The organism is Photobacterium kasasachensis, assembly GCF_050336885.1.
GTDB classification, from domain to species: domain Bacteria; phylum Pseudomonadota; class Gammaproteobacteria; order Enterobacterales; family Vibrionaceae; genus Photobacterium; species Photobacterium kasasachensis.
Window position 1 is genome coordinate 114,935 of the sequence record NZ_JAKJSH010000013.1, and the last position, 57,255, is coordinate 172,189.

General features: G+C 45.6%; 59 protein-coding genes and 1 riboswitch (2 of these 60 only partly in view). Of the genes, 31 read left to right on the plus strand and 28 right to left on the minus strand.

Going from position 1 to position 57,255, the window contains the following annotated elements; all coding sequences use genetic code 11:
- The 3 genes from L4D19_RS18565 to L4D19_RS18575 all read left to right on the plus strand — a co-directional run.
- A protein-coding gene (locus tag L4D19_RS18565) for an MATE family efflux transporter (RefSeq protein WP_428453705.1) crosses the window boundary here: on the plus strand, positions 1-253 show its final stretch. The gene continues 1,121 nt to the left of window position 1, outside the view; the window shows 253 of its 1,374 coding nt (coding positions 1,122-1,374); the start codon falls outside the window, past its left edge; its stop codon occupies positions 251-253.
- A 153-nt stretch (positions 254-406) separates the two neighbouring features.
- The gene (locus L4D19_RS18570; RefSeq protein ID WP_428453706.1) at positions 407-574 is read left to right on the plus strand and encodes a DUF1737 domain-containing protein; all 168 of its coding nucleotides are present in this window, start codon (positions 407-409) and stop codon (positions 572-574) included.
- 64 nt (positions 575-638) lie between these two features.
- Complete coding sequence (locus L4D19_RS18575) at positions 639-923, plus strand: hypothetical protein (RefSeq protein WP_428453707.1); 285 nt, start codon at positions 639-641, stop codon at positions 921-923.
- On the opposite strand, the gene L4D19_RS18580 is transcribed toward L4D19_RS18575, so the two are convergent.
- Complete coding sequence (locus L4D19_RS18580) at positions 895-1,599, minus strand: DNA-methyltransferase (protein WP_428453708.1); 705 nt, start codon at positions 1,597-1,599, stop codon at positions 895-897. The genes L4D19_RS18575 and L4D19_RS18580 overlap by 29 nt on opposite strands.
- A gap of 170 nt (positions 1,600-1,769) precedes the next feature.
- Positions 1,770-2,534, minus strand: a complete 765-nt coding sequence (locus L4D19_RS18585; RefSeq protein WP_428453709.1) for a VIT1/CCC1 transporter family protein — start codon at positions 2,532-2,534, stop codon at positions 1,770-1,772.
- Between the two features lie 285 nt (positions 2,535-2,819).
- On the opposite strand from L4D19_RS18585, the gene L4D19_RS18590 reads away from it, so the two are divergent.
- Positions 2,820-3,926 (plus strand): M20/M25/M40 family metallo-hydrolase, encoded by a 1,107-nt coding sequence (locus tag L4D19_RS18590; RefSeq protein WP_428453710.1) that lies wholly within the window; start codon positions 2,820-2,822, stop codon positions 3,924-3,926.
- Between the two features lie 102 nt (positions 3,927-4,028).
- Here L4D19_RS18590 and L4D19_RS18595 read toward each other — a convergent pair whose 3' ends face one another.
- Positions 4,029-4,919, minus strand: a complete 891-nt coding sequence (locus L4D19_RS18595) for a LysR family transcriptional regulator (protein ID WP_428453711.1) — start codon at positions 4,917-4,919, stop codon at positions 4,029-4,031.
- Positions 4,920-5,192: 273 nt separating this feature from the next.
- Here L4D19_RS18595 and L4D19_RS18600 point away from each other — a divergent pair, with 273 nt between their 5' ends.
- Together L4D19_RS18600 and L4D19_RS18605 are read left to right on the plus strand one after the other, a co-directional pair.
- Positions 5,193-6,425, plus strand: a complete 1,233-nt coding sequence (locus L4D19_RS18600; RefSeq protein ID WP_428453712.1) for an adenosylhomocysteinase — start codon at positions 5,193-5,195, stop codon at positions 6,423-6,425.
- A gap of 62 nt (positions 6,426-6,487) precedes the next feature.
- Positions 6,488-7,750 carry a NupC/NupG family nucleoside CNT transporter gene (locus L4D19_RS18605; RefSeq protein WP_428453713.1) on the plus strand — a complete coding sequence of 421 codons (1,263 nt, stop codon included), beginning with the start codon at positions 6,488-6,490 and terminating at the stop codon, positions 7,748-7,750.
- A gap of 126 nt (positions 7,751-7,876) precedes the next feature.
- Here the strand turns inward: L4D19_RS18605 and hxpB are convergent, their stop codons facing one another.
- From hxpB to L4D19_RS18625, 4 genes are all read right to left on the minus strand, one after another.
- On the minus strand, positions 7,877-8,536 hold the full coding sequence (gene hxpB, locus L4D19_RS18610; protein ID WP_428453714.1) for a hexitol phosphatase HxpB: 660 nt from the start codon (positions 8,534-8,536) through the stop codon (positions 7,877-7,879).
- A gap of 12 nt (positions 8,537-8,548) precedes the next feature.
- Positions 8,549-9,367 carry a hydroxyethylthiazole kinase gene (thiM, locus tag L4D19_RS18615; RefSeq protein WP_428453715.1) on the minus strand — a complete coding sequence of 273 codons (819 nt, stop codon included), beginning with the start codon at positions 9,365-9,367 and terminating at the stop codon, positions 8,549-8,551.
- Between the two features lie 73 nt (positions 9,368-9,440).
- A riboswitch (TPP riboswitch) is annotated at positions 9,441-9,540 on the minus strand.
- Positions 9,541-9,560: 20 nt separating this feature from the next.
- Positions 9,561-10,361 (minus strand): Mut7-C RNAse domain-containing protein, encoded by an 801-nt coding sequence (locus tag L4D19_RS18620; protein ID WP_428453716.1) that lies wholly within the window; start codon positions 10,359-10,361, stop codon positions 9,561-9,563.
- A gap of 64 nt (positions 10,362-10,425) precedes the next feature.
- Complete coding sequence (locus L4D19_RS18625; RefSeq protein ID WP_428453717.1) at positions 10,426-10,773, minus strand: hypothetical protein; 348 nt, start codon at positions 10,771-10,773, stop codon at positions 10,426-10,428.
- A gap of 203 nt (positions 10,774-10,976) precedes the next feature.
- Here L4D19_RS18625 and L4D19_RS18630 point away from each other — a divergent pair, with 203 nt between their 5' ends.
- Together L4D19_RS18630 and yidZ are read left to right on the plus strand one after the other, a co-directional pair.
- Positions 10,977-12,161: an MFS transporter gene (locus L4D19_RS18630; RefSeq protein ID WP_428453718.1), complete on the plus strand. Its 1,185-nt coding sequence runs from the start codon at positions 10,977-10,979 to the stop codon at positions 12,159-12,161.
- Between the two features lie 17 nt (positions 12,162-12,178).
- A complete protein-coding gene (gene yidZ, locus L4D19_RS18635; protein WP_428453719.1) occupies positions 12,179-13,138 on the plus strand; it encodes an HTH-type transcriptional regulator YidZ in 960 nt (319 codons plus the stop codon).
- Between the two features lie 46 nt (positions 13,139-13,184).
- On the opposite strand, the gene L4D19_RS18640 is transcribed toward yidZ, so the two are convergent.
- Entirely contained in the window at positions 13,185-13,970 is a 786-nt protein-coding gene (locus L4D19_RS18640; RefSeq protein ID WP_428453720.1) for an ABC transporter substrate-binding protein, read from the minus strand.
- Positions 13,971-13,983: 13 nt separating this feature from the next.
- On the minus strand, positions 13,984-15,060 hold the full coding sequence (gene hisC, locus L4D19_RS18645; protein WP_428453721.1) for a histidinol-phosphate transaminase: 1,077 nt from the start codon (positions 15,058-15,060) through the stop codon (positions 13,984-13,986).
- Positions 15,061-15,238: 178 nt separating this feature from the next.
- Between hisC and L4D19_RS18650 the strand changes: the two genes are divergently transcribed.
- A complete protein-coding gene (locus L4D19_RS18650; RefSeq protein WP_428453722.1) occupies positions 15,239-16,108 on the plus strand; it encodes a LysR substrate-binding domain-containing protein in 870 nt (289 codons plus the stop codon).
- Between the two features lie 78 nt (positions 16,109-16,186).
- Here the strand turns inward: L4D19_RS18650 and L4D19_RS18655 are convergent, their stop codons facing one another.
- Complete coding sequence (locus tag L4D19_RS18655; RefSeq protein ID WP_428453723.1) at positions 16,187-17,083, minus strand: AraC family transcriptional regulator; 897 nt, start codon at positions 17,081-17,083, stop codon at positions 16,187-16,189.
- 176 nt (positions 17,084-17,259) lie between these two features.
- Between L4D19_RS18655 and L4D19_RS18660 the strand changes: the two genes are divergently transcribed.
- Positions 17,260-17,415: a hypothetical protein gene (locus L4D19_RS18660; protein ID WP_175577600.1), complete on the plus strand. Its 156-nt coding sequence runs from the start codon at positions 17,260-17,262 to the stop codon at positions 17,413-17,415.
- A 146-nt stretch (positions 17,416-17,561) separates the two neighbouring features.
- Here the strand turns inward: L4D19_RS18660 and L4D19_RS18665 are convergent, their stop codons facing one another.
- Positions 17,562-18,398: an AraC family transcriptional regulator gene (locus L4D19_RS18665; RefSeq protein ID WP_428453724.1), complete on the minus strand. Its 837-nt coding sequence runs from the start codon at positions 18,396-18,398 to the stop codon at positions 17,562-17,564.
- 176 nt (positions 18,399-18,574) lie between these two features.
- Between L4D19_RS18665 and L4D19_RS18670 the strand changes: the two genes are divergently transcribed.
- On the plus strand, positions 18,575-18,985 hold the full coding sequence (locus tag L4D19_RS18670; RefSeq protein WP_428453804.1) for a YHS domain-containing (seleno)protein: 411 nt from the start codon (positions 18,575-18,577) through the stop codon (positions 18,983-18,985).
- Positions 18,986-19,170: 185 nt separating this feature from the next.
- On the opposite strand, the gene L4D19_RS18675 is transcribed toward L4D19_RS18670, so the two are convergent.
- Entirely contained in the window at positions 19,171-19,665 is a 495-nt protein-coding gene (locus L4D19_RS18675; RefSeq protein WP_428453725.1) for a DUF3592 domain-containing protein, read from the minus strand.
- 174 nt (positions 19,666-19,839) lie between these two features.
- Complete coding sequence (locus L4D19_RS18680; RefSeq protein ID WP_428453726.1) at positions 19,840-20,790, minus strand: LysR family transcriptional regulator; 951 nt, start codon at positions 20,788-20,790, stop codon at positions 19,840-19,842.
- A 179-nt stretch (positions 20,791-20,969) separates the two neighbouring features.
- On the opposite strand from L4D19_RS18680, the gene L4D19_RS18685 reads away from it, so the two are divergent.
- The gene (locus L4D19_RS18685; protein WP_428453727.1) at positions 20,970-21,884 is read left to right on the plus strand and encodes an alpha/beta hydrolase; all 915 of its coding nucleotides are present in this window, start codon (positions 20,970-20,972) and stop codon (positions 21,882-21,884) included.
- Between the two features lie 115 nt (positions 21,885-21,999).
- Here L4D19_RS18685 and L4D19_RS18690 read toward each other — a convergent pair whose 3' ends face one another.
- Positions 22,000-23,064 (minus strand): ethylbenzene dehydrogenase-related protein, encoded by a 1,065-nt coding sequence (locus tag L4D19_RS18690; protein WP_428453728.1) that lies wholly within the window; start codon positions 23,062-23,064, stop codon positions 22,000-22,002.
- 210 nt (positions 23,065-23,274) lie between these two features.
- Between L4D19_RS18690 and L4D19_RS18695 the strand changes: the two genes are divergently transcribed.
- From L4D19_RS18695 to L4D19_RS18705, 3 genes are all read left to right on the plus strand, one after another.
- Positions 23,275-23,697, plus strand: coding sequence for an Hsp20/alpha crystallin family protein (locus L4D19_RS18695; protein WP_428453729.1), 423 nt, complete (start codon positions 23,275-23,277; stop codon positions 23,695-23,697).
- Positions 23,698-23,843: 146 nt separating this feature from the next.
- On the plus strand, positions 23,844-24,266 hold the full coding sequence (locus L4D19_RS18700; RefSeq protein WP_428453730.1) for a DUF3859 domain-containing protein: 423 nt from the start codon (positions 23,844-23,846) through the stop codon (positions 24,264-24,266).
- Between the two features lie 185 nt (positions 24,267-24,451).
- The gene (locus tag L4D19_RS18705; protein ID WP_428453731.1) at positions 24,452-25,993 is read left to right on the plus strand and encodes a PTS transporter subunit EIIC; all 1,542 of its coding nucleotides are present in this window, start codon (positions 24,452-24,454) and stop codon (positions 25,991-25,993) included.
- Positions 25,994-26,086: 93 nt separating this feature from the next.
- Here L4D19_RS18705 and L4D19_RS18710 read toward each other — a convergent pair whose 3' ends face one another.
- Positions 26,087-26,992, minus strand: coding sequence for a LysR family transcriptional regulator (locus L4D19_RS18710; protein ID WP_428453732.1), 906 nt, complete (start codon positions 26,990-26,992; stop codon positions 26,087-26,089).
- A 134-nt stretch (positions 26,993-27,126) separates the two neighbouring features.
- Here L4D19_RS18710 and L4D19_RS18715 point away from each other — a divergent pair, with 134 nt between their 5' ends.
- From L4D19_RS18715 to L4D19_RS18725, 3 genes are all read left to right on the plus strand, one after another.
- Positions 27,127-28,221: an alcohol dehydrogenase family protein gene (locus L4D19_RS18715; RefSeq protein ID WP_428453733.1), complete on the plus strand. Its 1,095-nt coding sequence runs from the start codon at positions 27,127-27,129 to the stop codon at positions 28,219-28,221.
- 133 nt (positions 28,222-28,354) lie between these two features.
- Positions 28,355-29,137, plus strand: a complete 783-nt coding sequence (locus tag L4D19_RS18720) for an SDR family NAD(P)-dependent oxidoreductase (protein ID WP_428453734.1) — start codon at positions 28,355-28,357, stop codon at positions 29,135-29,137.
- Between the two features lie 26 nt (positions 29,138-29,163).
- On the plus strand, positions 29,164-30,159 hold the full coding sequence (locus tag L4D19_RS18725) for an AraC family transcriptional regulator (protein ID WP_428453735.1): 996 nt from the start codon (positions 29,164-29,166) through the stop codon (positions 30,157-30,159).
- Positions 30,160-30,258: 99 nt separating this feature from the next.
- Here the strand turns inward: L4D19_RS18725 and L4D19_RS18730 are convergent, their stop codons facing one another.
- Complete coding sequence (locus L4D19_RS18730) at positions 30,259-33,045, minus strand: M16 family metallopeptidase (RefSeq protein ID WP_428453736.1); 2,787 nt, start codon at positions 33,043-33,045, stop codon at positions 30,259-30,261.
- A 378-nt stretch (positions 33,046-33,423) separates the two neighbouring features.
- Between L4D19_RS18730 and L4D19_RS18735 the strand changes: the two genes are divergently transcribed.
- A complete protein-coding gene (locus L4D19_RS18735) occupies positions 33,424-34,050 on the plus strand; it encodes a 3'-5' exonuclease (protein ID WP_428453737.1) in 627 nt (208 codons plus the stop codon).
- Positions 34,051-34,090: 40 nt separating this feature from the next.
- Positions 34,091-34,474: a PH domain-containing protein gene (locus L4D19_RS18740; protein WP_428453738.1), complete on the plus strand. Its 384-nt coding sequence runs from the start codon at positions 34,091-34,093 to the stop codon at positions 34,472-34,474.
- 109 nt (positions 34,475-34,583) lie between these two features.
- On the opposite strand, the gene L4D19_RS18745 is transcribed toward L4D19_RS18740, so the two are convergent.
- From L4D19_RS18745 to L4D19_RS18755, 3 genes are all read right to left on the minus strand, one after another.
- Positions 34,584-35,246 carry an alpha/beta hydrolase gene (locus L4D19_RS18745; protein ID WP_428453739.1) on the minus strand — a complete coding sequence of 221 codons (663 nt, stop codon included), beginning with the start codon at positions 35,244-35,246 and terminating at the stop codon, positions 34,584-34,586.
- A 181-nt stretch (positions 35,247-35,427) separates the two neighbouring features.
- Positions 35,428-35,862 carry an outer membrane lipoprotein gene (locus tag L4D19_RS18750; RefSeq protein ID WP_160649468.1) on the minus strand — a complete coding sequence of 145 codons (435 nt, stop codon included), beginning with the start codon at positions 35,860-35,862 and terminating at the stop codon, positions 35,428-35,430.
- Positions 35,863-35,971: 109 nt separating this feature from the next.
- Complete coding sequence (locus L4D19_RS18755; protein WP_428453740.1) at positions 35,972-36,601, minus strand: LysE family translocator; 630 nt, start codon at positions 36,599-36,601, stop codon at positions 35,972-35,974.
- A gap of 357 nt (positions 36,602-36,958) precedes the next feature.
- On the opposite strand from L4D19_RS18755, the gene L4D19_RS18760 reads away from it, so the two are divergent.
- The 3 genes from L4D19_RS18760 (at position 36,959) to L4D19_RS18770 (ending at position 40,148) form a co-directional block, all read left to right on the plus strand.
- The gene (locus tag L4D19_RS18760) at positions 36,959-37,528 is read left to right on the plus strand and encodes a cytochrome b (RefSeq protein WP_428453741.1); all 570 of its coding nucleotides are present in this window, start codon (positions 36,959-36,961) and stop codon (positions 37,526-37,528) included.
- A 127-nt stretch (positions 37,529-37,655) separates the two neighbouring features.
- Positions 37,656-38,924: an O-acetylhomoserine aminocarboxypropyltransferase/cysteine synthase family protein gene (locus L4D19_RS18765; protein ID WP_428453742.1), complete on the plus strand. Its 1,269-nt coding sequence runs from the start codon at positions 37,656-37,658 to the stop codon at positions 38,922-38,924.
- Between the two features lie 162 nt (positions 38,925-39,086).
- Complete coding sequence (locus tag L4D19_RS18770; protein WP_428453743.1) at positions 39,087-40,148, plus strand: endonuclease/exonuclease/phosphatase family protein; 1,062 nt, start codon at positions 39,087-39,089, stop codon at positions 40,146-40,148.
- Here L4D19_RS18770 and L4D19_RS18775 read toward each other — a convergent pair.
- Complete coding sequence (locus tag L4D19_RS18775; protein WP_075767424.1) at positions 40,132-40,593, minus strand: hypothetical protein; 462 nt, start codon at positions 40,591-40,593, stop codon at positions 40,132-40,134. The genes L4D19_RS18770 and L4D19_RS18775 overlap by 17 nt on opposite strands.
- 226 nt (positions 40,594-40,819) lie before the next feature.
- On the opposite strand from L4D19_RS18775, the gene L4D19_RS18780 reads away from it, so the two are divergent.
- Positions 40,820-41,248: a MarR family winged helix-turn-helix transcriptional regulator gene (locus tag L4D19_RS18780; protein ID WP_160649113.1), complete on the plus strand. Its 429-nt coding sequence runs from the start codon at positions 40,820-40,822 to the stop codon at positions 41,246-41,248.
- Here the strand turns inward: L4D19_RS18780 and L4D19_RS18785 are convergent.
- From L4D19_RS18785 to L4D19_RS18795, 3 genes are read right to left on the minus strand one after another with little or no spacing between them, the layout of a single operon-like run.
- Positions 41,245-42,294 carry an HlyD family secretion protein gene (locus L4D19_RS18785; RefSeq protein ID WP_428453744.1) on the minus strand — a complete coding sequence of 350 codons (1,050 nt, stop codon included), beginning with the start codon at positions 42,292-42,294 and terminating at the stop codon, positions 41,245-41,247. The two genes, L4D19_RS18780 and L4D19_RS18785, sit on opposite strands and share 4 nt — an antisense overlap.
- Positions 42,291-43,664 (minus strand): glycosyltransferase family 2 protein, encoded by a 1,374-nt coding sequence (locus L4D19_RS18790; protein ID WP_428453745.1) that lies wholly within the window; start codon positions 43,662-43,664, stop codon positions 42,291-42,293. The genes L4D19_RS18785 and L4D19_RS18790 overlap by 4 nt, the downstream gene beginning before the upstream one ends.
- The gene (locus L4D19_RS18795) at positions 43,661-45,016 is read right to left on the minus strand and encodes a TackOD1 domain-containing metal-binding protein (protein WP_428453746.1); all 1,356 of its coding nucleotides are present in this window, start codon (positions 45,014-45,016) and stop codon (positions 43,661-43,663) included. Before L4D19_RS18795 ends, L4D19_RS18790 begins: the two co-directional genes overlap by 4 nt.
- 302 nt (positions 45,017-45,318) lie before the next feature.
- Here L4D19_RS18795 and L4D19_RS18800 point away from each other — a divergent pair, with 302 nt between their 5' ends.
- The 5 genes from L4D19_RS18800 (at position 45,319) to L4D19_RS18820 (ending at position 51,164) form a co-directional block, all read left to right on the plus strand.
- Positions 45,319-45,867 carry a hypothetical protein gene (locus tag L4D19_RS18800; RefSeq protein WP_428453747.1) on the plus strand — a complete coding sequence of 183 codons (549 nt, stop codon included), beginning with the start codon at positions 45,319-45,321 and terminating at the stop codon, positions 45,865-45,867.
- A gap of 75 nt (positions 45,868-45,942) precedes the next feature.
- Positions 45,943-46,293: a putative quinol monooxygenase gene (locus tag L4D19_RS18805; protein WP_428453748.1), complete on the plus strand. Its 351-nt coding sequence runs from the start codon at positions 45,943-45,945 to the stop codon at positions 46,291-46,293.
- 321 nt (positions 46,294-46,614) lie between these two features.
- Positions 46,615-48,525 carry a bifunctional metallophosphatase/5'-nucleotidase gene (locus L4D19_RS18810; RefSeq protein WP_428453805.1) on the plus strand — a complete coding sequence of 637 codons (1,911 nt, stop codon included), beginning with the start codon at positions 46,615-46,617 and terminating at the stop codon, positions 48,523-48,525.
- 349 nt (positions 48,526-48,874) lie between these two features.
- Entirely contained in the window at positions 48,875-50,410 is a 1,536-nt protein-coding gene (locus L4D19_RS18815) for a YfcC family protein (RefSeq protein WP_428453749.1), read from the plus strand.
- Between the two features lie 112 nt (positions 50,411-50,522).
- Positions 50,523-51,164: a DJ-1/PfpI family protein gene (locus L4D19_RS18820; RefSeq protein ID WP_428453750.1), complete on the plus strand. Its 642-nt coding sequence runs from the start codon at positions 50,523-50,525 to the stop codon at positions 51,162-51,164.
- A gap of 25 nt (positions 51,165-51,189) precedes the next feature.
- Here the strand turns inward: L4D19_RS18820 and L4D19_RS18825 are convergent, their stop codons facing one another.
- The 3 genes from L4D19_RS18825 to L4D19_RS18835 all read right to left on the minus strand — a co-directional run bounded on the left by L4D19_RS18825 (position 51,190) and on the right by L4D19_RS18835 (position 53,105).
- Positions 51,190-51,528, minus strand: a complete 339-nt coding sequence (locus tag L4D19_RS18825) for a DUF1840 domain-containing protein (RefSeq protein ID WP_428453751.1) — start codon at positions 51,526-51,528, stop codon at positions 51,190-51,192.
- A gap of 45 nt (positions 51,529-51,573) precedes the next feature.
- Positions 51,574-52,143 (minus strand): rhomboid family intramembrane serine protease, encoded by a 570-nt coding sequence (locus L4D19_RS18830; protein WP_428453752.1) that lies wholly within the window; start codon positions 52,141-52,143, stop codon positions 51,574-51,576.
- A gap of 155 nt (positions 52,144-52,298) precedes the next feature.
- Complete coding sequence (locus tag L4D19_RS18835) at positions 52,299-53,105, minus strand: crotonase/enoyl-CoA hydratase family protein (protein ID WP_428453753.1); 807 nt, start codon at positions 53,103-53,105, stop codon at positions 52,299-52,301.
- Positions 53,106-53,353: 248 nt separating this feature from the next.
- Here L4D19_RS18835 and L4D19_RS18840 point away from each other — a divergent pair, with 248 nt between their 5' ends.
- On the plus strand, positions 53,354-54,760 hold the full coding sequence (locus L4D19_RS18840; RefSeq protein ID WP_428453754.1) for a hypothetical protein: 1,407 nt from the start codon (positions 53,354-53,356) through the stop codon (positions 54,758-54,760).
- Here the strand turns inward: L4D19_RS18840 and L4D19_RS18845 are convergent.
- Both L4D19_RS18845 and L4D19_RS18850 read right to left on the minus strand, forming a co-directional pair.
- On the minus strand, positions 54,753-55,247 hold the full coding sequence (locus L4D19_RS18845) for a hypothetical protein (RefSeq protein WP_428453755.1): 495 nt from the start codon (positions 55,245-55,247) through the stop codon (positions 54,753-54,755). The two genes, L4D19_RS18840 and L4D19_RS18845, sit on opposite strands and share 8 nt — an antisense overlap.
- Positions 55,248-55,352: 105 nt before the next feature.
- Entirely contained in the window at positions 55,353-56,231 is an 879-nt protein-coding gene (locus L4D19_RS18850; RefSeq protein ID WP_428453756.1) for a LysR family transcriptional regulator, read from the minus strand.
- A gap of 148 nt (positions 56,232-56,379) precedes the next feature.
- Here L4D19_RS18850 and L4D19_RS18855 point away from each other — a divergent pair, with 148 nt between their 5' ends.
- Positions 56,380-57,255, plus strand: partial view of a zinc-dependent alcohol dehydrogenase family protein gene (locus L4D19_RS18855; RefSeq protein WP_428453757.1) — the 5' portion only. 102 nt of this gene lie beyond the right edge of the window; only the first 876 of its 978 coding nucleotides appear in the window; it begins with the start codon at positions 56,380-56,382; its stop codon lies beyond the right edge, outside the window.

A 57,255-nucleotide genomic window follows, 5' to 3' on the forward strand; every position in this document is an offset into this window, starting at 1 on the left:
AATGCTCAATATGATCATCATAAACGGAATTCTGCGGGCCGGAGGCGAGAACTTGTTCTGCTTGAGAATGGATTTTATCGCGATGTGGATGGTAGGTATCCCGCTTACCGCCTATGGCGCATTCATCGGCGAGTGGGGTTTTGGTTGGGTATACCTGGCAATGCTGAGTGAAGAGTTCGTCAAACTGTCGCTCTGCTTCCACCGCTATTTACAACGTCGCTGGATGAACAATCTGACTTTGCAAACAACATAAACATACAGAATGAAGTCACAGCTAAACTATTTCTAACTATTATTTAATAGATTCTTGTCATGAACATCGGTTATTAAACCAAACTTGGCACAGCTGTATTAGCACAAATACAGCTTACCTTTGATGTTACGTCAGGCCAGCCGGAGGAAATGTATGAGGTACAAAATTGTCTGTGATAAACACGAGTTTGAGTTTGAAAAGAAGATAAACGATCTTCTCGAACAGGGCTGGGAACTACATGGCGAAATTGTTGTCAATCTCGTTAATACAGGCGAGAACTTAGCCTGCTGGTATACCCAGTCGATGGTAAAACACAATTGAAGCCAGCGGCTGCAATACTGTTACTGTTCAATAACATTTTGCAGCCGCCCTCAAAAGGGATGCTATGTCAGTTTACACCCTGATTCTGGAATACGATGGTGCGACGTACATGTCGCAGGTTGAAGCCAAAAACGAAAAGGCCGCTTTGAATATCTGGTCTGATGAACTGGATGTGTGTGCTATCGATGGCTTCCCGCTAGTTGATGCCGAACAGGTACTTGCAGGGCTAGAACAGCAAGCCCCGACACCTGTTCAAAAACTGACAAATGTCTGGAACCTATCCTTTGCTGTAGGCCACGATGTCGCCGTACTTCATCTCATCAAAACTGAACTTCAGCTTGACAGCTAGCCTGCGGGTGACTGTCTGCCGATACACCCAGACGCTGCCTCAGATATGCATGTGCATCATCGGAAATATCACTGCCATACGGTATCCGCTTCAGGTTATTGGCCGCTATCATCGTCGAGCCTGAACCGAAAAATGGGTCAACGACAATGTCTCCCTCTGAACTGCTCTGTTCAATCAAGGTTTCGATCAATGGTACCGGCTTCTCGGTTGGATAACCTCGGTATACACGCTTTTCTTCCAGAATATCCGGGATCCCAAGGTTATTGAGCTTCCTCTTGCCCTTCTCAAAAAACAGGATGAACTCGTACCTCGCCCGGTAGTGGTACCCCATTCCTATCGCCACCTTGTCCCAGACAATCGGCTTCCAGAACTTAAAGCCCACCTGCTCGGCTATCGGTTTTATATAAAACATGGTTTCCTGATCGCAGAACAGGTAAAAGTGACTATTTTTCTTTAGCACTCTGTAAACCTGCTCGAGAAAGACTTCGAATCTTTGATTGGGGAAAATAGAAAACCATTGATTGCTCGATCCTTTGCTTTTTTTCAAACGCGTCGTGGTTCCTACGGCACGGTGTTTCTCCAACGACTCATACGGTGGATCAGTGATCAGCAAGTCAACGCTTCCATCTGGCAACGTGGACAACCACTCCACAGCATCTTGTTTAAATAATTGCATTAATAACCTAAATTTGAACACTTTATACGGATAGAACAGGCAATGCAGGCAAAGCCATTCGGTACTCTGGGCATACATGCAGGTACCGCAGACATTGTTTAATAATTCGCGGGCAGATTCCCGGACAGTGTTGTACCAAATCTTTCGGGAGATGGACAGCAAAACAACAGCTAGATGCCGGTCACTCCAAAGACCTCACGCAACAGATACCCAGTAAAGAAAGCCAATGCCGCAGCCGTTCCCCCATTTAGCAGGGTACGCATACCGGAAAGAAAATATGGCTGATCAAACAGCAGACTTTTTAGGCTACCAATCATGAAGAACATGATTGCCGCCAAAGCGGTGCTAATCGCGAACTGCTGGTTCATAGACAGTGATGTCGCCAGGAATGGCAACAAAGGCATGGTACCGATAAGGATGAACGCAACAAACGTTGCCCAGGCAGAACCAAATGGGTCGGGATCAGCCTGGTGATGGATCCCGTGCTCTTCAATCAGCATGGTATCGACCCAAAGCTTGCGGTCTTCACAAATGATAGCGACGATTTTTTCGAGCAGCTCCCCTTCGAAACCTTTATTGATGAAGATTTGCCGTATCTCTTCTCGCTCCCCTTCGGGAATAATATCAATATGCTCCTCTTCCATCTCGCGTAGACTCTGGGTGTATTCCTGCTTGGCTTTGTTCGATTCATATGCACTTACCGCCATGCTAAAGCCATCGGCAATCAGGTTGGCGAACCCCAGAATCAAGGCAACCGAAGCAGGGAAACCAGCCCCAACCGCAGCAGCAACAACAGCGAACGTTGTGACGCACCCGTCAATACCCCCGAGCACCGCATCGGATATGTTTTGGGACTTAGGCGCTTGTTGTAAACGCTTTCTTATCACATCAGGATCATGTGCCCGAGCTAATTCTTCAATACTGGCTTTCTTCATAACAAGAACTCTATGGCTTGCAACATTCGGCGTTATACCGACTGTTGTTGGTAATCGTAGTTGAAAATTACAATTGAGCCTTTTTTGACACTTTATATATCTGCAGAGAGATATCAGTGATAGAGAACTGTATAAATGTCGAGCGCTATATTCACATGCGCTATTTAACTCCATCGGAAAACTATAGAAAGGTGAAAATATCTGTCATTTTATTGATCTACCCACCAAAAATTTTGCAGATTTTGTTTAGAGTAGTGTCTCTTCATTCAGATAGGAAAGACTCTGATGACAACAATCAACCAAGATAGATTGATCCAACACTTCATTGATCTTATTAAGATCGACAGTGAATCTCGAAATGAAAAAGCCATTGCCGAGACCCTTGCAGAGCAGCTAGGTCAAATCGGTTTTCAGGTAAGCAAACTACCTGTTCCCGCTGATATTTCCAATGGCTTCAACATCTACGCCAAACTTCCTGGGAAACTAGACGGAAGCGTGTTGCTAAGCAGTCATATGGATACCGTTACTCCTGGCAATGGCATCGAGCCGGTTATCAATGACGGTATCATCAGCTCTAAAGGTGACACTATTCTTGGTGGTGATGACAAGTCTGGCATCGCAGCCATTATGGAAGCGGTTCGCTGCATTCTTGCCAACGATGTTCCGCACAAAACTATCGAGCTTGCATTCACCGTATATGAAGAAGGTGGTCTGCACGGTTCGAAAAACTTCGACATGTCTTATGTTGAATCTGAGCAAGCAATTGTTCTGGATTCAGGCGGTGCTATCGGCACTATCATTACCGTTGCGCCGGGTCAGCAGAACCTGAAAATCAACATCACAGGTAAACCAGCCCACGCCGGTCTGGCACCTGAAGAAGGTATCAATGCGCTAACCGTAGCCGCGGATGCTATCAATCAGATGAAACTGTCTCGTATCGACAGCGAAACGACAGCGAACATTGGTGTTGTTAAAGGCGGACAAGCAACCAACATTGTCATGCCTGAACTGTACATTGAAGCAGAAGCCCGCTCTCTTGATGATGACAAACTAGCTGCACAAGTGGATCACATGGTTAGCACATTCAATGCAGCTGCCGAGAAACACGGTGCTGAAATCAACATTGAGTCAACACGTGCCTACGATGCTTACCGTATCGACGACAACGACCCGCATGTTGCTGCTATCAGAGCTGCCTTCGAAGCAAACGGCGTTGAGCCAAAAACACAGCCAACCGGTGGCGGTAGCGATGCCAACATCTTCAATGGCAAAGGCCTTAAGACTGTCAACCTTTCAACAGGTATGGCGAAGGTTCACACCACTGAAGAATACATCAAGATCACCGATATGGTTGCTATTACTGAGTTTATGTATACCTACCTAACTAAGTAATCGCTGTTGTGAGATCTTAATCGAAGCCGGAGCTATGTCTCCGGCTTCTTTTTACTGAGCTCATTACCCAAAAACTAGTTGCTTTGACAGTAGCTAGAGAATTCAAGAAAGACTGTTAACAAGGTAGTCGATAAATGTCCTTGTCTTATAGGGTGCGACAGCTTTACTTGGGTAAACGACATACAGCTCAGTCGCCCAGGTGTAGTCACTGATTAAGCTCACTAGCTCGCCGTTTGCCAGGTACTTCTCTGCCAAAAAATCTAATGCACAAGCAACACCTACCCCTTGTCTGGCCATTTCGACTAACAACGATTCAGAGTCTGAACGAATTTTAGACTTCAGGTTAACTGACTCATAAGAATTATCATCGACATGAAACTTCCATTTATCCTTAGTTAAACAGCTTCGATAATTCATACAGGTATGATCATTCAGATCTGCTGGAGTCTCCGGTTTACCATGCTTTTCAAGATAAGATGGTGAGGCGACAACAAATGTTTTTATTTCTTTTACTTTCCTACATTTAAAGCTGCTATCCGGAAGTTCACCAATATGGAATGCAAGGTCAATATTGTCTCCGACCAAGTCATCCAATGTATAACCATAGGTAACTTCTAGCTCGACGCTAGGATATGAAATCATAAACTCACTGAGAATTCGCATAAGACGGAGATCATGCTCTAGTACGATAGGAAGACGAACTCTTAAGGTGCCCCCAACAGTTTCATTCTTCTGGCTTAACGTATCATGACACCGGTGCAAATCATCGATGATCTTGGAATACTGTTCATATAGGTACCTGCCCTCATCTGTAAGAGAGAGGGTTCGTGTCGTTCTTTGAATCAGCGTGCATTGAAGCTCTTTTTCAAGCTGTTGAACCTGTTTACTGATAACAGACTTCGACAACACAAGCTCATCGGCAGCTAAAGTGAACGAATTATTTTTAACAACAGTATGAAATGTAATCAGTAAATTTAGGTTAATATTTTTCATTGGTCACCTCAGCTTCATTATAAACCAATCAATAACGATTTCCCTGAAGCTCATCGAGTCTTTGTTCTCCTATAGAAATAAATAATTTCCTCAAAAGAACAATATAAAGAGAGAGCAACAAATAAAATTAACTTTTTAAGTCAATGACATAAAAACTATTCAAGAACACAGATCCCGTTATTGTTTTTCTCCAGAAAAACTCATTCCGTTTATCTTCGTTTTTCTCTTTGGCCTGTTTGCACATTATGAATAAAACAGTAATGAGGAAAGAACATGTATCAGAACAACAACGCTACTCAAGACAAACCTTCTCATGATATTGCAGACATCCGTTTAGCACCCGAAGGTACAAAAAGAATCAAATGGGCAAAATCACATATGCCTATAATGAGCAGCCTTATCGAACGTCTTGAAGAAGATAAGCCATTTAAGGGGCTGACCATTGGGATCTGTCTTCATGTTGAAGCGAAAACAGGCGTATGGATGGAAGCTTTAACCAAAGGTGGCGCAACAGTTGCTCTGACGGGGTCTCCAGGCTCAACCCAAGACGAGACGGCTGCCGCCTTGGTTAAAGACTACGGCGTACATGTTTTCTCCCACCGAGAAGAAACCTTTGCGGATCATATCGCTTACTGCAAAGAAGTATTGAGCTTCAACCCGGATATCATCGCAGATAACGGGGCTGATCTTCACGAACTTATCTTTACGGATCGTAACTTCTCTCATTTGCAATCTACCCTGCTTGGTGCCACAGAAGAGACAACGACTGGCGCCAATCGCTTAAGAGAAGACTTTAATTCAGATAAGTGGAGCACGTTGATCATTAATGACACCCTATCTAAGCGAATCATTGAAAATCGCTTTGGTGTCGGCTCATCCGTTGTCGACGGAATCATGCGAGCCACTAACGTCATGCTTCATGGCAAGAAGGTGGTTGTCATTGGGTATGGTTACTGTGGATCCGGCACTGCCCAGCGCCTTCGAGGTATGGGGGCACATGTCACCGTTGTGGAAAGCAATGCCCTGACTCGGCTCGAAGCACATATGGAAGGCTTCTATACATCAACATTAGAAAAAGCGTTGCCGGATGCCGACATGGTCATCACCATTACAGGCCGAGACAACGTATTAAGAAAAGAGCACTTCGAACTGATGCGCGATAAAACCATTATCGCCAACGCCGGGCATTTCCAGAGAGAAATAAATACCCATGAACTAGAAACTATGAGTTCAACCCAAGAACGTATCCGGCCACATGTGACGTCCTATCAAATAGGTGAAAACCAGAAACAGTTATTCCTGCTTTCTGATGCCAACCTGGTCAACCTTTCAGCCGGAGACGGTAATCCAATAGAAATTATGGACCTTGGCTTGGCACTGCAAACATTAAGCTTGGAAAGAATAGCCCTGGATGCCAAATCACTAACTAAAATTCCCCAGCCCGTTCCTTATGATATTGAAATGATGGTCGCCGAGCTTTCCTGCGAGCATTGGATCAATCATTAATTCCAACCACCCTACACAGATAAAGCGGCCAATGGCCGCTTATAAAGACAAGGAATTAAATCATGCAATTTATATTTAGCTTGCTTGGTATGGTAGCACTGCTTGCTATCGCATACGGATTTTCATTAGAACGAAAAGCCATTAAGTTCAGAGTTGTTTTAGGCGCTTTTCTTATCCAATTTTTAATTGGTGCCTTTGTCCTGTTTGTTCCTATCGGAAAAGATATTCTTCAATACGTTTCAACCGGTGTAAACGCCGTACTGGGTTTTTCCAAGGACGGTATCGACTTTTTATTTGGCGGTTTGGCTGACAATAAAATGTTTGAAGTCTTTGGTGGCGTCGGTTTTATTTTCGCGATTAGAGTATTGCCCGTTATTGTCTTCTTCTCAGCATTAGTTGCAGTTCTCTACTACCTCGGAGTCATGCAGATCTTTATCCGCGTACTGGGTGGTGGATTACAGCGCGTATTAGGTACAAGTAAATTTGAATCCATGTCTGCAACGGCAAATATCTTTGTCGGCCAAACAGAAGCCCCTCTTGTTATCGCTCCTTTTATCAAAAACCTGACTCGCTCTGAACTCTTTGCCGTTATGTGTGGTGGCCTGGCTTCTATTGCTGGCACGGTATTGGGTGGTTTTGCCGCCATGGGCGTTAACATGGAATATCTCATTGCCGCCTCTTTCATGGCTGCACCTGGCGGGCTTTTGTTTGCGAAGATACTGCTTCCAGAAACCGAAGACATGAAAGCATTAGAGTCATCTCGGCATGATAAAGGCAAAGGTTCACTTACCGTCAAAAAGCCAAGCAATGTTATTGATGCAGCAGCAGAAGGCGCATCTAACGGGGTCGCCCTCGCAATCAATGTTGGCGGCATGCTACTGGCTTTTATCGCATTAATTGCCCTGCTAAACGGGATTCTTGGCCTGTTTGGAGGAATGGTTGGCTTGCCTTCATTGTCTTTAGAGATGATCTTAGGATACCTCTTTTCTCCGTTGGCCATGATCATCGGTATTCCTTTCGATGAAGCCATGACAGCGGCCACCTTTATAGGTCAAAAACTCGTCCTAAATGAATTCGTAGCTTACGTTAACTTTACCGACTTCTTAGCAGGCAATACGCTGTCAGATAGATCAACAGCCATTATTACGTTTGCATTATGCGGGTTTGCCAACTTCTCTGCCGCAGCCATGCTGCTTGGCGGTTTAGGTGCGATGGCCAAAGAACGTCGCTCAGAGATTTCGCAACTTTGCCTGTATGCCATTCTGGCGGGAACACTATCAAATATGATGAGTGCAACGATTGCTGGATTCTTTTTGCTGTTCTAACTCTTCCGAGCCATCAAAGTAAAACAGAAGTAAGACTCAGAATGCTGATAAATTCTGAGTCTTACGTTTACAAAGATGCTCCATGAATATCAAAACAAGGCAAAATGGCTATCTAATAATCAGAAATCATCTCAATAGTTGTATTAGATGCTCATCGTTAAAATCACTAAGGCTTCTAAGCTTCAAGTCAGCAACAGTAAATTTATCATGATGAAACTCATCAGGATGAGGCACAGCGACAGCTTTAATATTGGCACGCTTGGCCGCAACGATACCTGAATGGGAGTCTTCAAAAGCGACACAACGCCTTGCCTCTACTGCCAATTTTTTAAGGGTGGAAAGGTATACATCAGGGGCTGGCTTACCTTGCTCTACATCATCAGCAGAGGAAATCGCATCAAAGTAATGGGCAATACCTAACTTATTTAGGATGACAGGGATCAGCTGATATGGTGAATTCGTTGATAACCCAATCTTAAAGCCTTTTTCTTTTAAAAACTCAAGAAGGCTTGTAACCCCATCTAATTCATCACCTTGTTCGCGCACGAGTACTTCAACTCTGTCAACGACAGCTGCTTCAACCTCTTCCAGACTCTTCCCTTCCCATGGGTTTCGCGAAAACCAGAACTCAGTCACTGCGCGAGTTGTCATTGTCGCTGTCTGCTCAGCCAAATTGTCTGTGACTTGCACCCCGACGGATGAAAAAACCTGCCTCTCAGCTTCCTTCCACAAAGGTTCTGACTCGATCAGCAACCCATCCATATCGAAGATAACTGCATATGTCATGATTTGCTCTCTTTACGATAGTTTCAGGCGTTGAATAAGCGTTTCTTCATCCAACTGATACAAGGCATCCAACAGGTTTAGCTGTAAGCTTCCGGGCCCTTTCGACTGTTCTGCGGCAATTTCACCGGCTACACCTAAAATCGCCGTAGCCGCCAACCCAGTATCTTCACCAACAGCGGCAAAAGCCCCTACGATGGCTGACAAAGTACACCCCATTCCCGTTACATAGGGCATCATTGCGTGTCCATTGCGCAACTGGGTTTGCCCTTTTGAGGTCACAACAAAATCTGTAGAACCCGATATGACAACACTACACTGATAAGCTTCCACTAAGTGTTGAGCGGCGCCAACAGCAGCCTCGCTCTCATCAAGCGCATCAACACCTTTGCTTTGGCCTCTTTCTCCAGCTAAAGCAATAATTTCAGAGGCATTACCACGAATAATCAACTTATTGGCTAGTTGCGCAATTTGACGTGAAGCTTCTGTTCGCAACTTACTCGCGCCACACCCTACCGGATCAAGTACGACACATTTACCACTGATATTTGCCTGTTCTACAGCAAACAGCATGCGAGGTTTCCACTGGCTATCTAAGGTGCCAATGTTAATCACCAAAGCACCTGAAAAAGACATCATTTCTGACATTTCTTCACGTGAGTGTGCCATGATTGGAGACGCGCCAATAGCAAGCAAGGCATTGGCACTATTATTCATCACGACATAGTTTGTGATATTCACCACTAATGGCTTTTTCTGCCTAACTGCATCCAAGGCAGTAACAATAGGTTGGATACGGGTTTCTGTATTTTCAATTGCGGTAGGATTTGGCATTCAAGCTCCTAAAACCGGTGCACAGGAACTTGATCTAGCCAAAAATCTAAGACGAGTGAAGATCACACCTCTCATGACAAGACATATAGTTCCCTACGCCAGTGTTAACTGAATCAGGTTCAACGGGTCTCGCGTGATGCGATCTCAGCCTTCCGGCCCCCCGACTATGTGCCGGATAATAACACAAAAAGCTTCAATTGATAGAGTTATTCACAGTGAGTTCATTGAGCCAACTGACTATTCGTTTATAGTGAGTTCCCTTCCAATATATTTTCTTGCATCCCTGGCATTCAAAGAATTCCGCAAATAGCTCCAATGCATTTTCTGGAACACGTCCATTTAGTTGGATCTTGTCAATGCATTCAAACTCACCATTGCAATAAGAACAGCGGGTAAACGGCTTCAAACTATTTTCCAGTTGAAGACGTTGGAGCACTTCTCTTACTTGCCTATCAGCATTATCACTTCTCACCCAATAACCATGAGTAACAGCACTATATTTGAATATGCCTTTATCTCGAGTAAGAATAATGCGTTTTTCATGAAGAGAAATATCAACGATCTCACTATCTTCAAATTTATTGTTATATAAAGTATCAAAGCCCAGCAGCCGTAATTTGAGTGCCAGTTTTCCCAAATTAACGTCAACAATAAACTTAGTATCCCGCAGCGGTTTAGGACGAAGGTGGGTTAAAGGCTGAATATCTAACAATTCAAACACCGGATAGACAGATATTCTCTCACCACCTGTTAACTTGTAGTCAAAGGAAACTGAAACACCATCGACCAATATCAAGTCAATTTCCGTATGCGGTACCCCTATCGCCTCTATGGCATCTTTAACCGATGGCTTACCCGTATAAGTATGTGAAAACAATACCTTGTGTCGCTGTTTTGGCAAGAAGTCATTGAGCTCTTCGTAGAAACGAAAGTAAGACGTTCGAGATATTGGTGCGTGCTGGTCATCCATAGAATAGAACACAATTGCAGTCATTCAGACTATTCAATCGTAGGCTAGCCTAAGACGTTGGGCAAGAAAGCTTCGATGGCGGAAAAAACTAAAACAAATAGACGACAAGACAGCCTGCAAGAGACGGCAACCCTGATATAAACATCTTCAAACCAAAATGATAGTTTTCCCTGTACTGCTTATGCTTGTCTGCTTTAGCATCATAACCAGACACCATAGACTGAGTTTTATTTTCAGCCCTATCGAGATCATAATTTTTGCTTGCCTTGCCACCATCCCACGCTAAGCCAGCCACTCCCCACAACACTATGCAGATATAAAACAAGTAATCCGTCGGATGATTTATAGAAAACTGAGCGATAGATTGACTTAATAACCAAACACTCAATGTCGCCATAATATTAGCAACCACCACAAACCTAATCAGCCTTAGCATTGGCATTCAACTCCATTGAATTTTATAGAACCCTTATAACACCCATAACTTACGTGAATCAATCATATCCAAAATCTTTATCTTCCTCATAAAAGTGGACTAGTTTTCCATTCAGGAAAATACAGTTGTCCCACAGGCAAATCGCTATTCGGCACTCGCCACACTAGGATATCGATACCTTGATAACGCGGTAGAAAAAACCCATGAAAAAAATTTTGTTTTGTTGCTTCTCTCTGGTGCTGATGTATCCATTAGGGATTGATCTTTATTTAGTCGGTCTGCCGCAAATTGCGACCAGCTTACAAGCTACTGAAGCAGATCTTCATGCCGCCTTCTCCATCTACCTTATTGGAATGGCATCGACCATGATCTTTGGCGGACTGCTTGCGGACAAATGTGGCCGAAAACCAGTCGCTATCTTGAGCGCTATCATTTTTACCTTAGCCTCCTGGTGGACAATGCAGGCAACAAACCCACTTCAGTTCTTCATCGGACGTTTTGGTCAGGGAATAGGCTCGGGGTTTGCCTACGTGGTTGCCTTTGCCATTCTTCGTGATGTTCTGGATGATGACAAACGCGCTAAAGTGCTGTCTATGATAAATGGCATTACTTGCATTATCCCGGTGCTTGCGCCAGTTATCGGCCACCTTATTCTGCTTGTTTCCCCCTGGCCGATTTTGTTTATGGTGATGATGATTACTGCTGTCCTTATTGGCCTGGCATGCTGCTTCGCCCTTACAGAAACCCGCTCGGTCAGCCACCATGAATCAGATTCTGTACCATGGCAAAAGTTCCGGTCTCGCTTTTTCCTGAGCCGACTGTTTATCCTGAGCTTGAGCGTGTCGGCCATCCTGACATATGTGAATACCTCGCCTATGCTGATGATGGACATCATGGGTTTCTCAACCGGGCAATACTCTATGGCTATGGCACTACTGGCTGTGGTGAGTATGACAACCGCATTCCTGACGCCCAAAATGCTTGTATTGTTAGGGCAACATCGCGTAATGGTTGCTTCTCAGTGTTTATTCCTTCTATCAGGCATACAGCTGATCATTACCGGAATAATCAGCAACCCTTTACTATTTTTAACTGGCTTTGCTTTTATCTGTTCCGGGTTCTCGCTAGGTTTTGGAACAACCACCAGCCAGGCGTTAAAACCGTTCGATACTCATGCTGGTTTAGCCAGTTCTGTGTTGGGGATTAGCCAAATCACCGTTTCGGCCTCCTATATCTGGTTTATGGGCTGGCTTGGTGTAAGTGCATTGAATATGCTGACTATTTTGCTATTTGTAACCAGCCTAGGTAACCTTGCAGCGCTGCTCACCTCACGTTCACCGAAAACAGCAGTGGTCACTCAGGCTGTCACTTCAGACAACGTGGCTTAATTCAGGAATTATTATCAATGAGCAAACCTCTTCACCGGCTCGATCTCAACTTATTGATCACGATGCAGGTACTGTTACAAGAGCGCAGCGTGACCAAAACCGCCAAGAAGCTCAATGTAACGCCTTCAGCCGTGAGCAAGGCACTTGGAAAACTTCGTGACTGGTTCGATGATCCTCTGTTCATACGCGAGCCTCACGGGCTACAACCGACCCCGCTTTCCCTGAGTATGGAAGAAGAGCTCGCAGAATGGTTCCAGCTCGCCTCGCAATTATCGACCAAACGGGGAACCGCGACACCGCGAGGCGTGAACTTCCAGCTAATGATGGAGGCACCTCTGCACATGCTGGTTTTGGGTAGCTTGCCTCAGCTAATCTCCGGGCAATACCCTGATTCAACGATACGGATCCTCGACTGGGATTATGACTCTCTTGAGGCCATCATCAATGGAGAGGCCGATATTGGCTTTTGCGGTAGAGAAACTCACCATCGTTCGCAAGAGACACTGGCGCTACTGCCCTATTACATTGACTATGAAGTCCTGTTTGAAGATCGGCCAATGGTGTTTATTCGCGATGATCATCCGGTCTTGCAGCAAGAATGGAATATCGACGCCTTCCTTGCCTATTCGCATATCAACATTATCTGGGAAGCCAGAGAGCGCTGGGCGTTGGATGAAGTATTGGCAGGGCTGGGAAAAGAGCGTCAAATTGCGCTATCGGTTTCAAACTTTGATCAATCTTTGTTTATGGCGGCGCAGCCAGGGCATGAAATGTTCACAACTGCACCGGGATATTGCCAACGCTTTGCTACGCAGCGCTATCCGCATCTGGTCGCTCTGCCAATTCCAATTTCAGAGCAGGCCTACGAAGAGCTCGCGATTCCTTTTACGCTTATGTGGCACAAGCGAAATGCCTATAACCCGAAAATAGCCTGGTTGCGTTCTGTGATCAAAGAGTTGGTGGAAAACAACAAATAATGACAGGCAGCGCCAAACGCTGCCTGTCACTTAAGAAAAAGTAGTTTTACTCGCCGTAAATATCAAAGTTAAAATACTTCGATGCGATTTTATCGTAGGTACCGTTTTCACGAATGCTTTTGATAGCTTGGTTAAATTTGGCTGCAAGTTTCTTGTCTTTTAATCGCAATGCCAGCGCCGTTCCTTCTCCAATATAAGCCTTGTCGGTAACGGCTTCGCCGGTGAAAGCAAACCCTTGACCTCGTTCTTTCTCGAGGAAGGCCAGCGCCAGTTGATCAGAATTACCAAACACCGCATCCAATCTGCCGCTTTGCAGATCAAGGTACACTTCATCCTGTCCGGTATAGCGACGAATCGTCGCAACATCACCAAACTTGTCCGTTGCGTAGCGGTCATGAATAGTACCTAGCTGGACGCCGATACTTTTACCTTTCAAACCGGCTTTGTCGATCTTGATCCCAGATGTTTTGCCTGTCACAAAACGTGCTGGTGTCTGATAATATTTATCGGTGAACAATACCCTCTTTTTTCGCTCTTCGGTGATCCGCATCGAGGCCATAATGACATCAGACTTACGGGCCAGCAACGAAGGGATCAGCCCGTCCCAGCTCTGGGTTACCCACTCACATTTAAGCTGCGCCTCGGCACAAAGTGCATCAGCAATTTCAATATCGAACCCCTGAGGTGTACCAGAGGCATCCTTGTAATTAAATGGCGGATAGGTAAAGTCCGACGCCAGTCGTACCGGTTTCTGCTGCGCCGCCTGCGCAGAGCCAAAAGTTGCCGCAGCCAGCACAACTCCCAAACATCCCAAGCTGATCACTTTCTTCATAACAAAATCCTTTTTAGTTATATTCTTTTAACGCATTTAAGGTTTCGAGCATACTGCTTTTTGAACCAATCGAAATCCGAACACAGTTTGCCAGTGCCGGCTCATGAGCCTGATTGCGCGTCACTATGCCTTTGCTAAGCAAATAGCTATACATACACTCTTCACCATTGAAACGAATCAAAACAAAATTCGTTGCCGATGCATAAACCGTATCGACGATGGCAAGCTTTTGCACTTCTTCGGCAAACCACTCCCGGGTTGAAATCAGCTCATCGGACTGAGCTCGCATCTGTTGTATTCCTTCACTATCCAAAGCCCGCAGAGCGATTTCCGCCACTGGATCGGCAATTGGATAGGGAGCAATCAATCTTGAGATATATTCCATCACACTGCTATCGGCCAGCAAGAAACCACATCGGATTGCAGCAAGACCAAAGGCTTTCGACAAGGTTCGGATCACCACTAGATGGGGATATTGCTCAATCAGATTTACCACGCTGGTATCAGGTGCAAACTCTATATAGGCCTCGTCGACAACAACTAGGGTCGACTCCTTTCCAGCTTCAAGCAAGGCAATGATATCGGCTTGATTAATCACATTTCCGGTCGGGTTATTGGGCGAACAAAGGAACAAAATCTTGGTATCGGCTAACTGCGTAGTTATCGCAGGCATATCTAGCTGGAAGTCAGCTAACAACGGCGCTTTTACCGCCTCAACTGCAATCGACTCGGCGCAAAACTCATACATCGCATAAGTCGGCGGGCAAATCATGATCTTGTCGGTCCCGGGCTGACAAAACGTTCTGATCATCAGATCAATGGCTTCATCTGCGCCGCGAACAGCTACTGCCTCGCAGTTCAATCTCTCACCCATTCCTCGGCAATATTCCAGGTAGGCACTGGCCAGATCATGGGGCAGGAAATCAGGATAACGATGATACTCACCATCTTCTGAGCCATAACGACAACTCGTTTCAAGCTCATTGGCATTCAGCCACAAATGCCCACTCCCGCCGATTCTTCGCGCAGACTGGTAAGGTATGAGCTTTTCTACTGTCTCTGGTACCAAGCGCGATGCTAACGATTTCACTGACAACCTCCAGACGCTGAATGTTTCACAATATAAAAAGACCAATTCTGAATTTGTATGCAACTTATAAGAATTAATTGTCTTTTGCTCTTCTTGTTTTGATTATATGCAGAGCCAACTTGAAATCTGAATCGAAATCTCGGCATACTAGCCATGAGAAAATTGCATGGCTTGAGTGATGAATAATCGTATCCCAACAATGAAAGAACTACAGTCCTTTTTAGTAACGGCTCAGCAGCTCAACTTCACTGCTGCCGCCCAGATCCTGAATATCACCCAAGGTGCCGTCAGTCGCCAAATCATTAGCCTTGAAGAGCGATTAAAAGTACGGCTATTCAACCGACATGCACGTGGCCTGACCCTGACAAGCAAAGGTCAGGAATTCCTGCCGCTGGTTGAAAATGCGATGAGTCATATCCACCGTGCGGTTGAGCAAGTCTCTAGCGACAAACGGCAAATCAAACTGAAAGCGCCTAGCTGTATCACATCCTGGTTACTACCTAAGCTTATGTCATTTCAGCAAGCCTATCCTGATGTTGACGTCGAGTTAACCTCTGCCATCAAGCACAACGTAAATTTCGCCTCAGAATCTTTTGATGCTGCGATTTGTTATGGTAAGCGGCCAAAACAGAGCGACCTCAACGCCACCCTGTTGTTTGAGGAATCCCTCTCTCCGATGTGTTCACCCGCGTTACTAACCGACAATACCCGAACTCTCGAAGCCGCTGAGATGACAAGCTATACCTGGCTCCATGCAACGCCTCAGAAGAGTGACTGGAAATTATGGCTGGCTCATTGCGGTGTTGCATCCGCAACCAGTGAACAAGACCAACACTTTGCTACATTGGATTTAGCCGTAAGTGCTGCGATACAAGGCTTTGGGATAGCGGTAGGAGATATTATTCTGACCAAACAGGACCTTGATTCGGGCCGACTGATCCGGCCAAACCCGATAGCTGTCAACTCGGGGAATGGCTATTACCTGGTCAGGCCGACGAACATTAAAAACCCGTCACTGGATTTGCTCTTTGAGTGGATAATAGATTGAAAAGAAAGAACATGGTGAATGCAGAAAAAGCTCTCACTTTCTCTGCTTTAATTAACAACTAGCGATACGCCGGATCAATTACGCCTTTATTGGCTCACAGAAACTGACATCAGCAACTCGGGTCTCCGGATTATAGCTGTGATACAGTTCAAAGCATGGCCTGTCGTCCACTTCCAATCCGGAAGCTACGATTTGTTCCATCAGGCTCTCCCAAAACGTACCGTATTGACTTTGCTCCGTCACCGTCTCACGAATCGATGCATAGCTGCCTGCAGGCACTTTCTTCACTTCAATTCCCTGGCTGCCATCTGTTCCTTCCGGCACTGTCAGGCAGATATCGGTACGACATTTATCTGCCGGCGTGGCTTCCGGATTGTCATGGTAAATAAATATGCATTGACCATCTTGTAACCCTTTTGCACCCGCCCATTGATACAATTTACCTAAAGCGGGTTCATAATTTTCACCATAGGGCCCGGTAACACGCACATACGCTAAACAACGCTCTTCAAACAATTCAGTTTTCATGTTCTCACTCCTTTGTGGTTGATATCCATCACTATAATCATCAGAGCGAGAGCTTTCGTGTCCAGACTTGCGAAGGGTGTGTCCAATCTTGCTATTTCTCAACAGCGCTGAATATTCTTCAAGCGTTGTGCAATTTCGGATCTTAGTTGGGGTAACACCAAAATAGAGCCGAAATGCTTTAGCCAGACTTTGCGAACTGGAAAAACCATGATCGAGAGCGACTTCGATCACACTAGACTTCTTGAAAAACAACTGTTGAGCGGCATTTTGCAACTTCAAGCGTTTGATATGATTGGCTAACGTTTCCCCCGTCACGGCTTTAAAGATCCGATGAAAGTGATGAGGAGAAAGGTTTGCCATTGCAGCAACTTGCTGGAGGTTCACTGATTCGGCGTAATGTTGTTCCAGGTAGCGGATAACTGGTGTTAACCGTTGTAAATAATCCATCTCACTCAGCTCTTTATCTTGTATTGCCAAACGACATCATAGTCATCGCATCTTAAAACACCGCAGCCCAAAATCAACTCCACACCTTTAAAGTTGCACATTACAAGGTAAGAAAATGGGAAACGACTAAGCTTATAGAGTGTTAAACACTGCACAAACAACACTAAGGTTGGACTATGCTCGATTGGCTAAAAAACATCTTTTCTCCCAGACAAGATACAGCTGATGACAATCTGGTAGAGAAACAAACAGATGAACAAGAATTACGCGACAGTAACAAGCAGGAGAATATTGCCCGAGGTTCCTCTTCAGAGGATGAAACCGATCAGTAAGGTGACGCCGTCACGTATCGACAGGTAAGCCTAGGTATAAAAGTCTAAGCCATGAGAGTCGAGTCGGCCAAAAAAGAGTGCGCTCAACAGAACCTACTCGACTCCCATGCAGACAACATATTCACCATTAAATTCGAACACTTTCATCACACCGCCTCTTCCGAGAATGACTCCAACCATGCTTTCGGTGATTGCCCCGTTTTCTTCCTGAATGCCCGGGCAAAGCCGGAAGTGTTGCTATAACCAACCTCCTCGGCTACACGGCTGATTGCCATCCCTCGTTTCAGCAAGCTTTGCGCTATGCTGATTTTCCAACCCAGAATGTAATCTCCTGGTGGCACGCCCAACACTTTGCGAAAGGAATCTATAAATGTAGTACGAGACATAGCCGCCAAATGGGCCAGTTCCGAAATAGATTCTGATGAACCGGGGTTTTGGTGAATAGCCAACAACACCGGCGCAAGTTTAGGGTGGCTCATTCCGGCCAGCATCCCTTGTTTAACGACCCCTTGTGAGACCAGCTCGCGCATTAGCATCACGACCAATACTTCGGTTAACCTGTCCATCACCAATGTTCGCCCATTCTTGCAGCTGTGTACCTCTTCAAACAAGCTACTCACTACCCCGGTTAACCCCGGACAACGAGCCAACGGCAGTAATACCATTTCCGGTAACGTATTTGCGATAGGATTATGCTTCCCTGCCCCATAGCTGATTTCAGCGCAAACCACTTCAGCTCGGTCGTTTTGGTCAGCTAACAAACGGTGAGGGATGGGTTGCGGGAACAGTAGCAAGCTAGGTTCAGTTAACTGAATTTTCTCACCGCCGTTTTTAACGACAGTGAGCTTGCCTTCCTTAAGCAGGTGTAAATGGCCAACGGCATCTTGGGCTTGCTCAAACTGCGAGACCCCGCATAACTGCCCCGAATAAAACACGCCCGCTGAAACAGAAAACCGGTTCAGCACCTCTGACAATGGATCCATGGCCATCTCCGTACGATCGGTATTGAAAACCGAATTATAGTATCTCAAAAGTTCGAACTTTGGGTATAGATTATAGTTACTGTCAATCGGTAATTCGAAAACGGAGATTCACCATGAACATGTTCATTAAATTTCTGCGCCTCATCGCGGTAACCTCGGCCCTGAGTATTTCCACTATGGTATTCAGCGCTGATATCGACGTAAGCGCAGATAGTAACGATGTTGCAATTAAAGGATACGATCCTGTTGCCTATTTCACCGAGAGCAAGGCGGTAAAAGGCGACCAAGCGTTCACTGCTACCTATAAGAATGCCATCTTCCAATTCAGCAGCGCAGGCAACCGCGATGCCTTCAAGGCTGATCCCGAGAAATACGCACCGCAATACGGCGGTTACTGTGCTTTTGGTGTGGCGATGGGCAAAAAGTTTGAAACCGATCCGAATGCATGGAAAGTGGTTGATAACAAGCTATATCTGAACTTGGATAAGAGTGTTCAGAAGCGTTGGCTGGAAGATGTGCCGGGCTATATCAACACTGCCGATACAAACTGGGGCACTATTAAGACTGTTGAAGCGGATAAACTGTAACAATCAAAGCTCTTTCAACATCCAGTATTTACAGCTCTAATTGAACCGAAACACTGCAACTGAAGCTCTGGCGCTTCGCCGAAGCTTTAGTTGCAGCATTCAGAAACACCTAAAGCTAATGATTATGAATTTGGCCATCATTTCTCAATTAATCAACAAGTTACACAACCATTGAATTGTAAACTCTAATAGCTAAAGGTAGCAAGATAATAAAAAAACATACCAATAAGATTTAAAAAGATAAAAATCGGAGAAGCATCAAAGAACAACTCATAAATGGCTTTATCGATAAAGTCAGTTAATTTTTCAGCTTCATGTTCTGCTGGATTTTTAATTGAATAGTAAATCTTAATCGATGATCCTTTCGGGTACTTTTCAACTAAGCTTTTACCTCCGTCTCCATATCTCCTTATTTTTCTTGGAATATGGTATTTACCACTATATGATTTGCCATCCACGATATATGTGTATGTAATGAGAGCTTCTTTTTTTAAGTTTCCATCCTCTGCAAACATGCCATATTCTGACCAGTTAACCCTCCCATTTACAGTATGCTCTTCACTATATGCTCCGTAAATTTTACGACAAGCACGTATATAAATGTAAAGTGTGAAGAACCCAGCAACGACTGTATATATCGCACCAAATGAGCTAATAAAATACTCTTCATAAAATGTCATATTTATCAGGTTTCTTCTTTTGTATTAAAACATCACTCATGAATACACATAAATGCCTCAATGGAATATTCTACATCACTAGATTAATTACTCTATAACCATCTAATACAACTGTTAAAGCAATCGATTAATACACTCTTCTAACATTAGTTCACTCCATTTTGGGCATAAACTCTATCTCTCTAATTGGTTCTTATCTGGCAAGACGTTAAGCACTGCTTGCTCGATAATGCTTTTCAGGTGCGTGCGAAGCGGGTCGAGTGTTGCCCTCTCATGAAACAGGAGGCTCACTGTTTGAGGCGGTATATAAGGGGCAGGTTGCGTCATCACATCATACTGTTTAAAGAAATCATCGCGTGTATCAGCAACAAACATCAGGCGTTCGGTATCACTTAACGCCATTGTCGCAAATTCCATGGAAGACGAAGAAAAGCAGATAGAACGTTCTTTTTGATGTTTGTTTGCCAAATAATCAAGCCAACGTTCAACGCCTTCATGGGTATTAATGACTACGTGCGGATAATCAAAGATATTTTTTTCGTCCAGAGGCGTTCGCGCTGAGGAGTGCGTCGTCGCCATCACAACCTGATATTTAACTGTAACTAACGGTATTGTCGTTACCTGCGACAGATTGTCTGGGGCAAAGCCGATAGCAAAATCAAGTCTGGACTCTCTTAACATTTCAGGAACCTGGTCACTCCAATCTAAAACATCAAGACGAACTTTAGGTAATTGCGTTTTTACGCGAGAAAGCAACGCTTGAATAAAATTACGCGAACCATTTCGATGACAAGCGATGCGCAATGTCCCGGTTGCTGTTTGCGCGTCGAACTGGGATTGAAAAAGCAAACTATCCAATGACTGTAATTGTGCTGCTAAAGTCGGTTGTATCTGCGATGCATAAGGAGAAGGCTCCAATCCACGACCAGAGCGAATCAGTAGCGGATCATCAAGAGCATCACGTAATTTTCCAAGCTGGTAACTGACTGTACTTTGCTGTAAATCCAGCAGCTCAGCAGTTCGAGATACATTCTTGGTTTCGATGAGCACTACCAGTGTACGCAGCATTTTTAGATCCAACGTTGCTAGCTGATGGAAGGAAACATGCACTTCATTCTTCTCCAAATCTCTCAACCGTAATAACGGAAACCATCATACTATCAAATTTTTCGATACCAAATATTTAGCATATCATGTTGTTCGATTTCACGACACATAGATAATGAAGCCAATTAGACAAAGAGGGTTTCATCATGAAAAGAACACTGATTAGTCTCGCTTTATCAACGTTTTTTATTTCAACAATGGCAAAGGCAGATTTAGTAGGAGAACACTTCACCGCTAAATTGGATGTCCCCTACGCTAAGGGACTGGTGACAGTAGATGGCAAAGTTACCGAGCGTGCTCTGCTAATGGACGTGGTGCAGCCAACAACGCCGAAAGCTGAGCAAAATCCCGTTGTAGTTATGGCGTTTGGGGGCAATTTCATTCGTGGAGGCCGTGACGATATATATTCAGTCGAAGGTGCGCAGACAACGACAATGAGAGACTACTGTAAGCTGTTTGCGAAAGAGGGTTACACCTGCGTAGCTATCGATTATCGCTTATCGTTGGAAGAGCCTGTTCCGTCAAACATCGGCTACTCGGACAACCAGCTGATTGAAGAAGAACTTCGCATGAAGGCACTTCATGATCGTCACAATATGATACGAGAAGGCAGAGGACTAACGCCCCTACCCGATGATACTGAAATCGTTCGCAACGCCATTATTGCAGCGGCAGAAGACATGTATCGCGCAGTGGACCATTTGCAAGAAAATGCACAACAGTACGGTATTGACCCAGATCGGATAGCCGTTGGCGGCTTCTCTGCCGGAGCTATGACCAGCTTTAATGTCGCCTATGGTATGAAGGCACCAGTTAAAGCGGTTCTTGCTAACTCGGGGATGGCGCTGGGGTTTGATGTAGAACTGGCATCCCAAGCAAATGAGAGCATGCCTCCGGCACTGCTACATATGGGACAATATGATTTGGCGCCACTCGTCTCGAACGTACAACAAGCGCTACCTCACTATGAGCAGATCGGGATGGACGTGGATATGGCATGGGTACCAGGTTTCGGTCATTTTTATCCGGCAAGTGCGATAACATTAGGTGCTGATGTCGCTCGTGAGCCGCTTCTAGAAAGAATGATCACTTTTCTGGATGCTAACTTGTAGAAGTACTCTCATAGAACTCTTTTTTAGGATTGAGAGTTCTGAAGCGCAAGTTGGCCGGTTGTCAGCTCTCGCCACGAAGTAACGCTAGAGCTGACATATTACTTTGCGATGATACCTACTGTTCGAACTTCATCTTAAGCACTCGATGACTGAACAAATGATTGATCTGCGAGTTGTCAAAAACAGAAACACCGAAATAATAGGTTTTTGAAAGATCAGAAAACTGCACATCTTGCTCGTTAACCATCTCACCGACTGTTACATGCTTGCGCTTAAACTCCAGCATCCACTTGCCGTCTTTCCACACTCCGCTCGCACTGATATCACCACGGGAGCCGGTAAATGGATTCACGATAATAGAGGCCAGTCGATGGCCCGGCTTGAAGGTATCATAAAATAAAACCTGATCGTCAGGGACGACCGCATAGCTGTCAATCTCATTCCACATCCGTGTTCCCATAGCCGGTGCCAACTGATCATCGGTTATATTATCTTTGTATCCACCACCAGTTTGATGATCACTTTTTCGTCCCCAGTTTTTGTTCACAACAGGGTCGATGGTCGAGTCAACATACTGGTCATCAAATTGCCCTGTCAGCCCAGTACGGACAGCCTTCCAGTGCCACATATCAATCGTTTCCCCTTGCCTTGGGGTAAACTTCCTTCCTGCCGATCTCTGCTGGACATCCGCCACTACACCTCCCGCATCTGCCATATGGCAGGCAATATCACACCCTTTCTTTTCAAAGTCTCTGGTATTGATATTCCAGTAGATACTTGCCTTATCCTCGTAGTAGGTATTCTCATGTCCCGTCTTATCCGGATTCATTAAGCGCTTCCAGGTATTGTCCTGCTGCTTTTCCCATGGATAACGAGCAAGACTTTTTGTCGGGTCATCCCACTGCACAAAAAAATAAACAAAATCATCATCATAAAGTGACTGAATTGAGTAGTTCGTTTCACGCATACCTTTGTAATCAACCGGTTCATAAGGGAGGTTATCCAAGACCAGCGTCAGAGGCGCGGCTTTTAGCCATGTACTTTCTGCTACACCATCCAATTCGATAGGCTGATCAGTTTTATAGCTAATTAAGGTATTAGCAGCGAAAGATGAAAATGTTGTCAACAGACCGATAGTGACGACTAAAGGTTTTGCTGTACCACCGAGATGTGTGCTCATTGTTGTTCTCCATCCGCGTATGCACCAACTACTCAATAACTTTAGTGCACATCAAGTGTTTCAGCAGAAAAACAAGCATTAACGGAACCTGGTAATATTTCATATCGGCAAGCTTTGATTTATATCAATCCACTCACGACTTTCATCGGTAAAAGCAGCAGAGTTGACTACACTAATACTGCATCTCAATATGACTTATAGGAGGCAGTTATGAGCTTGATACCACGTGATTCATGGTTCGATTTCAATCAAATGTTTGATCATGCCTTTCCTACCCTAAGGCATAAATTTGATGTGGAGTCATTTTCACCACGAATTGACATCGTCGAGAAGGAAGACAGCTTTGAAATCACTGCCGATTTACCCGGCGTGCGCAAAGAAGATATCTCAGTTCAAATCAACAGCGGAAATCTTACTATCGAAGCAACAACATCAAGGGATGAAGAGCAGAAAGAAGGTGATAAGGTAATTCGCAAAGAGCGGTACGAAGGCAAGTTGATGCGAAGCTTCTACCTTGGCCACAACCTCCAACATGAAACCGTTAGTGCTTCATTCAAAGATGGTGTACTGAAAGTGGAAGTGCCCAAAATTGAACCTACTCATCCAACCAGCGCAAGAGTTGAAGTTAAATAATCCTCACCCTAAATAAGTTACACTGTTACTTTGGCCGATTAGTTAATCGGCCTTCTTTTTGGTACTAAGCATTTCAAACTTATAATATTTCGAAGGCTACGGTATCATGAACACATACAATATATGAACCCTATGAAATCATAGCCATGGCTAAAGCAAAACCTGTTGTCAGCATTGAAACTTACGGTATTCACACTACCTGGGATGCCGAGTCTAAACACCTACCCAAAATCAAAACCTTCACCACAGATGTTCCTGCGGAAATAGATATCGAGTTTGGTTTCACCGTCAATATCAAAAAGGCCCGTGGCGAAAAAATCCGCTACTGTATCTACCACCCGAATATTACCGATGACTCCGGCGAAGTAATGGATCCGTTTGATGGTGAACTCCATGTTCGCACCAATGACTGGGACTTCTACCTTGGCGATACCATTTGGGAGCCCATCGCAAACAAGATTGGCAACTGGCGAATGACCATCGAAATGCGCGGCAAAGTCATCGCAGAGAAGACCTTTAATGTCTATGCCCGTGACGAAGCGGAGTTCTGGAAACGACGTGGATTTTAAACGACGTTCGATACCACTGCGTGCACAAAAAGTGGAGTTTGACTCTAAAAGCTAGAATGTAACACACCTTCTTCAAGCACATATTTTCGTGAACCATATCATGAATTGATTCATTCATGATGGATCATCACAACTGAGAGTGAAATTATACTCCACAACAAAACAACATATGGAGTTACACTCTCATGACAGGTTCTACACTCTTTGCTGCTGCGCAAAAGTTCGGAAAGTCTTTTATGCTTCCGATTGCTGTGCTTCCGGCTGCAGGCTTGCTACTTGGTATAGGCGGGGCACTTTCAAACCCAAACACCTTAGTCGCGTACCCATTTTTAGATGTTGCTGCATTACAGGCAATATTCACCATCATGACGGCTGCAGGTGCTATCGTATTCGGTAATTTACCCGTACTCTTTGCAGTGGGTGTCGCCGTTGGTTTGGCACGAAGCGATAAAGGAACAGCCGGACTTGCCGCTTTGCTGGCTTACTTGGTGATGAACGCAACTATTGGTTCTATGCTATCGCTCCAAGGGAGCCTGGCAACCAGTAACTTAGGTGCCGTTGGCCAAGGCATGATTCTCGGTATTCAAACACTAGATACCGGTGTGTTTGGTGGTGTGATTGTAGGTATCATGGCCAGCTTTCTGCACTCAAGATATAACAGTATCGAGCTACCTAAATTCCTCGGCTTCTTTGGCGGCTCGCGTTTTGTGCCTATCGTTTCGGCCTTCTCAGCAATTATTCTAGGTGCCGTTATGTACCTGATATGGCCGAAAATCCAGGCTGGCATTTTTGGCATGGGTGGATTAATTGAAACAACCGGTTATATAGGCACCCTACTATACGGCTTTATTCTTCGGATGCTGGGCTTGTTTGGTCTTCACCATATCTTCTATCTTCCATTCTGGACAACAGCCCTGGGCGGTACGGAAGTCGTGAACGGTGTGATGGTCGAAGGTACGCAACGAATTTTCTTTGCCCAGCTAGCTGACCCATCAGTTCAGCAATACTTCATCGGCACATCTCGCTTCATGTCAGGACGCTTTATCACCATGATGTTCGGACTGATGGGCGCGGCACTTGCTATCTACCACTGTGCCAAGCCGGAACATAAGGCAAGAGTCAGTGGCCTAATGCTATCAGCAGCTTTGACATCATTTCTTACTGGCATCACGGAGCCTCTGGAGTTTTCCTTCTTATTCGTCGCCCCAGTGCTGTACTTAATCCATGCGGTATTTGATGGTTTCGCCTTCATGTTCGCTCACATGTTTGAAATCACTATCGGTCAAACTTTCTCAGGCGGCTTCATCGACTTCATTCTGTTCGGTGTATTACAAGGTCAGGCCAAAACAAACTGGATGGCAGTACCCGTTATTGGTTGTGCATGGTTCTTCCTTTACTACTTCTCTTTCCGTTTTGTTATCACCAAGTTCAACCTGAAAACCTTGGGTCGAGAAGATGAATCACAAGCTGAGGTGGCCAATATTACGGGCACAGAACGAGCCATTGAGATTGTTAAACACTTGGGCACGGCCACAAACATCAAAGATGTTGATTGCTGCGCAACACGATTACGACTGACATTGGACGACGCCACAAAGGTTGATGAGAACGGTCTAAAAACAACGGGAGCCATCGCGGTTGTTGTGAAAGGAAATGGTGTACAAGTGATTTACGGCCCGCATGTCACTATCGTCAAAAATGAACTAGAAGAGTACTTGAGCCTGTAACTTGCTATTAATGAGAAAGAATTAAAAATAAACACTCTCCCCCTAAGAACAAAGGCCATCGGTTAAGATGGCCTTTTTTGAATGCTATTTTGCTTAATCAGAGGCTTTTCCAAGCTTTTGTGCTCGGCTTGCTCGACGCAGGCACTCTGCGACTTTCGTTAGTATCGGTTCTTCTATCATTGGGGAATGAATCATCTGGATATTAAGTACTAAATTACTCGTTAAGATACCTGATGGTATCTCTTGAACTTTGTCCGCATCAAACATTGACTCTGGCAGAAGCGACACGGCAAACCCTGAATGAACAGCCGTAACAATATTTGCTAAAATCGGGCTTATAAATACCTGCTTATATGGAATGCCAGCATTGTTTAATCCACGGATACACATGTCACTAACAATACAGTTATCATCATAAATAGCGACAGGCAGTTCTGTCATTCCCTCCAGATTGACGCTCGAAGATGCTGACCATATCAAACGTTCACTCCATAGCAATAGCCCATCAGGATATTCAGCCTCTCCTGAGACGATGGCAATATCTAACTCTCCGGTACCCAGCATCTTCCGTAAGTTCCGGCTTCTGTCGCAGACGATTTGCGCTTCAAGATTAGGGATTTCCCGACTCAATACGGGCATGAAGCTATTCAGAAAATCTGGGGCATAGTCTGTCGGCACACCGAAGTTAAACTGCCCGTAGAGATCCCGCTCGTTCAATGCGGAAAAGGTGGCACTATTTAGCTTGAGAAACTGTTCACTATAGCCAAATAAGGTTTTACCCGCCGCCGTAAGTTGTATGCCCCGGTTGCTGCGCTCCATCAATGTGCAACCCACTACCTCTTCAAGCTTTTTCATCTGCATACTTACTGCAGCCTGAGATCGAAAAATAGATTCAGCGGCTTTCTTTAGTTCACCGGTCTTTGCCACCATGTTGAAGGTGTGCAAGAGCTCAAGATCAAGCAGTAGCTCCTTCCTAAACTTTCTATCCACTTCCGTCATACTGTTCTTCACAATCTATGGCTTAATCTTTAATTAAGAAAAACTAAATTGAAGATTAATTATTATTAGCTTGGTTGAAGTATACGCCTTTTTTATAGTTGCTGATATCAACGACAAAAACGAGCAATTTTACTATGGGCAAACTACCGAAAAAGATGTCTGGCGTGCTACTGGTTGGCCACGGCGGATTGGAAAAGCTGGCGTATCGTACTGACCTACCTGTACCCACAATCGAAAAAGATGAAGTGCTGATAAAAGTAGGTGCCAGTGCAGTGAACAATACTGATATAAACACCCGCATTGGCTGGTATTCAAAGCAAGTGACAGAGCAAACCAATGCAGGCGCACACGATGGATTTAGGACAATTAATGACAATGATGCCAGTTGGTCTGGTGTACCCATTAGGTTCCCCTTGATACAGGGTGCAGACTGTTGCGGAGAGATCATTGCTGTCGGTGAGCAAGTCAGCTCAAATCGAATTGGCGAACGGGTACTAGTTCGTTCTATGCAAGAGAAAGCGGTATCCAAGGACGACTTCTCTTGCATAACTTTTGGCTCCGAATGCCATGGAGGTTTTGCGCAATACACTAAGGTACTCGCAACTGAAGCATTCCCAGTTCGAAGTTCGCTTAGCGATGCTGAACTGGCTTCGTTTCCATGCGCCTACTCAACAGCCGAAAATATGATCGAACGCGCCAATATTAAGGCCAATGATACTGTCCTCATTACTGGCGCATCCGGTGGTGTTGGCTCTGCTGCCGTACAATTGGTCAAAAGGCGCAATGCGAAAGCCATTGCTATTTGTAGTGAAAATAAACGCGAACAATTAATGCAGCTCGGCGCTGATGAAGTCATCCCGCGAGGGGAAAATCTGCTGGATTCTTTGGGGCGAAACTCAGTCGATGTTGTTCTGGATCTTGTTGCCGGAAAACAGTGGCCAGAGCTGCCCGAACTGCTCCGAAAAGGCGGTCGATACAGTGTTGCCGGCGCCATCGCCGGTCCTATCGTCGATCTCGATGTCAGAACATTGTATCTAAAAGATTTAAGCTTTTTTGGCTGTACCTATCAACCTCGGTCAGTATTCGAAAATCTGATTCGGTATATAGAACAAGGTGAACTTAAGCCATTAATTGCCAAGCAATATTTACTTCAAGACATTGCCATCGCACAGCAAGATTTTATGGCTAAGAAGTTTGTCGGAAAACTCGTTTTGCTGCCGCCTCAATAACTACCCGCTCTCCACAATATATGGCTTTTCGAAAGTGACACCTTCTGATAGCAAGGTGTCACCTTTTGCCAGTGCGTGGCACGATTGGATTGCTTAAGCTGTACTCATCAACCCAATACAGCGAGAGATGATGATGACGACTTCAAACACAGCACTTATTACTGGCGCATCAGGTGGGATAGGTTTAGAGCTTGCGCGTATTCACGCACAAAAAGGCGGCGATCTGGTATTGGTTGCACGCTCGGAGGACAAGCTCTTAACGCTAAAGAGTGAACTGGAAGCCCAGTATAAGATCCATGTTACGGTTATAGCCGAAGATCTCTCTCTGCCAGAATCCGCTCAGCGTATCTTCGAACAAACCGAAGCCTTGGGTCTGCAAATTGACACCTTGATTAACAATGCCGGGTTTGGTGGGCATGGTTTATTTCATGAGCGTGAGCTGGAAGCTGACCAGGCAATGATGCAAGTAAACATGGTGTCATTGACCAACCTGACACACTATTACCTCAAGGGCATGGTGGCGCGGAACAATGGCCGTATTCTCAATGTCTCGTCAACAGCGTCCTTTATTCCAGGCCCTTTGCAGGCAGTCTACTATGCAACTAAAGCGTATGTGACTTCATTTACTCAGGCAATAGCTGAAGAAGTTCGCGAATATAACGTAACCGCGACTGCTTTATGTCCAGGAGCTGTTGCAACCGATTTTGTCGCAGCAGGCAACCTAGATGGCGTCGATATCTGGAAAAAAGCTAAATCTTCAGCCTCTGTCGCCGAATGCGGCTACAAAGCCATGGAACAAGGTAAACTGGTCGCTTTCAATGAAGGTAAACTCCGTTTGATGCTAGACTGGATCATTCCATTTTTGCCAAGAAAAGTGATATTGAAAACCTCACGTCAGGCAATGGAAAAAGCTTAGTAACTAACTATGGGTGAAAGTGTACTATGAAAAGGGCAAGTAAATTCGTCATTTCTCCTACCTGGAAACTATTACTCAGTGATATGGAGATAGACGTCAACATGGTGTTGGCGCATGCAAGGCTGCCTGCCGACCTGTTCAACCGTGAGCACGCCACCCTTTCACCCATGGAATATTTTCGAATTTGGGAAGCTATTGATAAAACAGCGGGAAATCGGCAACTCCCGCTCCTTCTGGCTAAACATATGACAGTCGAGTCGTTCGACGCGCCAATTTTTGCCTCAATTTGCAGCGCCAATCTAAATACGGCGCTGGCTCGTTTGAGCAAGTTCAAGCCTTTAATTGGCCCAATGGTATTAGATATTCACCAATCTGATAGCGAAACTGCACTAACAATCTCCTGCTATGGCCATCAGGGCCAACTACCCAGCTCGCTAAGCCTGACGGAACTTGTATTTTTCACACAACTCTCTCGCCTGGCCACCCGCGAGTTAATTCGCCCTATTGAGATAACACTTCCAGAGCTACCTCAGAATATAGAAGACTACGAGGCTTATTTTGGTTGCAAGATGAAAGTCGGCAACAAGGTTTCAATGCGCTTTAACGCTGATGATGCCAACAGACCGTTTATGACCCAGAATGCCGCGATGTGGGATTTCTTTGAGGCCAAACTGAATCAAAAGCTGGCGGATCTTGACTCGGCCGCCAATACTGTTGACCGCGTTCGCGCCGTTCTTCTCGAGGCGCTGCCGAGCGGAGAAAGTAGTATTGAATATGTTGCCGAAAAGCTGGCGATGAGCAAGCGAACGTTACAGCGAAAACTGACTGCTGAAGCGGAAACCTACCAATCTGTACTACAATCCGTTCGCGCCGAACTTGCCGATCACTACCTGGAAAAATCGTCTATGTCCCTAGGAGAAATCTCATTTCTTCTCGGGTTCAATGAATCTAATTCATTTATCCGCGCATACAGTTCCTGGAAAGGCATCTCACCCGGCAACTACAGGGAAATGTGTCATTAATGAAAACTATCACAACCCCATAGCAACAAAGCCCCGAATAGCTTGGGGCTTCATGTTGTCTGATCCTGTCAGAACTAATATACCTAATTAATAAACTGATCAGGCGTCCGGGTTAGCCGCTTTCGAAGAAACCCCTTTAGGCGTTAACATCGATTCCATCTGCTGTGTTTGCTCACCTATCAGGCGTTCAGACAATGCATTAACCTCTTCCAACGTTAACGTAGACAAGATTTTATCAGGATGAATAACGGCTAGTGGATCAGCGTCAAACAGCACGTAACTGCTGAGCATTCGCGCTTGCTCCTGCGGGTTAGTCAGCCCCGGCGTCAGCGCGGTTGCCAATTGTGATTTCGCCACTGCAAACTCTTTCGCAGTGAAGCCTTCTCTCGCCTTTTCCAGTACTTGTCTAGTGCTTGCACGCACTGCATCGAGTTTATCGGGTGCAGCGTTTACTCCAAACATCACCAATACCTCACCGCTACCATCTGACCAAAGCAGTTGAGCTGACGGGTCATAACCTAACCCATGGGCATTGCGTAACTCATCACGATAACGCTTGTTCAGTAGTCGGTTAAGCAAATCCGCCGTAAACCTATCTTTGGTTGTTTTCGTCTTACCTTGAGAGAACAAATGAACTTGATAGGTTAACGTATTGTCTACCGCCTCCTCGACTTGCTTAGATGCTGTCGATACCTTTGGATTGGTTCGATAATCCGTAATGACAGGGGCAATATCAGATGAGCCCGACTCAGCCTCAAAAGAAATACCCGCCACATAGCGTCTAAGCAGTCTGTTGAAATCACTGACTTCAATATCGGCACTGACAACCAAGGTAAAATTCCGTTTCTTCCGCATCAAGGTATCAACAACTGCCTGCACCTGATCCGATGACACTTGCTGGATATCCTCCCCAGTCGGTAATTGCAATGTACTGTCAGCAGGATAAAGCGTTCCAACTACCTGACTGACATAGCTGCCAAGTGGAGAAGATAACCAGTTCCCCTGATCAATGACACTCTCTTGCTGGACAGCAGAAAAATACTGCTCGTCGACTTTGGCACCCGTCATCGCCTGATACAACACCGAGAGAGCAAATGGTAACTCCTGTTTGGCCGTCTCACTGTATAAACCATGAGAGGTTTCCCACAATACTGACTCAACATAGGTGTTGTGGCGAACAAGCAACTTCTCAAGTTTTGAGGCAGAAACACCTGCCAAACCACTGCGTGCAAGTACCGGAGGGGCTAATGTACTCGCATAACGTAATTCAGATGGCAATGCCGCCATCCCCCCGGATGACATTAAGTATACATAGGCTCTGTCACCAGCTTCAGGCATCTGGCGTAACCAAACGTCAATGCCATTTTCCAGTGTCCAACGATGGGTTGTTGGCTCTAACTCCTCATAGAAAGTAATTTCGCCGCCCTTCTCAGGCATCGGAATATCCATCGCTGAAGAAGCCATTATCAGCGCCTTGCCTTTTGCTGAGAACTGCTTTGTAAACTCAGAAGATGTCGCTTCGGCTTTACTTACACCGTCTTCCCTTGTAACCACAAATACTGGCTTATTACTTGATTCACTAAGGTACGACTTGATTGCTTTGTTCAGTTTCGCTTGATCCAGTTGGTTTACAAATTGTTGTAACTGGCTACGAACCGCTTCCTTCGACTGTTGTGTCTTGCCCAAAATGAGTGCATTAAGGCGATCTTCAGAGTAGTCAACCGCTCGTTTGTTCAACCATTGTGTATCCAGGCCGTTAATCTCATTCAGAAATGAGTCTTTAACAGACTCAAACTCAAAGGTACCGACACCGTGGTCACGCAAGCTGGCTAGTTCTTCAGCAAAGAATTGTTGCGCTATCAACCGATCAGACTCGGCAAAATCAGCACCTATCGCCCCTATATAACGATCAATCACAAGGGTGGGAAAGCTATATGAGCCAAGCAATGGCGACTGCGTTTCAATATGTCGATCATTCAATCGACGACTGATAGCCCGAAGCACAGCATCCTCGAGAAGCATTGTCTGGTATTGCAGATCTGTCGTTACACGACTGTCACCCAATTCGATAAGAAGGCTCATTCCGGCTTGCTGGCCAGCGGCCCCTGTGAGATATAGGGGTTCCGATGTCAGGCTCGCGATCCCTTCATCACCAGACTCAATAGCGGCGTTTTCAGTATCAACACCTTCACCTTCCCCCACACTAACAATGTTTGCTTTGTTGAAATATCGAGCAATCATCGGCTCCAGACGCTGGTTATCAATATCGCCGGTAATAATCAGCTCAGTGTTCTGAGGCCGGTAATGAGCCAGGTAAAACGCCTGCAAGCCATCGCGGCTTATGTTCTTAACGCTGTCTTGAGTCCCGAGTACATCAATGCCTTCATAGCGACTGCCTTGCAGCAAGGCTTCAAAGGCCTTTAGCTCAGCTGGCTTGTCACCACGTTGCCTTAGTCGAAATTCGCCTAATACCGCGCCTTTTTCATTTTCAATAAGCGCAGGATCCAACGTCAGCTTTCCAGTGGCGATGTCGCTCAACCAGACAATGGCATCTTCCATACGTTTGTTATTAGGAAGATCGATTTGATAGCTCGTGACATCATGAGAGGTAAATGCGTTCAGATCATCGCCAAACGTCACACCGGCACCAACGAACAAAGATTCAACTTTTCCGGCATCAAAGCCATCACTGCCCAGAAAAGCCATATGTTCAAGGAAGTGCGCATACCCTGCCTGCTCAGCGGTTTCATCCACAGCGCCCGCATGAACCAATAAACGAAATGAAACAGCTTCTCCGCTAACTGACCTTAAATGGTACTTCAGCCCATTATCCAACTGACCTTGCTGCCACTGGCTATCCTCCACCAGCGGTTGCGAATCCGGCACTTGATTACAAGCCATCAGCAATAGTGAGGCAGCTATAGCCCCACAACATCTAACTAGCCTTTTTCCATCCATACAATAAGACTCAACCCATACTCAACTAGTTAATTATCATACACTTGTATATAAGTGGCACAAATGATTATTTTTGATACGAATTAACAGATTAAGCTGAATTCACAATATGGAAAAAACGACTCCTTCGGAAGGAGCCGTTTTAACTCAGATAGTCTATAACGCCCGGTAGTTGTTTGTTTTTATACTCTGGAGTAGGTCAATGCCATGAGAGAACCTTAGTCATGTACAGCGAAGGTATATTGGCTTCCTCAAAGCGCACAGTTACAATAAGGTCATTCTTATCGCCAGACTAAGGCTTATTTCGTGACAACCTCCCAGGCAGCCAACACTGTTATCGTCCTCGACTTCGAAACCACCGGACTCTCACCGAACATGGGCGATCGTGCCATTGAAATCGGTGCAGTTAAAATAGACAACGGCATCGTTGTGGATCGCTTTCAGCAATTGATGAATCCCGGCTTCAAAGTCAGCAGCTTTATTGCAGGCTATACCGGTATCACCAACCAAATGCTGCAACATGCTCCAGCCTGTGACGAAGTAATGGATCAGTTTGCCGATTTTATTGCCGGGTATAACCTCGTTGCTCACAACGCTTCCTTTGATCAGCGTTTCCTCGATGCCGAACTGGATAGCATAGGCCGAAGCTATGATGGGCAGTTTGCCTGCTCCATGCTCATTGCTCGCCGTTTGTACCAGCAGGCACCAAACCATAAGCTCGGGTCCCTAGTTGCCTATAAAGATATCGACAACGACGGCGTCTTCCACCGGGCCCTGGCAGATTCCGAAATGACGGCCAAACTGTGGCTGTTAATGCTGGAAGATTTAAAATCAGATCACCGGATCACCATGCCTGAATTTTCAGTGATGCAGAAGCTCTCCCGGACAGCAAAAGCGTCGGTTACTGCTTACCTGAGAAAACAAGCCTGCTGACAACTTCATCTATACATTTTGTTATAACCAATAAGGAATAATGATGGGACTATTCGACGCACTATTAGGTAATGCCGGCGAAATGAGTAACGAAGAGGCAACGGAAGAGCTTGCCACCATACTCGGTGCCGATGAGCAGATTGAGCTTGCCTACAAGTTAATTCGAGACATGATTGTTCTGACAGATCGTCGTTTGATCTTGATAGACAAACAAGGCATGACAGGCAAAAAAGTAGAATACCGTTCGGTGCCTTTTAAATCTATCACTATGTATACCGTTGAAACGACGGGTCATTTCGATCTAGATGCAGAGCTAAAGCTGTGGATTTCCGGCCAGTCTGAGCCTATTGCTCTGGAATTTAACGGCAAAACCAACGTTTACGCAATGCAGGGACTGCTAGCGGCTAAAATTGCTGGCAAGTAAGCTTAGCCTTGAGATAAGACTCGAACATTGAAGTAAAAAGCCACGAATGCGTGGCTTTTTAGTACTGCAGAAAATCATCTTACTCGTTTGTTATATTTCGATTCAGAATCTACAACTTCAGAATGTCTTGTAGCCAGGCCGAAATATCACGGATCTGAGGCATACAAACCTGGTGCTCCATCGGATATGTCCGCCAGTTTGGTTTACAACCAGCAGCCAGCAAGTCACTGACAGCGTCCTCACCCATGGTTGGCAATACCACGGGATCATAGCTGCCATGCATCACTTCCAGCGGGATATGCCTGTTCGCTTCACTAATTGTGATAATGTCAGACGTCGGAAAATAGGTAGAAAGTGCAAGCAGACCAGCCAGCTTGTGCTGAAAGCTCAGTGCGGCTTGATACGCGACTGCGCCGCCTTGTGAGAAGCCAGCAACCAATATACGCTCACTATCAATACCACGTTCCATTTCACGCTCAATTAAATCAGTAACTCGCCTTGCCGAATCCAGAAGTTGTTCGGTATTCAGTTTTCGCCCTGCCCCCATTTCCAGGATGTCGTACCAGGCAGGCATCACTATTCCGCCATTGATGGTTACAGCTAGCGATGGCGAATGAGGAAAGATAAAACGAACTGGTGCATCTAGCGGTAAGTTCAGCTCAGGCAAAATAGCCTCGAAGTCATGGCCATTGGAACCGAGTCCATGCAGCCAAATGACGGCGGCGGTAGCTTCAACCTTTGGCTCTACTTCAACACACGATAAATAAGTCATGATTAATCGGTCTGTTAGATAGATCTGATAGATAGGTGCCATCACCTTACACCGAATAGAAACACCTTTACCACCTCGTTTGTAAAACGGGCACTACCTCTATGACGAATAACAAAAAACCACTGCGACAATTACAGTGGTTCTATTGATCAGTTAACGGCTATACGGCTATGTGTACAAGCTATTCAGGTACCACCCGTGCCGTGTTTCCATCTATGTTCACCCTGACTCTTTGCCCGACCTGAAAGATCATGCTCGGGTTGACCTCCTGTACAATCGCAATGGTGTCACCATCATCCATCTTGATGGTCAGGTTGACACCGTCTCGTCGGGAAACACCTTCGGCCGCTTTACTACCGGCAACACCACCCAGTACACCACCACCGATTGCTGCAATATCCGAACCTGATCCCCCACCGATTTTTGAACCAAGAATACCACCAACAGCAGCACCGGCTATGGCACCGACAACCTGCCCTTCGCCTTCAATGCTGACCGGCTCAGTTTTCATAATGGTCCCATATCGCACTTGTTGGATTGTCCGCGTATCGGCAACACCATACGAGTCACCGTAAGGATTGTTGGAACAACCAGTGAACCCGAACATCGAAAGCATCAATACAACAGCGTAGAAACTCTTCACATCATCACCTGCCCGACAAAAACATCATTTCGATGCCATAAGTATAGCAAGATGTTTCTACAGCCCTTTATTCACAGCAGCGTTAACTGTTGGCAACTAACTTGATACCCAACACGACGAATACCGTTCCGACGAAGCGATCTAACCACTGGCTAAATCGTTGGTTACTTCTCAGTTTGTGGGTCAGCATAGAAGCGGCTAACACATAGATAACCTCAACGATGATTGCAACCGCGATAACCAAGAGTCCTAAATACATGAGCTGGAACGTAACAGAGCCATGTCCCTCACGGACAAACTGAGGCAGAAAGGCCATAAAAAAGATAGCAACCTTAGGATTTAGAATATCAACCAACACGCCTTGCTTAAAAGCCGCCATCGGTGTTTCTTTCAGCCCATGTTTTGCGTCGATATTCAACAAAGATCCAGAGGAAGAAAATGACTGCCAGGCTAAATAGATCAAATAGCCTGCCCCGATATACTTTACTACTGTAAATGCCAATGCTGATGAAGCTAATACAGCCGACAGTCCAACAGCGGCAGCAAATACGTGAAACAAAGCACCTGTACACACTCCAAGTGCAGAGGCTATGCCCACTTTTTTACCACTGGCTATCGTTTTGGTGAGGATATAAAACAAATCTGGCCCCGGGGCGATATTCAATGCAAGTGCCGTCGAAAAAAACAACAACCAAAAACCATAGTCAGACATTCAATTTCCTTATTAACACTAAATAACTCATCTCTTTTTCGATATAACCAAACTCAATAAGCAATTAATACCCCTTCCCCTTCAGTTACATCCTGGCAAAACCGATTTAGAGACACTTCACACTTTCACCTAAAAACTCTCACTCATAACAACAGCCACCACAAGCCAATTCACTGAAAGGCATCTACTATCACTTTCAAACCATTATTAAAAGTCATATGGAAAATATATATCCATATTCACCCAATTAATCTTCATATGAAAATTATGTAACTCTACAGTCATGTTAGCGACGGCATTGCTGCTTACATGGAACACCAACTCCCCATAGTGATGCCTTATGAAAAGGAACAAACAATGAAGCGAACCACTCCAACCAATAAGTTTTCATTATCCATGCGGCTGTTGCACTGGATTATGGCAGCACTCATTATCGGGCTCCTTGCTCTTGGGCTCTATATGGCGGCCCTTCCGATGGAATCTACTGATAAGTTCGCGTTATACCACTGGCACAGAGCCTTTGGCGTATTAGCTTTTATTCTGGTTTTTATTCGCCTGGTAGTAAGAGTTCGAAGTCAAATTCCCGAGATACCATCAAGCTTGCCCCTGCATGAACGTATAGCAGCTAAAACCGCTCAGTACACTCTGTATGGATTTATGCTCAGTATTCCGGTTGTCGGCTATATCGCTTCATCAGCTGTTCCCGATTTTCCCGGTGTTCCGCCGCTACATTCAATCTGGTTTTTCGGCATTGAACTACCACTGTTCCCGATAGAAAAAGACTACAACACCACAAAATTTATGATCACAATCCATAAATACCTTGCTTACGGCATGATTGGTGTTCTGTGTGCTCATATTGCGGGTGCGCTAAAACACCGATTCTTTGACAGACCTGAAAATGATGTGCTGGGGAAAATGATTTAGTTCGCATATTATTTCGAACAAACCCATGAAAAATCATAGCTATAGTTTTTGACAACGTCCTTTGACATACTGGTTAGTGATAATAATACCAACGGGTATTTTCACCAGTTTCAATCAAGGAAGAACAATGAAAGACGAAACGCTATCGATACATTATGGATACGAAACAGATCCGACAACCAAGTCTGTAGCTACACCTATTTATCAAACTGTGGCCTATGAATTTGATGACGCTCAGCATGGAGCGGATCTGTTTAACCTTGAGGTGCCGGGTAATATTTATACCCGAATTATGAACCCTACTAACGATGTACTGGAGCAGCGTATGGCGGCTCTTGAAGGTGGCATTGCCGGCCTTGTTGTCAGTGCTGGTAGTGCTGCAATTAACTATGCCATTCTCGCTTTGGCAGAAGCTGGCGATAACATTATTTCGACTCCCCAGCTATATGGCGGCACCTACACCCTGTTTGCCCATATGCTGCCGAAACAAGGTATCGAAGTACGATTTGCCAAAGATGATAGCCCTGAAAGCCTGGCAGAATTGATTGATGACAATACCAAAGCCGTTTACTGCGAAAGTATCGGTAACCCCGCCGGCAACATTGTCGATATTGAACGCATTGCCGAACTGGCTCACGCACAAGGAGTGCCGGTTATTGTCGACAACACAGTCGCCACGCCTGTCCTGTGTAAACCTATTCAGTTTGGTGCTGATATTGTGGTGCACTCCCTGACCAAATACGTTGGTGGTCACGGCACAACCCTTGGCGGCGTTATAGTCGACTCCGGTAAATTCCCATGGGCGGAGCACAAAGATCGCTTCCCGGTGTTTAACCAACCTGAGCCTTCATATCATGGTGTGGTCTATACCGAAGCCTTTGGTGATGCCGCGTTTATCGGCCGCGCTCGTACCGTACCGCTTCGCAATACCGGTTCTGCCCTGTCTCCGATGAATGCATTCATGCTGATCCAAGGGTTGGAAACCCTGCCTCTGCGGATGGAGCGCCACACTGAAAATGCACTTAAAGTTGCCGAGTTCCTGAAGAATCATGACAAAGTAAGCTGGGTTAGCTATGCCGGCTTGCCTGATTCGCCGTATTATCCGCTGGCGGAGAAATACATGGCAGGTAAACCCTCAGCCATTTTATCGTTCGGACTGAAAGACGGTTACGAGGCAGGTGTTCGCTTTTATGACAGCCTTAAAATCTTCAAACGCCTGGTAAACATTGGTGATGCCAAATCACTGGCTTGTCACCCGGCATCAACAACTCACCGCCAACTGAGCGAAGAAGAACAGCATCAAGCCGGGGTGAGCCCGGAGATGATCCGTCTCTCGGTAGGCATCGAGCATATCGAAGATATTCTAGCAGATCTGGAACAGGCCCTGAGCGCTTAATGGCTTAAGAGAAGAATTTAAACACCTGCAACATACCCACTATGTGGCTGCTAATACTTTAGCGGCCACATGTTTTTTGGGGCCATATTTTTCAAGAGCAAGCTAAACGTATAACAAGCCTGTTATAATGCCTGTGTATACTCCACACAGAGACGCCCTATTTTGTCACACAAAGCCTGCTCATCTGTTCCTCACTCTGACACCATCAAAGTGGCGACCTTCAATTTATGCAATTATCTTGAACCACCTTATGCCTTCTATGATTTCGAAAATATCTACAGCCTGGATCAATGGCAGAAAAAGCAAGACTGGATCAGCAACTATCTAATTGAGCAGCAGCCGGACATCATTGGCTTTCAGGAAGTCTTTAGCCCTGAATCATTGCAATTGTTAGTTAAGGAGCAAGGATACCCGTACTTTGCCGTGATAGATGAAGCTGAGCTCGTTGATGATTACATCTATCAGAGCCCGGTTGTAGCAATTGCTTCTCGCTACCCGATAAATGCAACATCACCCGTTAAGCCAAACGCTGAACTGGCAAAATCGATGGGGTTACAGGGTGACTTTCAATTCAGCCGTCAACCGATAAGGGCAACAATCGATATTCCCCATTTTGGTCCATGCGATTGTTATGTTGTGCACTTCAAATCCAAGCGCCCCGGCAACAGTGAAATCGACACACCAGTTGACAGTAGTCGCTATGCTGTAGAAGCCCTTACAGCCGAAATAACAGGGAGCTGGGCTTCAGCCATTCAGCGAGGCTCAGAGGCCGCGCTATTACTGGCAGCAATCATCGAGCAAAGGGCGCAATCAGGAAACCCAATCTTGCTGATGGGGGATTTCAATGACAACTTGCAAGATGGTGTGCTCCAGCATCTTCTGACCCATCATGTACGAAGACGCAATCAAGACAGCATTAACCACCTGTTAACCCCCTATCAACTCAACGACAGCTGGACATTATTTCAGGCAGCCAGCCAAACATCAGAGCACGATGAGCCGACACAACTACAGCGCCCCTACAGCCATTATTTCGGCACTAAGGGCTCGGTGTTGGATTACATTCTGCTATCTTGCGAGTTTGATGCAAAGTACCAAGAAAGCCTGGCGGAAGTGAGCAACTATCATACTTATGATCGGCACTTGATTAACCCAATTTTCGAGCGGGACAGCCAAAGTACCGATCACGCCGTGATTACGGTAAGCCTTACACTGCGTTCGTAGTCGGACGTGTTCTTCCTAACCGAATACCATCACGAATATTCAATCCGATTAACACGGCATTGGTAAAGCCAGCAACAAGTTCGATTATTTGTACTGTCCAGAACACTTGGTCAAACTGGCCGATAGCAGACCATGTCGCAAGAAAGTACGCGGCTGGAATCAAAATAATAACGCCGTTGGTGGCAGCAATTTTCATACGCAACTCTTTCTTGGCAAATACTCCTTTGGCCTTTGCCTTATAGAGCTTCTTCGCCGAGATGCCTGTTGCCATCATGGCAAGAACAAGTAACAACACACAAGCCAGGATACTTTGCTTAACCTGGGTGACAATAGCTAAATCTCCCCATAGTTCGGCCACAACAGTACTGGTAAAAAATGTCGCGATTAGCAGGAAGGCGCAAACCGCCGCGCATTTATGTACTTTCTTCAAAGTGCTAGTTTTCATAATTGCTTTCCTTTATTCCTTTCATTTAGATTACACTGCAATCATTGCGTAAGCAATGATTGCAGTGTAAATGATCAACAATGACCTCGCAACAGGAGAATAATTATGAAAGCCAGGGACCTTCCTGATAGCCTCGTAAGAAGGTCAAATCAGCATATACAGATTGAAAAGACGTACGCACTTCCCTTATAGTGCCCAAAGCGATTGAATTAACTAAAAGATCCTCATGAGTACAACCTTTGATCGACAAGAAAGTTTTGGCTGGTTAATAAATGTTGTTGCCAATAAAGCCGCTAAAACCTTTGATACCGAATTAAAAAAGCATGGGCTGTCTATTGCCCTCTGGCCAACCATGATGTGTTTGTGGGAAGAAGAAGGTGTCACTCAGCGTGACATTTCACAAAAATCCAAAGTAGAGAACTCTACAACTACGCGAACACTAGACAAATTGGAAAAACTTGGGCTGGTTGAAAGGCGCGATGACCCAAACAGCCGCCGTTCATACAGAATCTATCTCACAGATAGAGGGAGAGCACTAAAAAACGAAGTGATTCATCTCCCTGTTGCCGTCAACCAAGAGATGTTGTCTTCACTTGATGAAAGTGAGCAAAAAACCATGATTAAACTACTTAAGAAAATGGTCACGGCAATCTAGTTAAACTTCACCATAACCGGCAAACCTTCAATTTTCAGTTTGTCGGGAATGGGCTCTTCCAGGATCAACTTCACCTTCAGCATACTTTTTTGACCTTCAAAGGGGCCTGCCAGCTGAGGCGGTATTTTATCGGCGAGTTCGACCTCCCGCCCGACTCTAGCCCTGAGCTCTTCGCCGCTCGAAAACTGAATAACGGCCTTCTCATCCTGCTGAACTTTTTCGATATATTTCGGCAACACATAAGCATTGACCTGATATTGATAAGCCCTAGCCAATAGCAGTAAAGGGGTTTCTTCAAAAACCCAGTCACCGGGTTTCACCAACACATCAACCACTCGCCCATTACTAAAAGCTACTGGTTGAAGCTGAGTTAACCGGCTTTCCATTTCAGCCAAATCTCGCTTCAGCTCGTTCATTGCCATTGATTGCGCCCCTGCAGAAACCAGTTCTTGTATTTGTCTCATTTCGTCCACTTTGCGCTGCAGCGCCTGCTGGTAGATCAACTGAGACTGAGTGCGAATTTGCAAAACAGCAGCAAAATCGGCACTCGAAACCAGATTCTGCTTTTTGTACTTGGCATACTCTTTAAACACCGTTTCTTGATTTTCCGCCCCTTCCTTGGCAATACGGATCTCTTCGTCAAGGGCTGCCATTTTGGCCTGATTATAACGTCGCCAGTCAAACTTCAACTGTGAGAGCTGATAGCGCCGTTCAGCAATCCCCGCGCGAAGCAATGGTGAGGTCACCCTCATTAAAGGTGTTCCTTGCTCGACCTCTTGCCCGATTACGACAAAGACCTCATCAATTTGTCCTTCACCACTGGCAACCACGAGCTGGGGCTCTGTTGTCACTATGCCGGGCGCGGTTGTGATCACCCAGTCGCGGCCAACATACCAGAGCAGAAAGGCAACGGGGCTGAATGTCAGAATCAGAATAAAATACCAACGGAGATTGAACGCAACCCGCTTAGCAGGCGCATAAGGCACCCTGACGCCTTCTTCCTTGGCGGCATCCTGTTGCTTGGGAGAGTTGAACGTGACCTTCATCGAGACCTCTTGCCACTGCGCCCCTGCCACCAGCGAAAACGATGACCCCGTTTAAGCACCCACCATGGCGCCATTCCACTTTCCTCATGGGAGCTACGGAAGATCTCGTTTAGCAGAGCGACTGCTGCCCACATCCTGACAGCAAAGGTATAAATCGGAAATAACACAATCCAGAGTGCGATTTTCAAATCTGTCAACGGCCGCTCCGACACTGCTATAACAAATACCAGATAATTGATGATAGAAAACACCCAATAAATCAGGTACAACCCAATGATAATGGCGGCCACAAACTCCGAAGGATAGGCAAAGACTAACCACCACATATAGATAGTGACCAACAAAGGCAAGACAATATTCTGACCAATGCCGAATACCAAGGTGTAGATAAACGTCTTCCAACCTAGAATTCTAGGTGTCAGCGAAAAGATGTGTTTCCGCAAATATAAGAACAATAGATCACCATCCCAGCGAAGCCGCTGCTGACCAAGCGTTTTGATGGTATTCGGTACATCAGTATGACCAATCGCTTTTGGGGCAAAAGCAATCTTCATTCCGGGGTGGCGCTGAAGATAGTGTTTAATTCTGACGGTTAGATCGAGGTCTTCTGCGGTATGGGTATCCCAACCACCAATGCTGCGTAAAAAATCACGCCGGAACGCCCCAAACGCACCAGAGATATTGTTAATTAAATTCCATTCACTTAACCCAGTTTTGCCTCCGTGCATCGAAATCATATACTCGAACGCCTGCATCCGGGTCACCAGGCTGTCGTAGGTATTGCGGACTCTAAGCGCCCCGCCGACAGCCGGTACGTCAGGATCGTCAAAACAGCGCACTATTTCGTCAACCATATTGTTGTCAAAGGACGTATCGCCATCGACATTGATGATAATCTCTCCCTTTGCAACCGCCAGTCCCGAGTTCAGGGTCGATACCCGGCCACCGCGTTGCCATTTGGGCAACAGTACCAACTGCCGGTTTTTACAGCCTTCAAAGTTATGCAAGCAAGCCCGAGCGACCTGGTAGGTGTGGGCATTTTGCTGTGCACCATCAATAACGGCAATAATTTCAATCTGACCGGGATAAAGCTGTTCACGCAAGGTATCTACCGTCACCCGGATCGCTTCTCCCTCGGAATAGCAGGTGATAACACAAGAGACAACAGGCTGCTCACCGGATCGCTTCAATGCCTGTTCCTTATACTGCCTGGAAAACCACTTCAACACTCCGCTCAGAGTCAGGATCATCAAAGGCACCTCGAATGCCAGCAACATCGGTAGCAGCATCGCCATCACCAACGGCGTATTGGCAATATTTCCGGCAAAGTCAGTCAGGATGTAACGGACGGTAAACCACCATTCATTCATAAGACATCACCGTCGTAATGAGTCACAGTTGATATCCATTCCTTCAGCCAGTCTTCCGCTTTTTTTCCTTCCGGCACAGGCAATGCCTGTACCTGCACAACCACCTCTAACTTATCGAGGCCCTCGACTTCACTTAAACTGGCAATCCTGTCTCTGAGCGCTTCCCAGACACGCTCACTGGTGTGCGGTAACAGTAAAATTAAGATGTCATCAGAATACTGGCACACCACATCAGTTTCCCTAAAAATTCCCTGCATGCGTTTGACCAGCTCCTTGAGACGCTCCTGAACCCGCAACAGGCCGAGATCGATTTTTACCTCTGATAAATTCGAGAGCCAAATCAGCATCACCGTATTATCACCGCCGTATCGATTCTGGTTCGAGCTGGTCCACTGTAAGAGCCAGGGTAAATGGTCAACCGTTATAGGGGCCCCCCATGCAAGAGGTAGGTGGAGCAGGTGCGAACCTTCAAGAGCAATTTGACGTGCCAGTTTACCGACCTGAAACTCGTTAATAGGCGAGACAGTGAGATCATCAGGCGACTGTACTTCTCCGCAATCGTGGCAACGTACTTTGACGACAGCCTCAATAAAGCGGATGTAGCAGGAATAACAGCTATAACGCTCCAAGGGCCGGTCATAGTCAACACCAATATGCCGGAGCTTAGTCGAGCACTTAGGACATTGCATCACTCCCGACTGGATAAATACGTCTTGATCATCGACGTAACCGCATACAAAGCAATGCACCCCAGGTTTGAGGTGGATATCGATGCTATTACATTCAGGGCAGACATCGACATAGTTAAGACGACCGCTCTGACAGTTTCGACAAAGACGAATTCTGTCGATGAGTTTACCGGGAAGCAGCAAATGGTGCTCCACTGCCCTCATCAGGGCAAGGTTTGACTCAATTCCGACCAGGCAGTCCAATAACGGGTAACGATAGCCTTTTTGATAAATGGCAGACCACACGGGCGTGAGGTGAAAATGAGAACGCGGCCAGCAATACCAGGCCAGCAAATCCAGAGGCTCTGGATGAGGATTCTTGTGTAATAACGAGAGTTTTTCAATGATTGACGGGATCCTGTGCCGCATTTGTTCAAGGTACCCATCTGATAATACGTCCGACATTTTACTGCGCGAAACGCAAAAGACCGGTTGCAGACGACGCACCTCATCACTACGGATTTTCAGCAAAATTTCATCTTGACGAGCAGGCTCGACATTTACCAGTACAGAAGGGTATATATCAATATTCCACTCATCGACCCGGTCAACATTCGTTGGCAATTCCGCTACCGGATCACCAATCACCTGAATACTTTCATGCTTATCTATTGATTCAGCCATCTGTACATTCGCCTCAACGTCAAGGAACTTCAGCGGCAAACCAGCTTACCCGGTTGAACACATCCATTGATGTCAGTGATAAAACCCTTTTATGGCAATATGTTGTGTTATCAGTTTAGGACGGATCTACTCTAAGCCTTTTGTTCGGTTCTGAGAAGAAAGTGATATTGCTCAAGTAAATTATGCTTAAAAACACTCAACATTATGATTTTTAGCATGTTCTAGAAATTTTCTAATAGCTATCTACTCGCTTGTTTTGGCATAATCAGATATCTCAATACGAAAGAGTACGACACTGATCCATGAATGCCTTATCCCCTGCCAAACTGCTGTGCAGCGCAGTTATTCTTGCCGCATCCGGCCTGAGCTCCGCAGCGAATGCCGCCGCCAACTTCCCCTACAATTACTTTGAAGTTCGCGTGCCATTAAGTCCCGGGGGATTAGGTATTGCAGGTAGCCAGGAAATTCATCCCAATGCCCATATGATTGCCGAGGCCGAGAGTCATTTTGAAAATGACTGGATCATCGGTGCCGGATTGGGTTTCCATGCCGCCGTTAACCAGTTCACCGACTTAAACGGGCAAGTCAAGTTACTGTCCTTCAAGAATGAAGAAAATGACAAATCGATGGGTAGCCTGGCTTCTGAGCTGAACTTCGGCTTATCTGCCTGGATAATGCCCCAGCTTGAAACAGGCGGAAAGGTTGGTGTTATTGCAGCGGAGGAAGACATAACCATCTTTAGTCTCTATGCCCGCCTTCATACTGGCGATGCTTTTTCTATGGGGGCAGAGTGGCGAATTAAAGGTGTTAATGATCAGACGCTTGCTTTCTCGGTACGATACCCGTTTTAAGTCTATTATTGGCTAGGCCCCTTGTTTGGGCTTAATAGCAAGTATTACGATTCATAAGTGATAAGGAAATCAAAGATGTCTAAGAAAGTCTATTGTATTGCCCAATTCCAGCCCAAGGCCGGGCGCGAACAGGAATTGTTCGAGGCCCTGCAAGCCTTAGAGCCAAACACTCTTCGAGAAGATGGCTGTATCCAATATATTGTTACGCGCCACATTCCGAGCGATTTCGCTCCCGGAGAGTCATTCCCAATAGCTTTCAATGAGATATGGGCCGATATGGCGGCCTTCGAAGCCCACTGCCAGCGCGAAGAAATTCAGGGCTTTTTTGCCCAGCACTGTGAAGCCGAAACAGGGGCTGCCGAAAAATGGAATGTGTGTATTTATTCCGATGAGCCAAGCAACTACGATGCACCTAAACTAGGCTAAGCACCTTGTCTGGACAACTTACTTTTCTTCAACGTGAGTTGTCCTAACCGATTCTTTCCGCGATGTTTCTTGTTCCTCACCACTAACTTCATTTCAAATCACTAACCGCGTCAAGCATCACTATCCTAGCTCTCCCCTCATCCTAAAAGAGCCTTAAATGACAGAATTGTCATTATTCAACCAAGTGATGTGCGATTGTGCTCACAATTTTATAAAACACAGATACGTATTGCATAACTTTAGCGATCTCCGTCACTCTAGCCCCTAAGTATTAGATTTAGAATCATCAACTAAATTCCAATGACAATAATAAGTTAAATGATGAAAAAACATATCTTAGCCTCTGCCATCTGCCTCTCACTTGCCGGTCAGGCCTTTGCCGCAGATGGAGACATTGTTGATGTCACTATTCTTGGTACTTCAGATATTCACGGCCACTTCATGCCATGGGACTACGCTAGCGACAAACTCAATATGCGCGGTAGCCTGAGCCAAATTGCCACCAAGGTAAAATCAATCCGTGAAAAACAGAACAATGTGGTCCTAGTTGATGCCGGCGACACCATTCAAGGTAACTTCGTCGAGACGTTCAAAGACGAACCTGTTGACCCTATGATGCTGGGCTTCAACGAAATGGACTATGATATTTGGGTACTGGGCAACCACGAATTCGACTTCGGCCTTAATGTACTTAATCGTTCATTGACTCAGTTTAAGGGCACGTCGCTGGGCGGTAACATCAAACGTCCTGATGGCAACCCGTTCCTGCCTGCATACAAAATCATAGAAAAACAAGGTGTTAAAATCGGTTTCATTGGTATGGATACACCAATGACACAAGTATTTGCCGAAGGCACGAACCGTCTTCAAGGCGTGACGTTTACCAATCCGGCGCTCGAAGTGAAAAAAGTCATCAAGCAGATTGACGACAAAGTTGATGCTATTGTGCTTGTCGCGCATATGGGTATCGACAATGAAAATAACATCGAAGCAACCGGTGTCCGTGACATTGCCAACGTCAACCCGGAACTCGATGCTATCGTAGCCGGTCACATGCATACCCGAATTGATAAGGTTACAATTAACGGCGTCATTATCACCGAGCCGGACAAATACGGCCGTGCCCTTTCCCGTGTCGACCTGCAGTTCGAAGAAAGAAATGACCAATTCACGTTGGTGAACAAAGACAGCTACACCTACAAAATTAAAGGCACGGCTTCCGACGAAAAAATGGAAGAGCTTTATGCGCCTTACCATAAGCGCTTGCGTGAAAATGCAAACCGTGTAATTGCTGAACTTTCCGGTGTTGATCTGGTGCCAGAAAATGAAATCAAGGGAATTCCTCAGGTTCACATTCAGGATACAGGCATCAGTACACTTTTCCAGGAAGCCAGCATGTACTATGCGCCTAAGGCCAATGTTATTGCTCTGCAGATCGATAACGACAATGCAGAACTGGATGTCGGCAAAATCAAGGCAAAAGATATTGCCTACAACTACCAATATGCCGGTGGTGAGATCACAGTTTATGAGATGACGGGCAAAGAGCTGAAGACCTACATGGAATGGTCTGCCGGTTACTTTAATAGCGTTAAAGAGGGTGATGTTACCTACAGCTTTAACCCAGAGCGCCGCTCATCAAAATACTCAACCAATGACTTCTTTGCCGGTGTTACCTACACCATTGACCTGACAGAACCTGCGGGTCAACGAATCAAATCTCTGAAGTTTACTGATGGCAACATGATCACTGACACCACGCCTATACGTATCGGTATGAACAGCTACCGTATGGGCCACCTCACCAAGGCTGGCGGTGTGCTTGAAGGGCGTGATTTTCCGGTACTGTTCGATACTGAAGAAAAATACGGCGAAGACGCTGGCACAATTCGTAACCTGACCATCCGCTATCTGACCGAAGTGAAGAACGGCAAATATGAAGGCAAGCAAATGCACCGTTGGGCACTGAGCGGACTGGAAGGCTTTGAGAAAGAACGTAACATTGTTAAGGCGCTTATCAACGAAGGCAAAATTTCAGTGCCGAGCAGCAAGAATGGCCGCTATACCAACACGGCATCCATTAACGTAAAAGATAAGATTTTTACGACTAATGATGAATTCAAGCGTTATGTTGCCCAAATGGAGCAAAAGCTAAGCAGTAGCACTGAAGCGGCCGTTAAAGAGCAGATTGAGCGGGAACTTATTATTGCCAAAGCTCTAAATAAAGCCTAAAACGAACAAAATAATGACTGCAAAGCCTCCGTGAAAACGGAGGCTTTTTTGTGCTCGCTATTCGTTCAACAATCACCGCCACATCAACTTTTCACTTTCAAGTCAGTTCATTACATCTCCTATTTCAATGCCGACAGGTGTTTAAAGTTTGCTCGCAGTCTCAAATATTCAGCACCTAGCACACGAAATGATCTAATTGTGATATTTGGCCGTTTTTTAATACAAACTTACAATAAAATCCCAAAAACAAACAACAAAAGCAGTTCAACTATCCATATTTTACAAATATATCCACAGAAGTAGCTAGGTTGATTATTCAAATTCTAATCTAATTAACAAAGGGGTTGTTATGAGTACCGATGGAACTACTGTCGACAGACCGACAAAGAAAAAGCTCAGCTTTCCTTCCGCATATACAGTACTGTTTTGTGTTGCCGCGCTGGTGGCAATGCTGACTTGGTTTGTAGATGCCGGTGTCTACAACAAACTGTCCTACGAAGGTGATAGTTTTATGATCACCTATGCGGATGGCCAGACAGAGACACTGCCCGCGACACAGGAAACACTAGACAGTGTCGGCATTAAGGCTGATCTGGAAAAATTCGTCAATGGCGACATTTATAAGCCAGTGGGTATACCTAACTCCTACACCACTGTCGATCCTAACCCGCAAGGGATTATGGATTTATTCCAGGCACCGATTCAAGGCATGTATCAATCTATTGATGTCGTGTTCTTTGTTCTTGTGATTGGTGGCTTTATCGGTATCGTCAATCACTCTGGTGCATTTGGTTCCGGTATCAACCGTCTGTCACAAGTCATGACAGGGCGGGAAAAATGGCTCATTGTGATAGTGACAGCCTTAATTGCCCTGGGCGGTACAAGCTTTGGTATGGCTGAAGAAACCATTGCCTTCTACCCTATTCTCGTTCCCATTTTTATTGCCGCTGGCTATGACGCTATTGTGGCCCTCGCCGCGATTTATCTTGGCTCTTCTATAGGTACAATGTGCTCGACGGTTAACCCATTCAGTACCATCATTGCTTCTAACGCAGCCGGTATCAACTGGACCCTGGGCTTAGGTTCACGCATGGCATTGTTAATTGCCGGTACCGTTGTCTGCATGGTGTATATCATCCGCTATGCACAAAAGGTAAAAGCAGATCCAACCCAATCTCTGATCTATAACCAGAAAAAAGAAATTGAAGAACGTTTCCTTAAAAACATCGATACCAACGCATCGGCGACTAAGCTGGAAAAACGTCACTCAATTATTCTGACTCTGTTCGCCAGTACCTTCTTTATTATGGTATACGGTGTATCCAGCCTAGGCTGGTGGTTTGAAGAAATGACTACCTTGTTCTTCGTTTCTTCCATCATTATTGCCCTTGTTGACCGGATTCCGGAAAAAGAGTTTGTCCGCGAGTTTATTCAGGGTGCCAATGACTTGCTAGGTGTCGCACTCATTATCGCGATTGCCCGAGGTGTAACGGTATTGATGGATGGCGGCATGATCAGTGACTCTATCCTGCATGCCAGTGCCTCGATGGTTGAAGGCATGGATAAAGGCCTGTTCATTGTTGTCATGATGTTCCTGTTTGCAGGCGTGTCGTTCTTTGTACCGTCTTCATCAGGTTTGGCTGTGCTGTCGATGCCTATCATGGCGCCATTGGCCGATGTGGTCGGTATTCCGCGTGACAACATTGTCAGCTCGTATCAATTTGGCATGGGGCTCATGGCCTTTATTACGCCTACCGGTTTGGTACTCGCTTCACTGGCTATGGTGAATGTAACCTTCGATAAATGGTTACGGTTTGTTATGCCGCTTCTGGGCATTCTCATTGCGATGGCAGCTGCTACCTTGTTAATCAGCGTTTATATCTAATCCCGCTTTGACACCACCACCTATCACTCTCAATTCATACTTTTGGATTGAGAGTGAGTCATAATATATTCACTATGCTTTAACTACCGAGCGTTTATTTCATTGGATAACTATGTCAGAAAGCCAGTCTGTCCCATCTATACCGCAATTTACAATCACGGTATTGCTCTATGACCAATTCGATTTGCTGGAAGTCTCCGGCCCGCTTGAAATGTTTGGCACCCTGCCCGAGCATTTTGACATTCAGTTTGTCTCCCAGTCAGGTCGTCCGGTAGCCAGTAGACAAGGTCCCAAACTAGTTGCAGACTTCAGTATTTATAATTCTCATAAAACAGATATTTTATTGGTTCCCGGCGGTGAGGGCGTAGAACAGGCAATAACCAATACATTACTCATTGACTGGCTCCAGCAGCAGAGCAGCAATGCCAGTTACATTTGCTCGGTCGGAACAGGGGCTGCCTTGCTGGCGCAGGCTGGCATACTAAAAGATAAAGCAGCCACAACAAACAAAAAGCGTTATCGTTGGGTTACCGGTATTGGCAGCGATATTAACTGGTATCCTGTGGCTCGTTGGGTTAAAGACGGCAGGGTGTTCACCTCATCCGGTGTATCAGCAGGCATCGATCTGTCTCTGGCAGTAATCGCACAACTGCTTGATGAAGAAACTGCTCGTAAAACCGCGATAGAGGCTGAATATATCTGGATCAATGATCCCAGTGATGATCCTTTTGCTCCCCTGCATGTTGTTCATTAGCATCATGATATTGCGGTAAAGGCTGTTACTCCCACATGATGTAGCACTGCTCTTTTTCTGCCGCTTTCAGCATATCGATAAGAGGCAAGGCACGTGTATTCAGGCTAATCACAGGCTCAACATCTTGCTCATCACACGCGTCGACTTCCCGCTCCTGAAGTTCTCCGTGCTCCCGGGAATCAAGTTCTAACTGATGTATTCGGCCCGCCGCCTGCTGCAAATTCGAAAGCGCCACCGAGATATGCTCAGCATCAATCGCACCGGGAATATTCTCGCACTGTCCCATCATTCTCAGCATTTGTTTTGCTACATCGCCAAACATGACAACATTTCCGCTCACCTTGCAACTAAAAGTCACTAACATATTCGCTCCAATATTTAATCTATCGCTTTATTACCAAGCACCCAACTAAGTGACGATTTCCCGTTGTTTATCACGTCGAGCAAAAATGAAACCTGCCAACACGCCCGCCAATGCGCCAAAGAAGTGGCTCTCATAGCTTACCCAGCTATGAGCCGGGATGAATCCCCACACCATTGAGCCGTATAAGAACATCACAATTACCGCGATTGCTATCGATTTAAGGCTACGGTACATAACGGCATAGACCAGCAAATAAGCCCACAAACCATAAATAATACCGCTGAGCCCGACATGAAAATGCATCCGGCCAAAGATCCAAACCCCGACACCACTCCCGACCCAACTGATCATAAACACCGCGATCAAGCGCGCTAAACCAGAACGGGAAACCAGGTAGCCCAATACCGAGAAGGAAACCAAATTGCTTATTAGATGAGCCCATGAGCCGTGCAGGAAAGGGTAAGCAACAATACCTGTGAAGTGGCTAAAATGCCTCGGCAATAGCCCGTAATCACTCAGCTGACCACGAAAGAACACATTGGCAATATGTATCGCAGTGGTGAACAAACAAATGAAGCCAATCAGTATTAGTGAGTCTTTATCACTTTGTCTCAATAGCTCGCCCTCAAAAGTTTCATACTGTTAGTATAAGGCGTTTTTCTATCTGATTCAGTGAATTATACCCAAACTACCTCAATATCAGACGCAACGACAATCAAGGGCTAAATGAATGGCTTCAATATCACGTAAGCTCCCAGCTTTGAAGCGGCTTACCAAAACGATTGGCGGTGCTGGTAGTCTATGTTGTTCTTGGAGCGCTGGCGCTTTCCGGCAATAAAGAAATTACGCCCAAGTAACAGCCTTATTTGACTTAACGTTTCTCTTGCCAACAAGTTACGCTCACTGCCCGTCCAGCAGCGGTTCGTTGTATGTTTAATGGCTGCTAGTGCATCCGGGGAGGCTTGCGAGATCTGACGACAAAAAGCCTTGGCCGCCGCCATCGGATCATCGCTGACATCAGTGACTAATGAGAGTTGTTGCGCTTGTTTACCAGAGACAATCTCACCAGTCATGGTAAGTCGCATCGCAACATCTTTAGGCACCACCTCTCTTAACGACAGTAATCCGGCCATGTCAGGGACCAGCCCCCAACGCACCTCCATAATAGAAAGCTCACTGTCGGAAGTCACAAACCTGAAATCCGCTCCCATCACAATTTGCAGTCCGCCGCCGTAACAGCGTCCTTCTATAACTGCAATAACCGGAACAGGGATCTGACGCCAATTCCGAGAGACCCTTTGGGCTAAATTGGCATTCCCCGGCAAAATTTTTGCCAATAATCGCAAAGCCTTGCTTTTCGAAGTCGCGACACTTTTTATATCCAGCCCGCTACTAAAGCTTCCTCCGTTCCCGGTCAGGATCACAGCGCGTATATCTTTTCTCTTTTTCAACTGCTTACTGACCGCATCAAGTTCACGAAACATTTCCATATCCAGCGCATTTAACTTTTCCGGCCGATTTAGCGCCACCGTCACAATGCCCTGCTCTTCTGTCACTTCCAATTTGTTCCAATTCATGAATAATACCCTTATCTGGTCCGTCCAGTTAAATTTAACACAAAGAGAACAAAAGACTAACTTTTAAGCAGGATAACTGATGCCATTGACAAAAATTATTTCTTCTAACCAAGCCATATCAGAAACAACAGCATATTGGGTGATTATTACCCACACTTAAAAACAACAACATAAATCAATTGCATATTGATATTTTCTCGGTACACTCCTCCGAAAACAAGAAGAAAGGCAGCCAGGTTTCAGTAGATATGAATGTTATTGAAAAGTTATGCGTGGTTACAGCCATTTACGGTCTGGCGGCATGCAAAACTGAAAACCAACTCGATCTTGGTTCATTGAACATTGATCCATACAATCAAGATGTTGCTATTTCAGGCCTTATCGTAACAAAGCAACACAGCCCATTATCGGTTCCTGAAGAGTACAGTCATATTCATACTCTTTCTTCTCACCTGCTCGAACATCATTGGTTGCAACACGCTAACTTTCTAGGCGATCTCGCCGAGTTAAAGGCTATGTTCAAGAAAACAAGCCTGCCTGAAGCGGCTTCATTCATCACAGCTCTGGAAAAATCCAAAAAACGTTATCTCAGTTACCTCAGTAACGTTGACGCGATAGCAGTTGGAATGCAGCGGAAAATCGACAAAGATCTGAAGAACTATCGCCATTCAATATATGAACTGAGCAATAAGATTCACTTTTTAGAAACGTCTGAGATCACTTATCAAGAAAGAGTTAACTCACTTGAAGCAAAGGTAAAATCTCAATCTAGTCGATATAACCAACTCTCAGCGGCATTTCGTCAAGCATTACAGCGCACCATCAATAACCATGATTCCAGCATCAAGCTAATTGATGAACTCACGTTCAGTTATGACAATCGGCCTCATGGCATTTGTCGGCAATTTCACGGAATATCAGAACTCCTGACAACAGTCACAACGAACTGTGTATACATCAACCGTGATCAGTTGCTAGCCCCCTTTCCTGACTATTTGAAAGAAAAAGCATCGAAATTGATTGATAGCTATGCAGCTGATATATGGCATGCGATGACCGAACTCAATGGCTACTTTGATACAGCAAATAACACACAACATTTTCCCGATAACCTAAACTACCAACTTGCGCAGGCTCGACGGGCACTGAGAGAAAAAACTTATATAAACGAACGAGAGTCGGCGCTGCTGCTTCACCGCTACCAACAAGAACTGGTTCATATCAAGCAGCAACGGGACGAAGTACTCAACTTAGCTTATCTCGATGAAAACCTGCGCATTGACACACAATCCGAGGCCTTTATTCGCAAGCTCAACTTATCTGTTTCCCCCCTTGAGCCCTTCTCAAATCTTTATCAGTCAGCGGATATCAAACAGCGATTTACCCATGCGTACGCCGAAAAGATCATCAGCCAGTATCCATACGAGCTTTCCTTTACCGTCTCTTCATCTGGGTATTTCTCGATCCCAAATAAGAGTGACGCCACAGGTGTGATTTTCTATTTCAACGATATCAAACAATTTCTTAGCTACGACCTGACAAAACATGGCCAACGCCCGGAAATTATTAACAAAAACAGTGCTGGATTGTCCCTCAACACCCAATCACTGATCGATGTGCTAAGCGGTAAGCTAAAACAACGTTGGGCTATTTAACCTCCCGTTCGAAACCAAAGGCTTCGGCGGTTATCAACCATTCACTGGCTGTTGCTGAAGAAATCGGCTCCCTATTGTGAATAATGGTTGTGAGATCACCGCCAGTACACGTGGTGCCGTTCTGCTCGATCGTGGCACTAAACAAAGGCAGGTGATGATTTGATGACACACACCACTCCCCTTTGAAAACACCATCTTTCAATTTACAGACCTGTGCCATTAACTCGATATATTCTTCAACAGATCCTTTTTCTTCATCAATACACCAAAACCGTTCATAGCTAATGTAACCATCACGCGGATGGTAGATCTTGCCGGGGATAACAGCTGTTACATCCAATACACCCCCGCGGGTCGCTTTCACAAACTGCTCAGAGATTGTTGAAATATCATCAGAGGTGTTGGCGGTAGGCTTCGAATAAAGATCACTTATACACGATGCCGTAAATACACATGCAAAAACAAACAAGATCTTGGTTTTACTCATATTCAGCAATACCCCTACGCCATCTCATCTTACCATCGTCTATTTTCACGCAAGCATGTTACTAAGCATATACCCAAAGGCACCGGAATACTGAATCCTGCCTCATCAGATATGACGGCTCAAATAATCGAGAAACACCCGAATCTTTGGAGACACCAGCTCACGCTTTAGGTAGATAGCATAGGTAGAGCTCATTACTTCATAGGGACTAAAGGTGTGTTGTGGCAGCACGTTAATCAGTTCACCGCGGTGCAATTCTTGTTGTACCGCCCACAGCGGCATCAGCGCGAGACCGGCATGACTAAGTAACAACTGCTTTTGTCCATTCACCGTATTTACCGTAATGGCACTACAGATATCGAGCCTCGTGATGGGCGCTTCCATCAAATACCACTCTCGCCATCCCGCATAACCATATTGAATACACTGATGATTACTGAGCGACTGGGGTGAGTCAGGTGTTCCTCGCTTTGCCAGATACTCCGGACTAGCGCATAACAAGAAATTATTGGCTAGCAGCTTTTTGGCTATCATGGTTGAATCTGGCAAGCGGCCACTGCGTATGGCCACATCTGTATTTTCTTCAACCAAATCAACGACCCGCTCTGTGAGTTCCAGATCAACATCAATATCTGGATACATAGCCAGAAAGTCTGGTATCAGTGGCAAGATGACAGACTCACCAAATCCAACCGTCATACTGACTCTCAGCCGTCCTTTCGGACTTTGCTGTAAATCGTTAACGGCCCGCTTCGCCTCATCAAGCTCGGCAACGATGCGCTGCGAATAGTCATAGTAACGCTGGCCTGCCTCGGTGAGCCCCAGGTTACGGGTGGTACGATTTAGCAACCTCACACCTAGCTCTTGCTCTAACGTCGCTATTTGGCGAGATATCGATGAAGGCTGCACATCGAAAACTCGGCTGGCCTCTGAAATACTGCCTGTTTCTACCACGCAGTTGAAATATTGCAATCGAGTAATCATGTCAAACCTCGAGATTAAAACTGATATGCACATTAAACCACCTTTGCATAAAAGACAAAAGTGTATTTACCGTTGCTGCATTGTTAGCTGTCAAGGCAATAATTATGATGACAACCACTTAAACACTAGGTTTCAAAAGGAACACATTATGAAAGCAATGGTCATTAAATCCCTGGGTAACAGCGATGTTTTTCAGCAGGTTGAGCGAGAGAAGCCACAGGTCAAGGCTGGACATTTGGTTATTGCAGTAAAGGCAACAAGTGTTAACCCACTTGATACCATGTTGCGCTCGACCGAGACTCCTTGGTCAGCAAACCTACCGGAAATCTTACATGGTGATGTTGCTGGCGTTGTTATAGAGGTAGATGACAGCGTAACCAAATTCAAGGTTGGCGACGAAGTTTATGGCTGTGCCGGTGGTATTGCGGGAACAGACGGCGCCCTTGCCGAGTATATGTTGGTCGACGCAGATTTAATGGCACTAAAACCCTCCTCTCTGAGCATGCGCGAAGCAGCGGCACTTCCACTGGTATCTATTACGGCCTGGGAAGCTCTGGTCGATAAGCTAAAAGTTCAGCCGGGAGAAAACGTGCTTATCCATGGTGCTACAGGCGGTGTCGGGCATATTGCTATTCAGCTAGCCAAGCACCTTGGTGCAACGGTTACCGCCACAACATTACCACACAACCTTGAAACGGCAGCAACATTGGGGGCCGATAACTTGGTGAACGTGACGGAGCAAGATGTCCAAAGCTACGTCTCCCAATATACTGGCGGCAATGGATTTGATGCTGTTTTTGACACAATTGCCGGCGAGAATATTCAACGCAGCTTCGAGGCCGCCCGATATAATGGTTCAGTTGCAACCACGTTGCCAATTAATGACGTGCTGCAAGTTGCTCTTAAAAGCTTGAGCTTTCACAGTGTGCTCATGTTAATCCCTTTGGTGCACGGCCTGAACCGCTGCTCACATGGCGAGATCCTTGCTCAAATTGCAACACTGGTTGATAACGGAGCAATCAAA

Excerpts from the sequence above, each read along its gene's own strand:
- L4D19_RS18570 (WP_428453706.1), top strand. The coding sequence starts at position 407 with ATGAGGTACAAAATTGTCTGTGATAAACACGAGTTTGAGTTTGAAAAG.
- L4D19_RS18575 (WP_428453707.1), top strand. The coding sequence starts at position 639 with ATGTCAGTTTACACCCTGATTCTGGAATACGATGGTGCGACGTACATG.
- L4D19_RS18580 (WP_428453708.1), bottom strand. The coding sequence starts at position 1,599 with ATGCAATTATTTAAACAAGATGCTGTGGAGTGGTTGTCCACGTTGCCA.
- L4D19_RS18585 (WP_428453709.1), bottom strand. The coding sequence starts at position 2,534 with ATGAAGAAAGCCAGTATTGAAGAATTAGCTCGGGCACATGATCCTGAT.
- L4D19_RS18590 (WP_428453710.1), top strand. The coding sequence starts at position 2,820 with ATGACAACAATCAACCAAGATAGATTGATCCAACACTTCATTGATCTT.
- L4D19_RS18595 (WP_428453711.1), bottom strand. The coding sequence starts at position 4,919 with ATGAAAAATATTAACCTAAATTTACTGATTACATTTCATACTGTTGTT.
- L4D19_RS18600 (WP_428453712.1), top strand. The coding sequence starts at position 5,193 with ATGTATCAGAACAACAACGCTACTCAAGACAAACCTTCTCATGATATT.
- L4D19_RS18605 (WP_428453713.1), top strand. The coding sequence starts at position 6,488 with ATGCAATTTATATTTAGCTTGCTTGGTATGGTAGCACTGCTTGCTATC.
- hxpB (WP_428453714.1), bottom strand. The coding sequence starts at position 8,536 with ATGACATATGCAGTTATCTTCGATATGGATGGGTTGCTGATCGAGTCA.
- thiM (WP_428453715.1), bottom strand. The coding sequence starts at position 9,367 with ATGCCAAATCCTACCGCAATTGAAAATACAGAAACCCGTATCCAACCT.
- L4D19_RS18620 (WP_428453716.1), bottom strand. The coding sequence starts at position 10,361 with ATGACTGCAATTGTGTTCTATTCTATGGATGACCAGCACGCACCAATA.
- L4D19_RS18625 (WP_428453717.1), bottom strand. The coding sequence starts at position 10,773 with ATGCTAAGGCTGATTAGGTTTGTGGTGGTTGCTAATATTATGGCGACA.
- L4D19_RS18630 (WP_428453718.1), top strand. The coding sequence starts at position 10,977 with ATGAAAAAAATTTTGTTTTGTTGCTTCTCTCTGGTGCTGATGTATCCA.
- yidZ (WP_428453719.1), top strand. The coding sequence starts at position 12,179 with ATGAGCAAACCTCTTCACCGGCTCGATCTCAACTTATTGATCACGATG.
- L4D19_RS18640 (WP_428453720.1), bottom strand. The coding sequence starts at position 13,970 with ATGAAGAAAGTGATCAGCTTGGGATGTTTGGGAGTTGTGCTGGCTGCG.
- L4D19_RS18650 (WP_428453722.1), top strand. The coding sequence starts at position 15,239 with ATGAATAATCGTATCCCAACAATGAAAGAACTACAGTCCTTTTTAGTA.
- L4D19_RS18655 (WP_428453723.1), bottom strand. The coding sequence starts at position 17,083 with ATGGATTATTTACAACGGTTAACACCAGTTATCCGCTACCTGGAACAA.
- L4D19_RS18660 (WP_175577600.1), top strand. The coding sequence starts at position 17,260 with ATGCTCGATTGGCTAAAAAACATCTTTTCTCCCAGACAAGATACAGCT.
- L4D19_RS18665 (WP_428453724.1), bottom strand. The coding sequence starts at position 18,398 with ATGGATCCATTGTCAGAGGTGCTGAACCGGTTTTCTGTTTCAGCGGGC.
- L4D19_RS18670 (WP_428453804.1), top strand. The coding sequence starts at position 18,575 with ATGGTATTCAGCGCTGATATCGACGTAAGCGCAGATAGTAACGATGTT.
- L4D19_RS18675 (WP_428453725.1), bottom strand. The coding sequence starts at position 19,665 with ATGACATTTTATGAAGAGTATTTTATTAGCTCATTTGGTGCGATATAT.
- L4D19_RS18685 (WP_428453727.1), top strand. The coding sequence starts at position 20,970 with ATGGCAAAGGCAGATTTAGTAGGAGAACACTTCACCGCTAAATTGGAT.
- L4D19_RS18690 (WP_428453728.1), bottom strand. The coding sequence starts at position 23,064 with ATGAGCACACATCTCGGTGGTACAGCAAAACCTTTAGTCGTCACTATC.
- L4D19_RS18695 (WP_428453729.1), top strand. The coding sequence starts at position 23,275 with ATGAGCTTGATACCACGTGATTCATGGTTCGATTTCAATCAAATGTTT.
- L4D19_RS18700 (WP_428453730.1), top strand. The coding sequence starts at position 23,844 with ATGGCTAAAGCAAAACCTGTTGTCAGCATTGAAACTTACGGTATTCAC.
- L4D19_RS18705 (WP_428453731.1), top strand. The coding sequence starts at position 24,452 with ATGACAGGTTCTACACTCTTTGCTGCTGCGCAAAAGTTCGGAAAGTCT.
- L4D19_RS18710 (WP_428453732.1), bottom strand. The coding sequence starts at position 26,992 with ATGACGGAAGTGGATAGAAAGTTTAGGAAGGAGCTACTGCTTGATCTT.
- L4D19_RS18715 (WP_428453733.1), top strand. The coding sequence starts at position 27,127 with ATGGGCAAACTACCGAAAAAGATGTCTGGCGTGCTACTGGTTGGCCAC.
- L4D19_RS18720 (WP_428453734.1), top strand. The coding sequence starts at position 28,355 with ATGACGACTTCAAACACAGCACTTATTACTGGCGCATCAGGTGGGATA.
- L4D19_RS18725 (WP_428453735.1), top strand. The coding sequence starts at position 29,164 with ATGAAAAGGGCAAGTAAATTCGTCATTTCTCCTACCTGGAAACTATTA.
- L4D19_RS18740 (WP_428453738.1), top strand. The coding sequence starts at position 34,091 with ATGATGGGACTATTCGACGCACTATTAGGTAATGCCGGCGAAATGAGT.
- L4D19_RS18745 (WP_428453739.1), bottom strand. The coding sequence starts at position 35,246 with ATGACTTATTTATCGTGTGTTGAAGTAGAGCCAAAGGTTGAAGCTACC.
- L4D19_RS18750 (WP_160649468.1), bottom strand. The coding sequence starts at position 35,862 with ATGCTTTCGATGTTCGGGTTCACTGGTTGTTCCAACAATCCTTACGGT.
- L4D19_RS18755 (WP_428453740.1), bottom strand. The coding sequence starts at position 36,601 with ATGTCTGACTATGGTTTTTGGTTGTTGTTTTTTTCGACGGCACTTGCA.
- L4D19_RS18760 (WP_428453741.1), top strand. The coding sequence starts at position 36,959 with ATGAAGCGAACCACTCCAACCAATAAGTTTTCATTATCCATGCGGCTG.
- L4D19_RS18765 (WP_428453742.1), top strand. The coding sequence starts at position 37,656 with ATGAAAGACGAAACGCTATCGATACATTATGGATACGAAACAGATCCG.
- L4D19_RS18775 (WP_075767424.1), bottom strand. The coding sequence starts at position 40,593 with ATGAAAACTAGCACTTTGAAGAAAGTACATAAATGCGCGGCGGTTTGC.
- L4D19_RS18780 (WP_160649113.1), top strand. The coding sequence starts at position 40,820 with ATGAGTACAACCTTTGATCGACAAGAAAGTTTTGGCTGGTTAATAAAT.
- L4D19_RS18785 (WP_428453744.1), bottom strand. The coding sequence starts at position 42,294 with ATGAAGGTCACGTTCAACTCTCCCAAGCAACAGGATGCCGCCAAGGAA.
- L4D19_RS18790 (WP_428453745.1), bottom strand. The coding sequence starts at position 43,664 with ATGAATGAATGGTGGTTTACCGTCCGTTACATCCTGACTGACTTTGCC.
- L4D19_RS18795 (WP_428453746.1), bottom strand. The coding sequence starts at position 45,016 with ATGGCTGAATCAATAGATAAGCATGAAAGTATTCAGGTGATTGGTGAT.
- L4D19_RS18800 (WP_428453747.1), top strand. The coding sequence starts at position 45,319 with ATGAATGCCTTATCCCCTGCCAAACTGCTGTGCAGCGCAGTTATTCTT.
- L4D19_RS18805 (WP_428453748.1), top strand. The coding sequence starts at position 45,943 with ATGTCTAAGAAAGTCTATTGTATTGCCCAATTCCAGCCCAAGGCCGGG.
- L4D19_RS18810 (WP_428453805.1), top strand. The coding sequence starts at position 46,615 with ATGAAAAAACATATCTTAGCCTCTGCCATCTGCCTCTCACTTGCCGGT.
- L4D19_RS18815 (WP_428453749.1), top strand. The coding sequence starts at position 48,875 with ATGAGTACCGATGGAACTACTGTCGACAGACCGACAAAGAAAAAGCTC.
- L4D19_RS18820 (WP_428453750.1), top strand. The coding sequence starts at position 50,523 with ATGTCAGAAAGCCAGTCTGTCCCATCTATACCGCAATTTACAATCACG.
- L4D19_RS18825 (WP_428453751.1), bottom strand. The coding sequence starts at position 51,528 with ATGTTAGTGACTTTTAGTTGCAAGGTGAGCGGAAATGTTGTCATGTTT.
- L4D19_RS18835 (WP_428453753.1), bottom strand. The coding sequence starts at position 53,105 with ATGAATTGGAACAAATTGGAAGTGACAGAAGAGCAGGGCATTGTGACG.
- L4D19_RS18840 (WP_428453754.1), top strand. The coding sequence starts at position 53,354 with ATGAATGTTATTGAAAAGTTATGCGTGGTTACAGCCATTTACGGTCTG.
- L4D19_RS18845 (WP_428453755.1), bottom strand. The coding sequence starts at position 55,247 with ATGAGTAAAACCAAGATCTTGTTTGTTTTTGCATGTGTATTTACGGCA.
- L4D19_RS18850 (WP_428453756.1), bottom strand. The coding sequence starts at position 56,231 with ATGATTACTCGATTGCAATATTTCAACTGCGTGGTAGAAACAGGCAGT.